The organism is Tissierella pigra (assembly GCF_009695605.1).
Taxonomy (GTDB): domain Bacteria; phylum Bacillota; class Clostridia; order Tissierellales; family Tissierellaceae; genus Tissierella; species Tissierella pigra.
The window spans coordinates 1-57,671 of sequence record NZ_VUNQ01000015.1; the positions used below are offsets into that span (position 1 = coordinate 1).

65 protein-coding genes, 1 tRNA gene and 1 riboswitch (1 of these 67 running past the window's edge) are annotated in these 57,671 nt (G+C 30.0%); of the genes, 6 read left to right on the forward strand and 60 right to left on the reverse strand.

The genetic code is table 11. From position 1 onward, the window contains the following. Positions 1-160 precede the first annotated feature (160 nt). Positions 161-1,033 carry a DegV family protein gene (locus tag FYJ83_RS08335; protein ID WP_216584960.1) on the reverse strand — a complete coding sequence of 291 codons (873 nt, stop codon included), beginning with the start codon at positions 1,031-1,033 and terminating at the stop codon, positions 161-163. 283 nt (positions 1,034-1,316) lie between these two features. Between FYJ83_RS08335 and FYJ83_RS08340 the strand changes: the two genes are divergently transcribed. Continuing rightward, positions 1,317-2,090, forward strand: a complete 774-nt coding sequence (locus FYJ83_RS08340) for a ZIP family metal transporter (protein ID WP_154439871.1) — start codon at positions 1,317-1,319, stop codon at positions 2,088-2,090. 30 nt (positions 2,091-2,120) lie between these two features. On the opposite strand, the gene FYJ83_RS08345 is transcribed toward FYJ83_RS08340, so the two are convergent. The 7 genes from FYJ83_RS08345 to FYJ83_RS08375 form a co-directional block, all read right to left on the reverse strand. After that, complete coding sequence (locus FYJ83_RS08345; RefSeq protein ID WP_154439872.1) at positions 2,121-2,288, reverse strand: aspartyl-phosphate phosphatase Spo0E family protein; 168 nt, start codon at positions 2,286-2,288, stop codon at positions 2,121-2,123. 247 nt (positions 2,289-2,535) lie between these two features. Beyond that, positions 2,536-3,378, reverse strand: coding sequence for an aminotransferase class IV (locus FYJ83_RS08350; RefSeq protein WP_154439873.1), 843 nt, complete (start codon positions 3,376-3,378; stop codon positions 2,536-2,538). Between the two features lie 20 nt (positions 3,379-3,398). Beyond that, positions 3,399-4,325 carry a hypothetical protein gene (locus FYJ83_RS08355; RefSeq protein WP_154439874.1) on the reverse strand — a complete coding sequence of 309 codons (927 nt, stop codon included), beginning with the start codon at positions 4,323-4,325 and terminating at the stop codon, positions 3,399-3,401. A 43-nt stretch (positions 4,326-4,368) separates the two neighbouring features. Then, on the reverse strand, positions 4,369-5,826 hold the full coding sequence (gene cls / locus FYJ83_RS08360) for a cardiolipin synthase (RefSeq protein WP_154439875.1): 1,458 nt from the start codon (positions 5,824-5,826) through the stop codon (positions 4,369-4,371). Positions 5,827-5,842: 16 nt separating this feature from the next. Next, on the reverse strand, positions 5,843-7,669 hold the full coding sequence (gene typA / locus FYJ83_RS08365; RefSeq protein ID WP_154439876.1) for a translational GTPase TypA: 1,827 nt from the start codon (positions 7,667-7,669) through the stop codon (positions 5,843-5,845). Between the two features lie 123 nt (positions 7,670-7,792). Beyond that, positions 7,793-9,628 (reverse strand): ABC transporter ATP-binding protein, encoded by a 1,836-nt coding sequence (locus FYJ83_RS08370; protein WP_154439877.1) that lies wholly within the window; start codon positions 9,626-9,628, stop codon positions 7,793-7,795. Positions 9,629-9,930: 302 nt separating this feature from the next. Next, on the reverse strand, positions 9,931-10,326 hold the full coding sequence (locus FYJ83_RS08375; RefSeq protein ID WP_229768536.1) for an ATP-binding protein: 396 nt from the start codon (positions 10,324-10,326) through the stop codon (positions 9,931-9,933). Positions 10,327-10,503: 177 nt separating this feature from the next. Here FYJ83_RS08375 and rd point away from each other — a divergent pair, with 177 nt between their 5' ends. Beyond that, entirely contained in the window at positions 10,504-10,662 is a 159-nt protein-coding gene (gene rd / locus FYJ83_RS08380; protein WP_154439879.1) for a rubredoxin, read from the forward strand. Between the two features lie 62 nt (positions 10,663-10,724). Here the strand turns inward: rd and yihA are convergent, their stop codons facing one another. From yihA to FYJ83_RS08425, 9 genes are all read right to left on the reverse strand, one after another. Then, entirely contained in the window at positions 10,725-11,309 is a 585-nt protein-coding gene (yihA, locus tag FYJ83_RS08385; RefSeq protein WP_154439880.1) for a ribosome biogenesis GTP-binding protein YihA/YsxC, read from the reverse strand. Continuing rightward, a complete protein-coding gene (gene lon, locus FYJ83_RS08390; RefSeq protein WP_154439881.1) occupies positions 11,296-13,650 on the reverse strand; it encodes an endopeptidase La in 2,355 nt (784 codons plus the stop codon). The genes yihA and lon overlap by 14 nt, the downstream gene beginning before the upstream one ends. 67 nt (positions 13,651-13,717) lie before the next feature. Then, complete coding sequence (clpX, locus tag FYJ83_RS08395; protein WP_216584955.1) at positions 13,718-14,998, reverse strand: ATP-dependent Clp protease ATP-binding subunit ClpX; 1,281 nt, start codon at positions 14,996-14,998, stop codon at positions 13,718-13,720. 18 nt (positions 14,999-15,016) lie between these two features. Further along, complete coding sequence (gene clpP / locus FYJ83_RS08400) at positions 15,017-15,598, reverse strand: ATP-dependent Clp endopeptidase proteolytic subunit ClpP (protein WP_326828322.1); 582 nt, start codon at positions 15,596-15,598, stop codon at positions 15,017-15,019. Positions 15,599-15,616: 18 nt separating this feature from the next. Further along, positions 15,617-16,906 (reverse strand): trigger factor, encoded by a 1,290-nt coding sequence (gene tig, locus FYJ83_RS08405; protein ID WP_154439883.1) that lies wholly within the window; start codon positions 16,904-16,906, stop codon positions 15,617-15,619. A gap of 146 nt (positions 16,907-17,052) precedes the next feature. Next, positions 17,053-17,136, reverse strand: a tRNA-Leu gene (locus FYJ83_RS08410). Between the two features lie 65 nt (positions 17,137-17,201). Further along, a complete protein-coding gene (locus tag FYJ83_RS08415) occupies positions 17,202-18,038 on the reverse strand; it encodes a DegV family protein (RefSeq protein WP_154439884.1) in 837 nt (278 codons plus the stop codon). An 18-nt stretch (positions 18,039-18,056) separates the two neighbouring features. Continuing rightward, a complete protein-coding gene (gene glmM, locus FYJ83_RS08420) occupies positions 18,057-19,403 on the reverse strand; it encodes a phosphoglucosamine mutase (protein ID WP_154439885.1) in 1,347 nt (448 codons plus the stop codon). Positions 19,404-19,484: 81 nt separating this feature from the next. Beyond that, positions 19,485-20,828 carry a CCA tRNA nucleotidyltransferase gene (locus FYJ83_RS08425; protein WP_154439886.1) on the reverse strand — a complete coding sequence of 448 codons (1,344 nt, stop codon included), beginning with the start codon at positions 20,826-20,828 and terminating at the stop codon, positions 19,485-19,487. A gap of 219 nt (positions 20,829-21,047) precedes the next feature. Between FYJ83_RS08425 and FYJ83_RS19655 the strand changes: the two genes are divergently transcribed. After that, the gene (locus FYJ83_RS19655; protein ID WP_195837957.1) at positions 21,048-21,326 is read left to right on the forward strand and encodes a hypothetical protein; all 279 of its coding nucleotides are present in this window, start codon (positions 21,048-21,050) and stop codon (positions 21,324-21,326) included. A gap of 159 nt (positions 21,327-21,485) precedes the next feature. Here FYJ83_RS19655 and FYJ83_RS08435 read toward each other — a convergent pair whose 3' ends face one another. From FYJ83_RS08435 to FYJ83_RS08520, 19 genes are all read right to left on the reverse strand, one after another. Then, on the reverse strand, positions 21,486-22,325 hold the full coding sequence (locus tag FYJ83_RS08435) for a hypothetical protein (RefSeq protein ID WP_154439888.1): 840 nt from the start codon (positions 22,323-22,325) through the stop codon (positions 21,486-21,488). Between the two features lie 117 nt (positions 22,326-22,442). Further along, on the reverse strand, positions 22,443-22,943 hold the full coding sequence (locus FYJ83_RS08440) for a hypothetical protein (RefSeq protein ID WP_154439889.1): 501 nt from the start codon (positions 22,941-22,943) through the stop codon (positions 22,443-22,445). A 396-nt stretch (positions 22,944-23,339) separates the two neighbouring features. Next, positions 23,340-23,516 carry a hypothetical protein gene (locus FYJ83_RS19660; protein ID WP_195837958.1) on the reverse strand — a complete coding sequence of 59 codons (177 nt, stop codon included), beginning with the start codon at positions 23,514-23,516 and terminating at the stop codon, positions 23,340-23,342. 558 nt (positions 23,517-24,074) lie between these two features. Next, positions 24,075-24,644 (reverse strand): accessory gene regulator ArgB-like protein, encoded by a 570-nt coding sequence (locus FYJ83_RS08445; RefSeq protein ID WP_154439890.1) that lies wholly within the window; start codon positions 24,642-24,644, stop codon positions 24,075-24,077. Then, positions 24,644-24,787 (reverse strand): cyclic lactone autoinducer peptide, encoded by a 144-nt coding sequence (locus FYJ83_RS08450; RefSeq protein WP_195837960.1) that lies wholly within the window; start codon positions 24,785-24,787, stop codon positions 24,644-24,646. Before FYJ83_RS08450 ends, FYJ83_RS08445 begins: the two co-directional genes overlap by 1 nt. A gap of 173 nt (positions 24,788-24,960) precedes the next feature. Beyond that, entirely contained in the window at positions 24,961-25,272 is a 312-nt protein-coding gene (locus FYJ83_RS08455) for an ATP-binding protein (protein ID WP_195837961.1), read from the reverse strand. Between the two features lie 391 nt (positions 25,273-25,663). Then, positions 25,664-26,182: a hypothetical protein gene (locus tag FYJ83_RS08460; protein WP_154439893.1), complete on the reverse strand. Its 519-nt coding sequence runs from the start codon at positions 26,180-26,182 to the stop codon at positions 25,664-25,666. 58 nt (positions 26,183-26,240) lie between these two features. Next, entirely contained in the window at positions 26,241-27,065 is an 825-nt protein-coding gene (locus FYJ83_RS08465) for a hypothetical protein (RefSeq protein ID WP_154439894.1), read from the reverse strand. 143 nt (positions 27,066-27,208) lie between these two features. After that, the gene (locus FYJ83_RS08470; protein WP_154439895.1) at positions 27,209-27,565 is read right to left on the reverse strand and encodes an accessory gene regulator B family protein; all 357 of its coding nucleotides are present in this window, start codon (positions 27,563-27,565) and stop codon (positions 27,209-27,211) included. After that, positions 27,565-27,708 carry a cyclic lactone autoinducer peptide gene (locus FYJ83_RS08475; protein ID WP_195837960.1) on the reverse strand — a complete coding sequence of 48 codons (144 nt, stop codon included), beginning with the start codon at positions 27,706-27,708 and terminating at the stop codon, positions 27,565-27,567. Before FYJ83_RS08475 ends, FYJ83_RS08470 begins: the two co-directional genes overlap by 1 nt. A gap of 173 nt (positions 27,709-27,881) precedes the next feature. Then, positions 27,882-29,165: a sensor histidine kinase gene (locus FYJ83_RS08480; protein WP_154439897.1), complete on the reverse strand. Its 1,284-nt coding sequence runs from the start codon at positions 29,163-29,165 to the stop codon at positions 27,882-27,884. Continuing rightward, positions 29,156-29,881 carry a LytR/AlgR family response regulator transcription factor gene (locus FYJ83_RS20260; protein WP_154439898.1) on the reverse strand — a complete coding sequence of 242 codons (726 nt, stop codon included), beginning with the start codon at positions 29,879-29,881 and terminating at the stop codon, positions 29,156-29,158. Before FYJ83_RS20260 ends, FYJ83_RS08480 begins: the two co-directional genes overlap by 10 nt. An 80-nt stretch (positions 29,882-29,961) precedes the next feature. Beyond that, on the reverse strand, positions 29,962-30,144 hold the full coding sequence (locus tag FYJ83_RS08490) for a hypothetical protein (protein ID WP_154439899.1): 183 nt from the start codon (positions 30,142-30,144) through the stop codon (positions 29,962-29,964). Positions 30,145-30,263: 119 nt separating this feature from the next. Beyond that, entirely contained in the window at positions 30,264-31,502 is a 1,239-nt protein-coding gene (fabF, locus tag FYJ83_RS08495; protein ID WP_154439900.1) for a beta-ketoacyl-ACP synthase II, read from the reverse strand. Between the two features lie 22 nt (positions 31,503-31,524). After that, positions 31,525-31,758 carry an acyl carrier protein gene (gene acpP, locus FYJ83_RS08500; protein ID WP_154439901.1) on the reverse strand — a complete coding sequence of 78 codons (234 nt, stop codon included), beginning with the start codon at positions 31,756-31,758 and terminating at the stop codon, positions 31,525-31,527. A gap of 306 nt (positions 31,759-32,064) precedes the next feature. Further along, on the reverse strand, positions 32,065-32,811 hold the full coding sequence (fabG, locus tag FYJ83_RS08505) for a 3-oxoacyl-[acyl-carrier-protein] reductase (protein ID WP_326828323.1): 747 nt from the start codon (positions 32,809-32,811) through the stop codon (positions 32,065-32,067). A gap of 122 nt (positions 32,812-32,933) precedes the next feature. After that, complete coding sequence (gene fabD, locus FYJ83_RS08510; protein WP_154439902.1) at positions 32,934-33,902, reverse strand: ACP S-malonyltransferase; 969 nt, start codon at positions 33,900-33,902, stop codon at positions 32,934-32,936. Then, on the reverse strand, positions 33,889-34,851 hold the full coding sequence (gene fabK, locus FYJ83_RS08515) for an enoyl-[acyl-carrier-protein] reductase FabK (RefSeq protein WP_154439903.1): 963 nt from the start codon (positions 34,849-34,851) through the stop codon (positions 33,889-33,891). The genes fabD and fabK overlap by 14 nt, the downstream gene beginning before the upstream one ends. Before the next feature lies 1 nt (position 34,852). Beyond that, a complete protein-coding gene (locus tag FYJ83_RS08520; protein ID WP_154439904.1) occupies positions 34,853-35,851 on the reverse strand; it encodes a beta-ketoacyl-ACP synthase III in 999 nt (332 codons plus the stop codon). Between the two features lie 200 nt (positions 35,852-36,051). On the opposite strand from FYJ83_RS08520, the gene fabZ reads away from it, so the two are divergent. After that, positions 36,052-36,483, forward strand: coding sequence for a 3-hydroxyacyl-ACP dehydratase FabZ (fabZ, locus tag FYJ83_RS08525; protein WP_216584951.1), 432 nt, complete (start codon positions 36,052-36,054; stop codon positions 36,481-36,483). An 83-nt stretch (positions 36,484-36,566) separates the two neighbouring features. On the opposite strand, the gene FYJ83_RS08530 is transcribed toward fabZ, so the two are convergent. Together FYJ83_RS08530 and FYJ83_RS08535 are read right to left on the reverse strand one after the other, a co-directional pair. Continuing rightward, entirely contained in the window at positions 36,567-38,207 is a 1,641-nt protein-coding gene (locus FYJ83_RS08530; protein WP_326828324.1) for a cobalamin B12-binding domain-containing protein, read from the reverse strand. Further along, positions 38,207-39,331: an NAD/NADP-dependent octopine/nopaline dehydrogenase family protein gene (locus FYJ83_RS08535; protein ID WP_154439905.1), complete on the reverse strand. Its 1,125-nt coding sequence runs from the start codon at positions 39,329-39,331 to the stop codon at positions 38,207-38,209. The genes FYJ83_RS08530 and FYJ83_RS08535 overlap by 1 nt, the downstream gene beginning before the upstream one ends. A gap of 98 nt (positions 39,332-39,429) precedes the next feature. Then, positions 39,430-39,561, reverse strand: a riboswitch (cyclic di-AMP (ydaO/yuaA leader). A gap of 203 nt (positions 39,562-39,764) precedes the next feature. Between FYJ83_RS08535 and FYJ83_RS08540 the strand changes: the two genes are divergently transcribed. After that, positions 39,765-40,652: a CsxC family protein gene (locus FYJ83_RS08540; RefSeq protein ID WP_154439906.1), complete on the forward strand. Its 888-nt coding sequence runs from the start codon at positions 39,765-39,767 to the stop codon at positions 40,650-40,652. A gap of 54 nt (positions 40,653-40,706) precedes the next feature. On the opposite strand, the gene FYJ83_RS08545 is transcribed toward FYJ83_RS08540, so the two are convergent. From FYJ83_RS08545 to FYJ83_RS08635, 19 genes are all read right to left on the reverse strand, one after another. After that, complete coding sequence (locus FYJ83_RS08545; RefSeq protein ID WP_154439907.1) at positions 40,707-41,258, reverse strand: 2-oxoacid:acceptor oxidoreductase family protein; 552 nt, start codon at positions 41,256-41,258, stop codon at positions 40,707-40,709. Position 41,259: 1 nt separating this feature from the next. Further along, entirely contained in the window at positions 41,260-42,006 is a 747-nt protein-coding gene (locus tag FYJ83_RS08550) for a thiamine pyrophosphate-dependent enzyme (RefSeq protein WP_154439908.1), read from the reverse strand. Further along, complete coding sequence (locus FYJ83_RS08555) at positions 42,006-43,067, reverse strand: 3-methyl-2-oxobutanoate dehydrogenase subunit VorB (RefSeq protein WP_154439909.1); 1,062 nt, start codon at positions 43,065-43,067, stop codon at positions 42,006-42,008. Before FYJ83_RS08555 ends, FYJ83_RS08550 begins: the two co-directional genes overlap by 1 nt. Before the next feature lie 29 nt (positions 43,068-43,096). Then, a complete protein-coding gene (locus FYJ83_RS08560) occupies positions 43,097-43,312 on the reverse strand; it encodes a 4Fe-4S dicluster domain-containing protein (RefSeq protein WP_154439910.1) in 216 nt (71 codons plus the stop codon). 19 nt (positions 43,313-43,331) lie between these two features. After that, positions 43,332-44,009 carry a nucleotide-binding protein gene (locus tag FYJ83_RS08565; protein ID WP_154439911.1) on the reverse strand — a complete coding sequence of 226 codons (678 nt, stop codon included), beginning with the start codon at positions 44,007-44,009 and terminating at the stop codon, positions 43,332-43,334. A gap of 12 nt (positions 44,010-44,021) precedes the next feature. Continuing rightward, the gene (gene buk, locus FYJ83_RS08570) at positions 44,022-45,089 is read right to left on the reverse strand and encodes a butyrate kinase (protein WP_154439912.1); all 1,068 of its coding nucleotides are present in this window, start codon (positions 45,087-45,089) and stop codon (positions 44,022-44,024) included. Between the two features lie 10 nt (positions 45,090-45,099). Continuing rightward, positions 45,100-46,002, reverse strand: a complete 903-nt coding sequence (locus FYJ83_RS08575; protein ID WP_154439913.1) for a phosphate butyryltransferase — start codon at positions 46,000-46,002, stop codon at positions 45,100-45,102. Continuing rightward, positions 45,995-47,086 (reverse strand): butyrate kinase, encoded by a 1,092-nt coding sequence (buk, locus tag FYJ83_RS08580; protein WP_154439914.1) that lies wholly within the window; start codon positions 47,084-47,086, stop codon positions 45,995-45,997. Before buk (FYJ83_RS08580) ends, FYJ83_RS08575 begins: the two co-directional genes overlap by 8 nt. A gap of 11 nt (positions 47,087-47,097) precedes the next feature. Next, the gene (locus FYJ83_RS08585) at positions 47,098-48,312 is read right to left on the reverse strand and encodes a CdaR family protein (protein ID WP_154439915.1); all 1,215 of its coding nucleotides are present in this window, start codon (positions 48,310-48,312) and stop codon (positions 47,098-47,100) included. Then, positions 48,293-49,126, reverse strand: coding sequence for a diadenylate cyclase CdaA (gene cdaA, locus FYJ83_RS08590; RefSeq protein ID WP_154439916.1), 834 nt, complete (start codon positions 49,124-49,126; stop codon positions 48,293-48,295). Before cdaA ends, FYJ83_RS08585 begins: the two co-directional genes overlap by 20 nt. A gap of 114 nt (positions 49,127-49,240) precedes the next feature. Next, entirely contained in the window at positions 49,241-50,452 is a 1,212-nt protein-coding gene (locus FYJ83_RS08595; protein WP_154439917.1) for a CapA family protein, read from the reverse strand. Between the two features lie 100 nt (positions 50,453-50,552). Beyond that, positions 50,553-51,257: a PrsW family intramembrane metalloprotease gene (locus FYJ83_RS08600; RefSeq protein WP_154439918.1), complete on the reverse strand. Its 705-nt coding sequence runs from the start codon at positions 51,255-51,257 to the stop codon at positions 50,553-50,555. 105 nt (positions 51,258-51,362) lie between these two features. Continuing rightward, on the reverse strand, positions 51,363-51,929 hold the full coding sequence (locus tag FYJ83_RS08605) for a DUF5317 domain-containing protein (protein WP_154439919.1): 567 nt from the start codon (positions 51,927-51,929) through the stop codon (positions 51,363-51,365). 115 nt (positions 51,930-52,044) lie between these two features. Continuing rightward, positions 52,045-52,590: a rubrerythrin family protein gene (locus FYJ83_RS08610; protein ID WP_154439920.1), complete on the reverse strand. Its 546-nt coding sequence runs from the start codon at positions 52,588-52,590 to the stop codon at positions 52,045-52,047. 201 nt (positions 52,591-52,791) lie between these two features. Further along, a complete protein-coding gene (locus tag FYJ83_RS08615) occupies positions 52,792-53,364 on the reverse strand; it encodes a manganese catalase family protein (RefSeq protein WP_154439921.1) in 573 nt (190 codons plus the stop codon). 11 nt (positions 53,365-53,375) lie between these two features. After that, a complete protein-coding gene (locus FYJ83_RS08620; RefSeq protein ID WP_154439922.1) occupies positions 53,376-53,636 on the reverse strand; it encodes a spore coat protein CotJB in 261 nt (86 codons plus the stop codon). Beyond that, positions 53,629-53,829, reverse strand: coding sequence for a spore coat associated protein CotJA (locus FYJ83_RS08625; protein ID WP_154439923.1), 201 nt, complete (start codon positions 53,827-53,829; stop codon positions 53,629-53,631). Before FYJ83_RS08625 ends, FYJ83_RS08620 begins: the two co-directional genes overlap by 8 nt. A gap of 112 nt (positions 53,830-53,941) precedes the next feature. After that, positions 53,942-54,055 carry an OadG family protein gene (locus FYJ83_RS08630; protein WP_154439924.1) on the reverse strand — a complete coding sequence of 38 codons (114 nt, stop codon included), beginning with the start codon at positions 54,053-54,055 and terminating at the stop codon, positions 53,942-53,944. A gap of 10 nt (positions 54,056-54,065) precedes the next feature. Further along, a complete protein-coding gene (locus FYJ83_RS08635; protein WP_154439925.1) occupies positions 54,066-55,178 on the reverse strand; it encodes a sodium ion-translocating decarboxylase subunit beta in 1,113 nt (370 codons plus the stop codon). A 285-nt stretch (positions 55,179-55,463) separates the two neighbouring features. Here FYJ83_RS08635 and FYJ83_RS08640 point away from each other — a divergent pair, with 285 nt between their 5' ends. Further along, entirely contained in the window at positions 55,464-55,685 is a 222-nt protein-coding gene (locus tag FYJ83_RS08640) for an alpha/beta-type small acid-soluble spore protein (RefSeq protein WP_154439926.1), read from the forward strand. Between the two features lie 52 nt (positions 55,686-55,737). Here the strand turns inward: FYJ83_RS08640 and FYJ83_RS08645 are convergent, their stop codons facing one another. The 3 genes from FYJ83_RS08645 to FYJ83_RS08655 form a co-directional block, all read right to left on the reverse strand. Next, positions 55,738-56,223, reverse strand: coding sequence for a ferritin (locus FYJ83_RS08645; protein ID WP_154439927.1), 486 nt, complete (start codon positions 56,221-56,223; stop codon positions 55,738-55,740). A gap of 90 nt (positions 56,224-56,313) precedes the next feature. After that, positions 56,314-57,033 (reverse strand): L,D-transpeptidase family protein, encoded by a 720-nt coding sequence (locus FYJ83_RS08650; protein ID WP_326828325.1) that lies wholly within the window; start codon positions 57,031-57,033, stop codon positions 56,314-56,316. Positions 57,034-57,128: 95 nt separating this feature from the next. Next, positions 57,129-57,671 carry the 3' portion of a DUF4230 domain-containing protein gene (locus FYJ83_RS08655; protein ID WP_154439928.1) on the reverse strand. Its footprint extends 51 nt past the window's final position, so only the last 543 of its 594 coding nucleotides appear in the window; the start codon falls outside the window, past its right edge; its stop codon occupies positions 57,129-57,131.

Genomic DNA, 57,671 nt, shown 5'->3' on the forward strand with positions numbered 1-57,671 from the left:
CGTGGTGTTCATTACGAGTACAGAAAATAGTCTAACAATCTTAGGCTTTATTGGCATGCTCAAGATTCCTGGGCTGCCTTTTTTTTATTTAATAGGAAAAGTAGGACTTTCCTATTAAATAAAAAAAGCTAAATAAAAATTTATTTAGCTTTCTATTTCTTTAATTGTCTTTATATCTTTCTCTAAGAAAAAATATTGCTAATGTTCCTGGACCAGAGTGAGCACCTATTGAAGCACCTATGGTATTTATAATAAAAGTTTCAACTCCAAACTTTTCGGAAATTAGTTCTTTTAATTTCATAGCTCCTTCTATATTATCACCATGACTAATTCCAACAATTTGATCTTTTAATTCAACTTCAGAGGTTCTCTTTTCCATAATATCCAACATAGTTTTAAATACTTTGTTTTTCCCTCTTACTTTTTCTAATGGAACTAATTTACCATCATCTACATGAAGAACTGGTTTAATATTTAATAATCCTCCAAAAAAAGCTTGAGTTCTGGATACCCTCCCTCCTCTAAATAAATATTCAATATCATCTACAGTAAATATATGTTCAATATTTTCTACATAAAATTCTATTGCCTTTATGATTTCTTCTTTTGTTCTTCCTTCTTTCGCCATTTTTGCTGCCTCAAGTACAATCAATCCAAAACCAACAGTAGCTGATTTAGAGTCTATTATATCCAATTGAAACTTTGGATATTTTTCTAAAATTTCATCTCTTACAAATAAAGATGTTTGGTAAGTTCCAGATAATCCTGATGAGAAAGCTATATATATAACATTGTCCCCATTTTGAGCATATTCTGTAAACCTTTCTTGAAATACACTAGGTGGTATCTGTGCTGTTTTATATACTTCACCATTCCTCATATCATCATATACTTTCTTAGATTCTATTGTAATATTATCTAAATATTCCTTATCATCTTTAATCACAACAATAGGTAAAATATCTATACTATATTCTTGTATTAATTCTTTTGGTAAATCACAAGCACTATCACTTAATATTTTTATTCCCACTTTTATATCCCTCCCTCTATAATATTATACAACATTATTTAAATAGAATTAACAATAAAATGAAAATAATGGAATATATTTTTTATTTTTTAAATAGATTATATTACTATTATTTTAAGGAGCTGAATTTCATGAAATTATTCTTTATTAAGAAAAAAACTTTATTTTGGATAATTGCAATATTAATTTTAATGATTATTTGTTTAATAGGTATTCCTTTTTTAGTTTAAGTATTGACTTACTAACTTTACCTTCTTATACTTAATATAAAGGAGGGATATTTATGACTTTACTAGAAAATACTTTTTTATTAGGTATATTAGCCAGTACCATAGCCGGTCTATTTACAGGTATAGGGGCTATTCCTATATTTTTCACAAAAAATATCTCTGAAAAAATGTTAGATACCTTACTAGGTTTTGCTGCTGGTGTAATGTTAGCAGCTACTTCGTTTTCCCTCATAGTGCCTAGCTTAGAATATTCAGGTGGTACTGTTAAAGGTGCTTTTATAACTGCATTAGGAATATTAGTAGGTGCTATATTTCTCGATTTAACAGACAAATATTCACCCCATGTTCATCTTTTAGATAAAAGAACTGAAGGAGCTAGTACATCTCTAAAAAAGATATGGTTATTTATCATTGCAATAACCCTTCATAATTTTCCTGAAGGTTTGGCTGTAGGCGTTGGTTTTGGTGATGATAATATAAGAAACGGCTTATCAATTGCCCTAGGTATAGGACTTCAAAACATTCCTGAAGGTCTAGCTGTAGCCTTGGCTTTAGTTAGAGAAAAATACGATGTTAAAAAAGCTTTTTTAGTAGCACTATTAACAGGACTAGTAGAGCCAATAGGTGGTATACTAGGTATTGGACTTGTGTCGGTTTTTAAGCCTATATTGCCATTTATTTTAGCCTTTGCAGCCGGTGCAATGTTATTCGTTATATCAGATGAAATAATCCCTGAAACTCACAATAATGGATATGAACGTGAGGCTACTTATGGTGTCATAATTGGTTTTGTTATTATGATGATACTAGATGTTACTTTGGGATAAAAAAATAGCAGATTAATCTGCTATTTTTTGTCACTCCTCTACTTTCAAGAAATAATATTTATTTATAAGTACATCCAACTCTTGGCTGAAAGTTACAATCTTTTCTTTATCTATACCTTCTACAATAATCTCATTTAACTCTTTTCTTTTTTGTTCAATTTCATTTCTTACTTCCTTTAATCTTACATTTTCACCCATGGCTTCACAACCTTTCTATTATCAAAAATATTACTAAAATAAAATTTGGAACGTAGATTTTATCTTTGCAATTCTAGATATTCATTAAAGGTTCATCCAATTAATACTTTATTGTATTATATCCAGTTTAATTTATATTAAACACATCTTTTATATTATTTATATAAATAATATAATAATTAGAGTCTTAAAAAATCCTTTTTACAATTTTATAATATACTTTTAACAATAAAAACAATGGGAATAACTATTTCCATTGTTTTTTATTGTTCGATATATAATTATTCATTTCAGTTACATAGGTATTCTTTATCTCTCTTATAATTTTATTGTTAATAGAATCTATTTTTATATCATCAATACTTGATATAGGCAATACATTTACAGATGTTCCTGACATAAATGCTCCATCTATTTTTCTTATATCATCTATATGAATACTTTCTTCCACTATTTTTATATTTAGCTTATTACATATATTAAATATATGTTTTCTCGTAATGCCTATTAGTACATCTGTGCCTTTTGCTGTATAAACTTTATCACCTTTTACAAAGAAAATATTGGAACGGCTTCCTTCAGGTATATAACCTGATTTATTTACAAGTAATGCTTCAAATGCCTTGTTTTCTTCTAATTTCTTTGTCACATTTTCTTTAAAGGATGTAAATAATACTTTTGCATTGGGATTGTTACGTTCATGATGAAATATTGTAGTATGTATTCCATCTTTATAATATTCTTCTGGAGGATAAAAGCTTTCTATATTGTAAACTAAAAATACTTTTCCTATTCCTTCAATATCAGTAGATAAAAGTTTTATATTTAATTTATCTATATTATTTTTTAAAATGAGTTTTTTAATATCATTTTTTATTTCGTAAATATCTTTATCTATTCTATATCCAATTATATTGGCTGATTCAAACATTCTTTCTAAATGGTCTTCTAAAAAAAGAGGAACTCCATCTATAGTTCTTATGACTTCATATATAGGTGGCTTTTCTACTTTCTCAAAAATTTCGATTTCTTCTGTTTTTATAATCTTTCCGTTTAAAATTACATAATCTTTAATTGCTTCTTTCTTCATTTTTATCCCCCTTTTATATATTACTTTTCTATTTCCTCCAAATTGTTTATAATTATATCCTTCTTAATTCTAATTAGCTTTACGCTTTTTTGTGATAAGGACTTTCGCATATCTTCTATAGATAAGTTGATTTTCTCTAATATCTTTACTTTATCATCATCTTTTTCAAATTTCAATCTCATTTTATCTATATCTTCTTCTACACTTTTTAATAAATCAGAAGCTTTAGTATTTTTTCCTTCTAACGAATTTATATATGCTTGATATACAGCATATTTAATTTTATTTATTTCTCCTCCCACCTCATCTCTATATAAACTCATAATAGGTACAAGGTTTAACATAGTTTGACTGCCATAGTTATAAACTTTTCTTATATTTCTTTCTTCAACACTTTTTGTTAATAAATTTAAACTTGATCTGAAACTATCAGTCTTTTCTGTAGTAGCTCCTTTTTTTATTCCTTCTGGTTCGTAGTCATTCCAATTCTTGTGTATATCTTCTATCTTCTTATCTATTTCCTGCCAGTTTTTTAAAAGTTCTTCTTTATCTTTTTCTTTTTTTTCCTGCTCTTTATTTTTTGTACTTTCTTTACTCACATCTTCCTTAGTACTTCCACCTTCATTATTACTTTCCCCTTGTTTACCACCTGATTCCTCACCATTAGAATTTTGGTTTTGGTTTTGATCTTTACCTTTGTCTCCTGTAGATTCTTGATCTTTAGCCTTATTCTCTTTGGGCATTTCTTCGACATAAGTACCATCTAAGATTTTCTCAATTTTTTCTATATTTTTGAGTGTATCTTGAAGTTCTCCACTTATATCTCTTAGATAGTTTGGTGCTTTATCTTTCTTTTCAAATTTTGCACTTTGATTTTTAGTTATTTTGCAGCCACTTAACGTAAACAATATTGCTATGAATAATATAGATAATTTAACTCTTTTCAAAATAATCACCTCTAGATTATTATTTCCAGAGGTAATTATTTTATCAAAGAATAGGAGATAATAATCTAGAAAAAGATTCTTTAATTTTTACTATATTGCTCCTATTTCTATATTCATTTAAAGTTATTTCCTTACAATACTGTAAATCATCTATAAATTTATCTGTTAATTTTAAATTTATAGACTCATCATATAAAAATGCGTTAACTTCAAAATTCAATTTAAAGCTACGAATATCTAAGTTTGCTGTTCCTACTGAGGAAATGAAATCATCCATTAAAACCACTTTTGAATGAAGAAAACCTCTTTCATAAGTATAGAATCTTACTCCTGCCTGAAGTAATTCCCCAATATAACTCATACTAGCCCAATAGACAAATGGATGGTCTGGTTTACAAGGTATCATAACTCTTACATCTAATCCAGATAATCCTGCTAATTTTAAGGCTTCAAATATACTGTCATCTGGTATAAAATAGGGAGTCTCTATATATATCTTTTCTTTTGCATTAGAAATCATCTTAAGATACCCATCTTTAATGCTGGGCCATTTTGAATCTGGTCCTGAAGAAACTATTTGAATTCCAGTATTTCCCCAATCATCTTCTGCTGCAAGATATGTTTGACATCTAGTTATTTCTTTACCTGTAGCAAATCTCCAATCAAGAAAAAATCTCCACTGTAACGATGATATGGCAGAACCCTTTATTTTTAAATGAGTATCTCTCCAAAATCCAAATTTTTTAGACAAACCAATATATTCATCACCTATATTAAAACCACCTATAAAAGCTTCTTTTCCATCTATTATACATATCTTCCTATGATTACGATAATTGATTCTAAGACTTATTAAAGGGACAAATGGGGGGAAAAATACTCCTACCTCTCCACCAGCCATTTTTAATTTATGGATATACTTTTTTGAAAAATTTCTGCCCCCCATTCCATCAATTAAAAGTTTTACCTCTATTCCTTCCTTAGCTTTTTCACATAAGGCATCTATTACTTTAATTCCTAGATTATCTGATTTAAATATATAATATTGTAAATGAATATATTGTTTTGCACTTTTTATGGATTCCAATAATGCTTCAAATTTTTCATTTCCATCAAAATATATGGCTACATTATTATCTTGGGTAAAAAACGAGTCTGAACTAATTAAGTGCATTTTTATCAAATCTTCATATCTGGTATAATTTGGGTCCCTATACTTATATTCATCATTTATCATTTGTTCCTCTTGGTTCAATGCCAAATTTTTAAAGCAATAATCTTCTTCCTCTTTTATTTTAAATAATCTTTTCTTGCTTAGATCTTGACCAATAAATAGATACAAAATAAAACCTATTCCTGGTAAAAATGTTAAAACCATTACCCAAAGCCAAGTAGAAGTAGGATTTCTTCTTTCAAAGAATACAAGTAAAATAGCAAATAAAATATTTAACCATAATATATTTCTAAATATCCATCCATAAGATGTAAACAGAAATTCCATATTTCCCCCCTAGAAATTAATTATTTTTCTTTGCTTTATATCTCTTGCTGCTATCTAATATTTTTTTTCTTATTCTAAAGCTAATAGGTGTTATTTCTATTAATTCATCATCTTCGATAAATTCTAAAGCCTCTTCTAAAGACATATCCCTTGGTGGTGAAAGTCTTAAAGCTTCATCTGAACCAGAGGCTCTAACGTTTGATTGTTGTTTTTTTCTACATACATTTACATCTATATCTAATCCTTTTGGATTAGAACCTACTACCATGCCAGTATATACTGGTATACCAGCACCTATAAATAATATTCCTCTTTCCTGCGCTGAGTGAAGTCCATAGGATGTAGATTCACCAGTTTCAAATGAAATAAGAGAGCCTACTTTTCTTCTTGGAATTTCTCCTTTATAGGCTGCATATCCTTCAAACACAGAGTTAAGTATTCCATTACCCTTTGTATCTGTCATAAATTCTTGTCTATAGCCTATTAAACCTCTAGCTGGTATTAAAAATTCCAGTCTAGCATATCCTCCGTTGGATTCAGTCATACTAATTAGCTCACCTTTTCTTTGTCCTAATTTTTCTATAACTGCTCCAATAAAATCATTAGATAAATCTATTGTTACCTTCTCCATTGGTTCCATTTTCTTACCATTTTCTTCTTTAAATAAAACTTCTGGTTTAGATACTTGAAACTCATATCCTTCTCTTCTCATATTCTCAATTAAAACTGATAAATGAAGCTCTCCTCTGCCTGATATTTTAAAGGCATCTGTAGATTCAGTTTCTTCTACTCTAAGGCTTACATCTGTTTGTAGTTCTTTAAACAACCTGTTCCTTATTTGTCTAGAGGTTACAAACTTTCCTTCTCTTCCTGCAAAAGGACTATTGTTTACTGAAAAAGTCATGGCAATAGTTGGTTCTGAAATCTTTACAAAAGGTAAGGCTTCAGATTTATCAATATCACATAATGTGTCTCCTATATGAATATCTTCTACTCCAGTTACGGCAATGATACTTCCTACTGATGCCGATTCTACTTCTACCCTGTTTAATCCTTCAAATTCATATACTTTAGATATTTTAACTTTTTGCTGCTTATGTGGACTTTCAATATTTACTATTAACACTTCATCATTAGCAGCTATTTTTCCTCTTTCAATTTTCCCTATTCCTATTCTTCCTATATAATCATTGTAGTCTATTGTAGATACCAAAACCTGTAAAGGCTCGTCTATATCACCCTCTGGGGCAGGTATATTTTCGATTATAGTTTCAAATAATGGATCCATATTTTCTCCTTCATCTTCTAAGGATAAAGTAGCTATACCTTTTTTAGCAGAGGCAAATAAAAATGGACAATCTAAATTACTTTCATTTGCACCTAGTTCTATAAATAAATCTAAAACTTCATCTATTACTTCATTTGGTCTTGCTTCTGGTCTATCAATTTTATTGATACATACTATTACTGGTAAATCTAGTTCAAATGCCTTTTTTAAAACAAATTTAGTTTGAGGCATTGGTCCTTCAAAAGCATCTACTACTAAGATTACTCCACTTACCATCTTTAAAACACGTTCCACTTCTCCACCAAAGTCAGCATGCCCCGGAGTATCTATTATATTTATTTTAACATCTTTGTAATTTATTGCAGTATTCTTTGCAAGTATTGTTATACCTCTTTCTTTTTCTATATCATTAGAGTCCATTACTCTATCTTCTACTACTTGATTTGCCCTAAAAACTCCTGATTGCTTTAATAAACTATCAACTAAAGTTGTCTTTCCATGGTCTACATGGGCAATTATAGCAATATTTCTTATATCGTTTCTTTTGATCTTCATACAACAAGTCCTTTCCTATTTAAAATTCTTATCTATAGCTTTAACAGAATTCATTTTATCATACTTTAAGAATAAAACAAAATAAAATCTGATATTTATATATCAGATTTTATTTTATCGTTACTATGCAGTCGTTTTTATTTCATCATGCATATCAATAGTGTTTTGTAAATCATAAAGATATCTATAATGTTTATTTAAGTTCATAAGTTCTTCATGAGTTCCATACTCTATTAATCTTCCATCTTTCAATACCATTATTTTAGAAGATATTTTTCTTAGATTATATAATCTGTGGGATATAAATATACTTATCTTATCTTTTGATAAATCCGAAGCTCTTTTAAATATTTCATGTTCTGATATTGGGTCTAAAGATGCACTTGGTTCATCTAATATATAACAATCTGCATTTCTTAAAAATGCTCGAGACAATGCTATTCTTTGCCACTGTCCTCCCGATAATTGAACTCCTTCATCAAACCATACTCCTAGCTGTGTATCTATTCCTTTTGGCAAATTACTAACCATCCCTCTTGCATAAGCCTTATCTATTGCCTCTTGTAGTTTTATATCATTATCTATTAAGTCTATATTTCCTAATCCTATATTTTCTCTACAAGTTAATTCATATCTATTAAAATCTTGAAATATAATTCCTATTTTATTGCCTAAATCTTTTTTATCTATTTTCTTTATTGATACTCCATTAATTAATATTTCTCCTTCATAATCATAATAAAACCCCGATATTAACTTTACCAATGTAGATTTTCCTGAACCATTTTCTCCCACTAAAGAAATATTTTCTCCTTTTCTTATTTTAAAGCTTATATTTCTTAAGGCATATTCCTGTCTATTGGGGTATTTAAAACTAACATCTCTAAATTCTATTGTATTTATTTCTTCTATTGGTATACTATCTGACATTGGTAGTTCTTCTTTTACCGGCATTTCCAGAAAGTCAAATAGCTGTTTTATATATAGATTGTTTTGGTACATTGCTAATATTGAGCCTAATAATCCCTCCATGTTTCCTTTTATATTTGAAAGACTTCTTATGTACGCAACTGTATTTCCTAATAGTATTTCTCCTATATAAGCAGATTGTACTATTAGATATAGTATAAATCCTCCTATTATTTGGTCGAATATTTCAAATATAAATGATGTTAATGTTCTTTTTTTGATTATTTTTTTATCTTGTTTAATAAAACTATTACTTAGTTTTTTATATCCTTCAATAAAGTAATCTCCTAATCTATATATCTTTATTTCTTTAAATGCTATATCATTTGTCATTAGATAATTAAGATACCAAGCTTTTCTTCTTTCCTGTGATCTTTCATATTCTATTTTATATTGTAAATGCCCTATTTTAGCCATATAAATTGTTGATATAAATGGAATAGCTACTACTAAAAGTATTATCCATGGTTTCCAATATAATAATATAGCTAAGGATGATATAAAGCCTAAAAATTGGCTTATTAAACTTAGTACTATGGAGAATACTGCATAGGGTCTTTCTATTGCCTCATTTTGTGCCCTCCTTAGCTTATCATAGACTTCTGAATTCTCAAAATCACTTAGACTAAGGATTTTAGCTTTCTCTAATATCATTACACTCATTTTATAGTTTAAATCTATTCTATATATATTCTGTAAATATGAATTGAGTTGTGAAATTATATATCCAAAAGAATTTAAAGCTAAATATATTATCAATGGATATAATACATAGGTAAATTCTTTCCCTATACTGGTTTGTATTGAATTTAGTAAAGATTGTGTAGCAAGTATTGAAGCCGCTGGAAGTATGCCATTTATTATATAAAATATCGTTATTAATATTAAATATGTTCGTTTAACATTCCACAGCAACTTAAATACCTTTGGAAATGATTTGAAGGATTTTATTGCATCTTTTAAGTTAAATGAATATATTTCATGATCCATAGTTTTCTCCTTTATAGTTTCTATTTTACCATAATCTTTTGATGTTTATTCTCTATATTCTAACGCTTGTAATGTATGTCTTACAGTTGCCATTACTATTTCTTCTTAAATCAAATAGATAGTATATTTCATATCATTATATAAAGTTTTAATATCTTATCTATTATATCATATATATATTTGTTCTTTTGTCGAACCTTGTCTGAAAATTTAACTTTTTTCTGTATTATTTTTCTTACTTAAATATTTATAATAAAAAAATCAAGTCTTCAAAATAAGACCTGATTTATTGATTTTAATCTTTAGTTTATTCGTTTTATTGCTGTAACTTTATTTTTTTGTATATAAAACTCATCTGAAAGACCATTTACAATAACTAATCCTCTTCCAAAACATTTTAGATCAGTAGGATCATAGGATTTGCAGTCATAGTCTATACCCTTTCCTTCATCTTCCACCTGAATTGTTATTTTATCTTCTTCTACCTCTAAAGATAGTTTAACACATTTGGATATAATACTATCATTACCATGTAAAACTCCATTAATAACTAGTTCATTTAGTATTAGTTTTATGTCAAACATAGTATCTCTGTTCGATATTATCTTGTTTAATTTCTTTAAAATATCATCAATAAAGTTTTTTATCATTTCTAAGTCGCTGCATACAGTGCCACTGTACTTAAAATCCAATGTCATCACTTCCATCTAAATATTTAACTTCTTATTGTCTATTTATATTTTACCCATATTTTTCTTAATCTAACCCACATTATAAATAAGCTTAAAAAAGTTTTTATAATTATTATTTTATAAGTTTATTAATCTTATATTTGGGTATCATCTACATGATTACAAAATGAGAGGAGGATGGAAATGGAAAGATGGGTATGTGATCCATGTGGTTATGTTTATGATCCAGCAGAGGGAGATCCAGATAATGGAGTAGCTCCAGGAACTGCTTGGACAGATGTACCAGAGGATTGGGTGTGTCCAGTATGTGGTGCAGATAAAAGCCAATTTTCTCAAGAATAAAAAAGGATAATATTCCTTACATAAAGGCCAGTAGTTTTTAAACTACTAGCCTTTGTTTTTTTCTATGAAATAATCTCTTCAAATACCTGCCATACTTTTTCCTTGTTTATCTTTTTTTCTGATGAATAAGGAATTATAAGGTTGGTGTCCTTGATTCCCAGTTTGTCTTTAATTATCTTTACGTTTTTTTGCCAATTTCCCTTTGAAATCTTATCTACCTTAGTTGCTATTACTATACCTGTATATCCAAAGGATTTAATCCATTGGTACATCTGTAAGTCTTGGCTAGTTGGTTCGTGTCGTATATCTACAACTAAAACTACTTCCCTTAAGTTTTCTCTTTGGGTTAAATACCTATCTATTATTTCTCCCCATTTTTCGATTTCACTTTTAGAAGCTACTGCATAACCATATCCAGGTAAATCCACAAATCTAAAACTATCATTTATTATATAGAAATTAATAGTTCTAGTTTTTCCTGGTTTTCCTGAAGTTCTTGCTAAATTTGTTCTATTAACCATGGAGTTTATAAAAGAGGATTTTCCTACATTGGACCTTCCGGCAAAGGCTATTTCTGGAAGGTCATCTTGAGGATATTGCTTTGGACCTACTGCAATTGAATGTAAATCCGATTTAATTATTTTCATTTTTATCAACTCTTTCAATTAAAGCTTGTTTTATTACTTGTTCCATATTTTTTACAGGAACAAATTTCATTTTTCTTCTTATTTTATCCGGAATTTCTTCTAAATCTTTTTCATTTTCTAAAGGTAATAGCACCTTCTTTATTCCCATTCTATTAGCTGCCAATACCTTTTCTTTAATACCACCAACTGGGAGTACTCTACCTCTTAAGGTAATCTCTCCTGTCATTGCAACTTCCCTTTTAATTGGTCTATTAGATAGTGCTGAAATAACTGCTGTAGCAATGGTAATTCCTGCAGATGGACCGTCTTTTGGTATTGCTCCTTCTGGAACATGAATGTGTATATCCATTTCTTTATGGAAGTTCTCTTCAATACCTAAAGTATTGGAATTAGCTCTAATATAACTAATTGCTGCCATGGCTGACTCCTTCATTACATCTCCTAATTTTCCTGTTAGTTGAATTTTTCCTGTGCCTTTCATACTATTTACTTCTACAGAAAGTGTTTCTCCTCCTACAGCTGTCCAAGCTAATCCATTTGCTACCCCTATTTGATTTTCCTCTTCTAAGGTATCAAATCTATATTTTTCAGCCCCTAAATAGTTTGATAAATTGTTATTATTTATTCTAATTTTCTTTTTGTTTTCCTCTACAATTCTCTTTGCTGATTTCCTGCATATATTGGCTATATTTCTTTCTAAATTTCTAACTCCTGCTTCTCTAGTATAATTATTTATTATACTTCTAACGGCAGATTCTGATACTATTAAATTATCTTCACTTAAACCATGTTCTTTTATTTGTTTAGGCAACAAGTGATTTAATGCAATCTGCAACTTTTCTTCTTCTGTATATCCTGATATTCTAATTACTTCCATTCTATCTAAAAGTGGCCCTGGAATTGTAGCTGTAGTATTTGCAGTAGTTATAAATAGCACTTTAGATAAATCAAAAGGTACATCTAAATAATGATCTGTAAATGTTACATTTTGTTCAGGGTCTAAAACCTCTAATAATGCACTGGCTGGGTCTCCTCTATAATCACTGCTTAATTTGTCAATTTCATCAAATAAGAATACTGGATTTTTAGTTCCTGCTTTTTTCATGGAATTAATTATACTTCCTGGCATAGAACCAATATAAGTCCTTCTATGACCTCTTATTTCTGCTTCATCCCTTACTCCACCTAAAGACATTCTAACAAATTTTTTATTGAGAGATTTAGCAATTGACCTTGCTATGGACGTTTTTCCTACTCCTGGAGGTCCTACTAAACAGATTATAGGCCCTTTCATACTATTAGTCAGCTTCTTAATTGCTATAAACTCTAGTATTCTTTCCTTTACATCAGTTAATCCATAATGTTCTTCATTTAATATATCTCTAGATTTTTTAATATCTATTTTATCTTTAGTTTCCTTATTCCAAGGAAGGTCTATTATCCAGTCTAAATAAGTTCTAATAACTCCTGTTTCTGGTGAGTGAGATGATAATCTGAGAAGTCTTTCAACTTCTTTCATTGCCTTTTCTTTTACTTCTTTAGGCATCTTTATTCCATTTATTTTCTCTTCATATTCCTCTGCTTCCACTATTATATCATCATCTTGACCTAATTCTTTTTGAATAGCTTTTATTTGTTCTTTAAGGTAGTATTCTTTTTGAACTTTATTTATTTGTTTCTTTACTCTTTGATTTATTTGATCTTCAATTTTTAACACTTCTATTTCTTCTTGAAGCATTATATGAAGTAATTCCAATCGTTCATAAAAATCAAAGGATTCTAATATTTTTTGGTCATCTTCTGGTTTTAAATATATATAAGAGGCTATAACATCTGCAAGCCTTCCTGGATCTTCTATATCTGTTATGGTAATTAAGATTTCAGAAGATATTCTATCATTATAGGAGATATATTCTTCAAAATCATTTACTACAAGTCTCATGGCTGCCTCTGTAGTAGAATCTTTTTCTATATCTTCTTCTTCATATTTTAATTCTTCTACTTCAGTTATAAAATATGGTTCTTCTTGGATTATATCTGTTACTTTACCTCTATTTACTCCTTCCACCAATACCCTAATACTTCCACCAGGTAATTTTAACATTTGTTTTACCTTTGCTATAGTTCCTGTATGATAAAAATCATCTATACTTGGTTCATTGACCTTAGGGTCTTTTTGAGTACATAAAAGGATTTCAGAATCATCCATCATGGTCTTTTCTAAAGCTTTAATGGATTTATCTCGTCCAATATCAAAATGAACCACCATATGCGGAAACATGGATATGCCTCTTAGTGGTATTAATGGCAGGGTTTTCTTCTCTATATTATATTGATTCAATTCTAATATCCCTCCAATAAACTGCAATATGTATAAATACAAGGAAAAGCCCACAAAAAGTGAGCCTTTAAGATGCAGATTCCTTGTTATTTGTTTTATTAGATCTACTTTTCTTTTTTCTATCTGAAATTACTAAAGTAGGTTCTACTTTATTCTCTATTGTTTCTTTAGTTATGACGCATTTTTCTACATCATCTCTAGAAGGAATTTCATACATAATATCCAGCATTACTTCTTCTATTATACTTCTAAGTCCTCTTGCTCCTGTCTTTCTCTCTATAGCTTTTTTAGCTATGGATACTAAAGCTTCGTTTTCAAATTCAAGATCTACTCCATCCATATTGAATAATTCTTTATATTGTCTTACAAGTGCATTTTTAGGTTCTGTAAGGATTTTTACTAGTGATTCTTCATCTAATTCCTCTAAAGTCACCGTAACTGGAAGTCTTCCTACAAATTCTGGAATCAATCCAAATTTAAGAAGGTCTTCTGGTTGAAGATGTTTTAAAAGTTCTCCTATCTTTTGTTCCTTTTGTAAAGTTATATCTGCGCCAAAACCCATAGCTTTTTTACCTACACGATTTTGAATTATCTTATCTAAACCATCAAAAGCTCCTCCAACTATGAACAATATATTCGTTGTATCAACTTGAATGAATTCTTGATGAGGATGTTTTCTTCCACCTTGAGGTGGGACATTTGCAACTGTGCCTTCTAGTATTTTCAGAAGTGCCTGCTGTACTCCTTCACCACTTACATCTCTTGTAATAGATGGGTTTTCAGTTTTTCTAGCTACTTTATCTACCTCATCTATATATATTATACCTTTTTCAGCTCTTTCTATATCATAATCTGCTGCTTGAATAAGCTTTAAGATTATATTCTCTACATCTTCTCCTACATATCCTGCTTCTGTTAAGGAAGTAGCATCTGCTATTGCAAAAGGTACATTTAATATCTTTGCTAAAGTCTGTGCTAATAATGTTTTACCAGAACCTGTAGGCCCTAACATAATAATATTACTTTTTTGTAGCTCCACATCGTTACTCTTTGTGGGTTTCTTGTTTATTCTTTTATAATGATTATAAACTGCTACGGCTAAAGCTCTTTTAGCTCTATCCTGTTTTATAACATATTCATCTAAAGTATCCTTTATGGCAGCAGGTTTTGGTAAATCTTGCATTTCATAATCGAAACTATCAATGAATTCCTCTTCAATTATTTCTTGACACAATTCTATACATTCATTACATATATAAACATTTGGCCCTGCAATAAGCCTTCTGACTTGTTCTTGGGGCTTCCCACAGAAAGAGCAACGAAGCTGTCTTTCATCATATTTTACCACGATGACACCTCACTTATATTATTTTCTTGATATTACCTCGTCTATTATTCCATATGTTTTTGCTTCTTCTGCTGTCATGTAATAATCTCTGTCTGTATCTTTAGATACCTTTTCTAATGGTTGACCTGTTCTTTCTGCCAATATTCTATTTATTCTTTCTCTTATTTCAATAATCTTTTCAGCTTGAATTCTTATATCTTCAGCCTGACCTTTAGCTCCACCTAAAGGCTGGTGTATCATAATATCAGCATTTGGCAAAGCAAATCTTTTACCTTTTGCTCCTGCTGCAAGTAAAAATGCACCCATAGATGCTGCCATACCAGTACATATAGTTGATACATCTGGTTTTATATATTGCATAGTATCAAATATAGCAAATCCTGCACTTACTGAACCACCTGGACTATTTATATAAAGTTGAATATCTTTCTCTGGGTCTTCTGCTTCTAGGAATAATAATTGTGCAACTATAAGATTTGCACTGACATCATTAACTTCACTGCCTAGAAATATTATTCTTTCTTTTAATAATCTAGAGTAAATATCATAAGATCTTTCCCCTCTGTTAGTTTGCTCTACTACCATAGGAACTAAAGTCACTTTACATCCCTCCATTAATTATTTAAATTTAACGATTGATTTAAGCAATTCAATAACCTTTTGATTAGTAATAGCTGTTTCTAAGAAAGATAAATCTCCCTTTCTCATATCTTCAATAAATTTCTCTTTATTTTCTTGCTTATAGGAATCAGCCATTTTTTCTAATTCTTTGTCTATATCTTCTTCTGTTACAGTAATATTTTCAGCCTTAGCAATAGCCTCAAGAACTAAGTCTCCTTTAACTCTTTGAGCCGCCATAGGTCTTAACTGTTCTTTTAAGCTATCTATAGTTGAATTAGTTATTTGTAAATACTGCTCTAAATTGATTCCTTGTGTTCTCATTCTATAATCAAAATCAGATAATTCATTTTGTAACTGAGTATCTATCATAGCTTCTGGTATATCCACTTCGCAAGATTCTATTACTTTTTCAATTAGATTATTTTCATTTTCTACTTCTTCTTTTTCTTTGAATTCTTTTTCTAGTTTTTCTTTAATATCATTTTTATATTCTTCTAAAGTATCAAATTCAGATACATCTTTTGCGAACTCATCATCAAGTTCTGGTAATTCTTTTTCTTTTATTTCATTTATCTTTACTTTAAATATGGCTTCTTTGCCTTTTAACTCTTCTGCATGGTATTCTTCTGGGAAAGTTACTACTACATCTACTTCTTCTCCTTTATTCTTACCCACTAATTGTTCTTCAAAACCTGGAATAAATCTTCCAGAACCAATTTCTAATTCTTGTGCTTCAGCAGTTCCACCTTGGAATTGTTCTTCTCCTACAAATCCTTTATAATCAATATTTAATATATCACCAGTTGTAACAGCTCTATCTTCTACATCTATTATTCTTCCGTTCATTTCCTGAACTGATTTTAATTCTTCTGTTATATTATCATCTGTTACATTATACTCTATTTTTTCGATTTCTATACTTTTGTAATCTCCAATATTTACCTCTGGTTTAACTACTACTTCTATTTTAACAACAATAGGTTTCCCTTTTTCTATTTCATCAATATCTACTTCTGGTTGGTCAACTGGTTCAAGCTTTAATTCTTCTACTGCATTATTATATGCTTCTGGCAAAATAAGATTAATAGCTTCTTCATAAAAAAATTCTGGACCATAATTTAGTTCTATAATCTTTCTTGGTACTTTTCCTTTTCTAAATCCTGGAATATTGAATCTTGATCTGTTTTTTATATACGCTTCTTGCGTTGCTTTTTCAAAATCTACCTCTGGTATTTCAATGGTAAAACTAACTTTATTACTCTCTTTTTTTTCTAATACAGCTTTCATTTATATTTTCCTCCTCCAGTATATTTATCCATTTTAACTAACCTATTATATCATAAAATTATAACATAACAAATAACAATATCCAACACTATAAATCACAAAAACATAGTAAAAAAACCAATGGTCCAAATCCACTGGTTTTAACATGGTGCGGGAAAGAGGACTTGAACCCCCACGTCAATGACACTAGATCCTAAGTCTAGCGCGTCTGCCAATTCCGCCACTCCCGCATAAATAAAATAAATTTAACTCACTTTATTATTATACCATGTTGTTTTTACTTGTCAATATTTTTTTAAAAGACAAGTATTACTCCCCCATCATAAGCGTATGCCGTACTAAGACCTGCTGTCTTTACTACAATTATGTCCTTGAAATTATATCTACTTTGAATTTCTCTCTTTAATTCCTCAGCTTTGTCCAGAGCATTTGCATGGGAAATGGCTAAAATCTTTTCTTCAAATTTTTCTCCAGTTTCTCCAATTATCTCAATTAGTCTCTTGAAAGCCTTTTTGGTACCCCTTACATTTTCAACTAATTTTATTTCCCCGTCATCAGTAGATCCCATAATAGGCTTTAAGTTTAATACATTAGCTATTAATCCCTTTGTTTTTGAAATCCTTCCATTTTTAATTAAATTATCTAAACTCTCTAAAATGAAAAATGTTTTCATTCCATTAATGTAACTCTCTACTTTTTCTACTATTTCAAAGTTACTTAACTGCTTTTCTACTAATTCCTGTATTTTCATAGATATTAAAGTTTCTCCTATACTTGCAGACTTTGAATCAAATACATGAATAAATTTATTTTGATCTTCCTCCTGTACCATTTCTTTTGCCAACAATGCTGAATTATATGTTCCGCTTAGCTGACTTGAGATGGTAACAGCAAAAATATTATCTGCCTTTCTGTATTCAGTTACAAAATCTCCAGGTGAAGGGCAGGAAGTCTTTACTGGATTTGAACTATTTCTCATAGCTTGAATTAATTCTATAGGATTCATGCTTTCATCATCAATAAATTTTTTATCGTCTACATCTATTTTAAATGGAACTAAGCTTATATTAAGATTTTCCTTTAGTTCTTCATTTAAATCACAACTACTATCTGCTACAATTTTATAATTCATCTAATCACCCCACATTTTTTAATTTCCTAATCTTATTTCAATAAACTCTGCTAAATCAGATGCTATTTTTAAAAGCCCTATATCTTCCTTAGCTTCAAGCATTACTCTAACTAAAGGTTCTGTACCTGAAGGTCTTATGACTACTCTTCCTTGACCTTTAAACATATCTTCAATTCTTTCTATTTCTTCTCTTATTTCTTCATTTTCATAATATTTATATTTAAGTTCATTTCTTACTTTTGCATTTACTAATATCTGTGGGAAATCAGTCATTAGATTATTTAATTCCGACATAACTTTTCCTGTAGCTTTCATTACCTCAAGTAAATGAAGTCCAGTGGCCAAACCATCTCCTGTAGTATTATAATCTAGAAAGATTATATGGCCTGATTGTTCTCCACCTAATACAAAATCTTTAGAAATCATTTCTTCCAATATATATCTATCTCCGACTTTAGTTTTTACTATATTCATACCATTTTCCTGTAAAAAGGTGTCTAACCCCATATTAGTCATTATAGTACCTACAATAGTGTTGTTTTTAAGTTTGCCTTGTTTTTTAAGATATTGTCCGCAAATAGCCAATATATGGTCACCATCTAATACGTTTCCCAGTTCATCTACGGCTATTATCCTATCTCCATCACCATCAAAAGAGATACCTATATCTGCTTTTTCTTTCAATACTAGCTCTTGAATCATCTTAGGATTAGTAGAACCACAATTTTTATTTATATTCATTCCATCTGGTTCAGTATTTATTACTACCACTTCTCCACCAAGTCTTTTTATAGTTTCAGGACCAATTTTATATAATGCACCATGCCCACAATCCATAGCAATTTTAACTCCTGTTAAATCTATATTAGATGTAGATACTAAATAATCTATGTAATCCTTTGGTCCGTTTTCTTCTTTTATTACCTTACCAATATTTTCTCCTATTGGTCTTATATCTAATTCTTTCTTATTTAATATAATGTCTTCAATTTCCTCCTCTACCTCATCTGGCAGTTTAAATCCTTGGTTATTAAAAAATTTAATCCCATTATATTCACCTGGATTATGAGACGCAGATATAACTACCCCTGATAGAGCATTATATTTTCTTATTAAATATGCCACTGCTGGAGTAGGTATAACTCCTACGGATATAACGTCTAATCCCATGGAACAAATACCTGCTGTTATGGCAGCTTCTAACATATCACCTGATGCCCTTGTATCTTTTCCTACTATTACTATACCTTTTTTTTCTTTAGCTAATATATAAGCACCTGCTCTCCCTACTTCATAGGCTAACTCTGGAGTTAAGTCCTTATTTGCAATTCCTCTAATACCATCTGTACCAAATAGTTTACCCATATTATAAACCTCCCCATTAGTGAATAACTAAAACAAAAATTCCTCATTTAATTGAGAACAGCAATCCATTGGTCGTTTTAACTATTCACTAGCTTTAAACTTTTCTTTTATAATTTCAATCAACTTTTCCTTATCATTTAATTCAGGATTTTCTAATACCTTTTCTAATAGATAATTTAATATTTCTCCTATTTTTTTTCCTTCTTTATATCCTAATTTTATCACATCATGACCATTAATTGTTAATTGTTTTTTTTCATATACTTCTTTATTTTCTATAATTCTTTTTATTTTCTCTTCTCTCTCTATTAAATCCTGTATATTTGCATCTTTATTTGAACATAGCCTATCAGCTTTATTTAATTCCAATAGTGTAAATATCCTTTCTTCTCCCATGATAGCCAATAGTCTTTTTAACCCTTTTTCTCCTAAATTATCATGCTGTGTCATATGTTTATATATTAATAAACTAACAGTTTCAATTAGTTCATTTGAAGCTTTTAGTCTTTTTAATATTTTTTCAGCTATTTTAGCCCCTACTTTATCATGATTATAAAAATGTCCTATGCCGTTTTCATCTATAGTCAATGTATGAGGCTTTCCTATATCATGTAAAAGTGCAGTAAGTCTTAATTCTAAAATAGGATCTGTATTATCTAGTACACACAGTATATGTTCAAATACATCCTTGTCATGATGAGGAGTGTGTTGATTAAATCTTACTGTATCCATTATCTCTGGCAAAACTATAGAAAGCATTCCTGTATCTTTCATTAACCTAATTCCATTTGAAGGGGTTTTACATAGTAAAATCTTAAAAAACTCTTCTCTAATTCTTTCTATGCTGATATTTAAAATATATTCACTATATAATTTACAAGCTTGAAAAGTAGATTCCTCAATTGAGAATTCAAGCTGTGATGCAAATCTAAGTGCTCTCATTATTCTTAAATAATCTTCACTAAATCTTTCTTTTGGATCTCCTACAGTTTTTATCTGTCTTTTTTTTAAATCCTCTTTTCCTTGGAAATAATCTATTAGTCCTGCTTTTTTATTATATGCCATTGAATTAATAGTAAAATCTCTACGACTTAAATCATCTATAATATTTTTTGAAAAATATACTCTTTCTGGTCTTCTTCCATCTACATACTCTCCATCTGCTCTAAATGTAGTTACTTCTACAATCCCTTCCTCTTGAACTACAACTATAGTTCCAAATTGTTTGCCTACTTCAAGAGTCTTATATTCTTTGAAAACTTCTTCTATTTCATCTGGCAAAGCATCTGTAGTTATGTCAAAATCTGAAGGTTCTCTTCCTATTAAAATATCCCTAACAGATCCGCCTACTATATATCCACTATATCCATTAGCTTCAAGCTTATCTATAATTCTATCTACATACTCTGGAATATTCCATTCCATATTATCACTCCAATATTTCATCTTATTTTAGTATATCATAGTATTTGTGGCAGACAAGTTTTTTTATACAAAGAAAGGCATTGGAAATCATTCCAATGCCTTTCTTTGTGGTTATATTCTGTATTGTAAATTAGTATTGAGTTTTAATTTATTTATAGAATTACTTTGTGAGATCTTATATTATATCTGTCTTAATCTTTATTTCTTTAATTATATTTATTGTATATAATAAATATTGATTTTATTAGAGAAATAATACAGAGTATAAATGCAACAATTGCCAATGAACCATATATTACATTTCCACCAAAACCAGTAGCATCTAGATATTTAACTGATGATGTAAAATTTCGATGTAGCAAAACCATTGTAGCTAGATTTAATAAAAAAAACATAAAAAACGAAAGACTATTATTCAAAATATTTGTTTCTTCTCTTATAAACATATATAAGAAAATAATCGCAGAAATTATGGCTAGAATAATATCAACAGTATAATGAGGAATGTATCGTTTTAAATGATCTTCACTGAAAGAGTTAATAACAGAATATGCAAAAATAAATGAAATTAATATAATTATAGTAATTGCAATTTTACTTTGAAATTTTTTAATTTTACCTTTCATACATATAATCACCTTATATGTCCACTATAAATTACATTAAAATCTCTTTTTCAAAGACAATTGGATCCATATCATTTACTTCTTTATTAAATACAATCTTCATAGACTTAACCTCCCCATCATTTATATATCTATTAGTATTTTCATTCTCCATAATTAACTCAAATAATTCATTACTTATCTTTTCAATTTCTTGATTATGTATTTCATTAACTGTATATAAATCAAATTCTATAATTAGCTCATTATTGTCTTTACCAAATCTTTTTAATTCATAGTTTTTCTTATACTGTCTTATATAATCAAATATCTCTTCCAATATTAATTTTTCGCCTTTAGACTCTTCATTTCTTAAAGTTATCATTGTTTGGGAATCCCTTGAATTGTTTATATTTGAACTATATTTTAACTTATTTTTTGTATCTGTATATAATATTTCCAATCTTCCAACTTTTGAATATTCAATAGGACTTTCCTTATGTAATATATCTAATAAATCCTTATTGGTATTTTTTGCCAGTTCATTAAAAGCTTGATCTTTTTCTGCTATAGTCCTGTCTTTTTCTAAATCAGTAGAAAATTTATCTAAATCCACCTCTATATCCAGTAGTATTTTTATATTATTAAACTTTTTTACTTCATTAATATTATCTATGGCTAATTTATCTTCTATAAATTCCAAATTAGAAACAGTATAATAATCATACCCATGTAAAAAATCATTAATTATACCTGAAAGATTTGTTACAACCTCATCATAACTAATATTTTTTACTTTATTTATATCTTCCTTAGATATACTACCAGAGCCACATGATGTTACCAACAAAAGTAAAATTATTCCAATAATATAATAATTTATTTTTTTCATAGTTAAGCTTACCTCCCTTTAATAATATGAGTAAGAGGCTATTGATTACCTCTTACTCATAATACCTATATTATATTAATATTGGATATAGAATAATCAAAGTCGTACTCGATAACCTTAATTAATAACACGAAGGGAAACCTTTCCATTTCCATGTAAGTTATACATATGTGTTATATAATGATCCCCCGACCATTCTACAAAGTCCACCTGATAAATTAGTCTTACATTATCATTAGCTATCCAAGCTGAATCAGAATGTGGATGTGCTGTAATTGATTCTCTTGCTTTACCATGCCTAAAAGTTACTGTTCCATAGTCAAGAACTTGAAGTCTTTCATTTACTAACCATTTAGCCTCTGTAGCCATCCATCCTATATAATCGTATAACCCATTATATATAGTATTATACTCCTCTCCTGTATATAACCATTCTCTTATTTCTCTATTTCCTTTTTTTATGCCTTCATACTCTCTAGGTTCAACATTTTCTTCTATCCAGTCTGCATACTCATTTAAACTCATATTCTTAGGATTTATTTGCTGCGTTTCTGCAAATACTGCACCAGATGTGGCTAATATTGCAATAATTAATAATGTACATATTCTTTTTCTCATTATAAAACCTCCATAATTTAATTATATACTTATATTCTCGTATTTTTTAACTTATTTATGGTTAAAATCCTTATATTAGGTTCCTTTTTAATATGATAAAAAGTGTAATACAGCTCTTTCAAAATCTTTATAACTTTTAAATATGTTAGCTTAATCTAGAAATCTTAATAACTTTATTTGACAAATAAAATTTTCATATTGACTTTAAGCCTAAAAACATGTTTTCCTCATATTTATACTGAATAGAAACACCCCTATATTCTTTAATAAATTAATTACTTGTAGTGGAAGAATAGAGATTTCTAGTATTAGCATTAAGCCTTATGCTTTGTATGGTTTTGTTGATAGTATGTCTAGAAAGCAACACTTTTGATAGAAACGTCAATATGATAAATTCTAATATTTTACCCCACTACTTACTAAACTCCTAGTTGCATTACTAGCTCCACTATATGTCTTTACCTCCGATGAAACTCTGCAAGTATATCTCTTAGGTACAGTAGATGTTTTATACAATGATATACTATAGGTACTACCACTTTCTCTAAATGTAACTTCACCAATTAATGTCATTTGTGAGTTAGCATATTCATTGGTATCACCTCCTATTTATATAGGGCTTTGCTTCTAATACATAACTCATACTTCGCAGTTGATTTTCCTAGTCAAACCTTGTAGTTTCAATAGTTGACTAAACTTAACTTCAAGTTTATAGAACTTCAAGTTTATAGAACTTCAAGTTTATAGAACTTCAAGTTTATAGATACACAAGTGTGTTTTAACCTATACAAGATTTATATATCTTAAACAATGAAATTTGGAAATACTCAATAAATCTATGAGGCTAACTTGTATATAAATTAACATACAAGAATGGTAAAGTCCACTTATTTCGTTCGCCTATTTTCGACAAATATAGCACGAAACATAGGTTTTGTCGGACTGATATTATTTTTTGCTATCCTTAAATCTAATTGTAAGGTGTCATACAAATCAAAACGAAGTGTTTTTAGGGTTTATGTTCTTAAAAGCAATATAAGGTATATATAGTTCTGATCAAATATTGAATTTTCAAGGTTTACAAGGGAATATTTATGTGCGAAGTTTGAATACATAACTAAAATAATATATTTAATCTTTATTAACTTTTTTCCCCAAAACCAACATTAAACTTACTACAAATATTGATATGGCCATAACCAATGCTATTTCTTTAAAATTCAATACTAATAAAGATATGGTAATTATTATCTCTGTAGTGAGAATAATACCTGTCCTCTTTTTATATATAATCCTTTCCTCTTTATCCAAAGGCTTATTGCTATCTTCTACAGGTGCTAGAAACCAGATTATAATTCCTCCTACTTCTGTTAAAGCTAGGATTATCAAATCTGTGTCTGGAATAATTTTTATTCCTAATAATACCACTAAAATTAGAGCTATAGAAAACAAATAACATTTAACTTCAGTTTTAGCATGATACCCTCCTCCATAAGCTCTAAGCGGAGTATACACTATTATAAATAAAATGCTTTCCCAGACTGCTTTAAATATAAATCCTATTAAGATCGTTGTTATGATGTTTATTAGTATTAAAAGTCCTTGATGTAATCCATAGGCATAAATCTCTTTATCCTCATCTTTTATTAGCTCATTAACAACAAAGTAGTTTGTTATTTTCTCAATCATATTATTTTCCATTAATTTTTACGAAGTTTTTCTGCACCTTTTGGCAATTCAGGCTGATGAGCAAGATACATACATGTTGTATTTACATTCATAGATGTTACCATCAATGCTAAACTTGCAAGAACTCCACCAAATCTTAAAATAACTTTCTTCAAAAGAATCATCCCCTTTGTTATTTTTTGTATATTCATTATACAATAAAAAATAATAGCTTTTTGAGAATTTGTTGAAACTTATATATGTTTTTGTTGAAACTTACAATTTTTGTATATTTGTCATTAAATTATTAAAGGACTTTGGTTTCTCAAAGTCCTAACTATCTAATCTATTAGACTCTATACATTAATATATCAACATGAAATCTATTTTCAGTATGATATACTTTCATGGTACCATCATATTTCTTTAAAATCTTTTCTATATTATTTAATTCTATACCATGAGTTTCTTTGTCCTTTTTCGTTGTTTTCATCTTTTCTCCTTCATAAACAATAGAACCATCAAAAGAATTATTAACATAAATAAATAGTATATCATTCTTATATTTAATTCTAATATCAATGATCCTATTATTCTCAACTTTGGAACTAGCTTCTATTGCATTATCTAATAAATTCCCTAAGATCACTACTGTATCCAATGGAGATATATTCAATTTCGATGGAATTTTTAGTTCCAGTGATACTAAAATTCCTTTTAATTTAGCCTCTTGTAACTTATAATTTAAAATGCTGTCTATCTCTATATTACCTGTTTCAGAAAACTGTTCCCTTTCATAGAGGCTTTCATTTATTTGTGAAATATAATCAATAGCCTTCTCTTCTCCTCCATATAGAACTCAATCCTTATTATATGTTCAACTTTTGGAGGACAAATCAATTAAAACAGACCCCCATTAGTTAGAGTTTTGTTCTAACTAATGGGAGTCTGTTCATCTTTGACCTTTTTTTATTTTAGGGCTTATTTATTATGAAACATCCCCTTTATTTATAGTTATACTCTATATTGTTTTAGTAGATTTATATTAAGTTTTACTCTGTATATCTTGAAAACGCATATTTCCCATCTGCATATACATGATATACATGGTCAACTGCATCTCTTAATCCAAATGATTCTCCTCCTGCAGCAGCCTCTCCTGTTAATGTTAGTCTAGCAATACCAGTCATTGGCTCATAATGTCTATATGTTCTAATTGTATTAACACCTGATTTAACATTTGAAAATTCAAAGAGATCATAAGTATAAGCAAGTATATTTCCCCTATCATCTGCTTCCCATTTGACACGAGTTCTTAAAGTTGCTAAATCAATCCCTTGTTGAGAAAGTATATATCTGTCAGTACTAGTATACATCCATCCACTACCCGGTCCTCTCTCCATCTGTGGCTTTCTTATAGCTTCACGAATTTCTGTCTCTCCTACTTGTTGCCTTAACTTATCCATTGAATCACCATAGAATTCTTTCACACCTATATCCTTAATAGCGAATACCTGTGTTCCAGTTAATAACATCATGATAATTAATGAAACTGATAAAACCTTTTTCATTTCTTTTCCCCCTTGTATAATATATTAAATAAATAAACTAATTTATGCACCATATTATTTAAAGTTCAAAATCATATATAAGTTGTGGTTCTTTATGCCATGGCATATTATAAATTAGTTTTAATTTATTTACAGAATTACTTTTAAAGTATTTTTTAACGTCTTCATTATTGGAGAATATTTTTATTAATTCATCATTTTTTGAATCTATATCATCAATATAAGTCTCAGTATTTGTTACTTCAAATATATTTATTTCTATAATATAATTATTAGATATATCTTCTAGCCCTAATCTTAAAATATCAACTTCATTATCTTTAGAAAATTCATTAAATATGATTGTCTGAATATTAAAGTCTTCTTCTGATTGTTTTAGACTCAATACATTTATATCTTTATCAATATCTCGAAAGTGTATATTTTCTTTTAGAATTTCTTTAAAGTTTTCAGATTCAAATACAACAGATATTGTAGAAAGTCTAAATTCTCCACCCTTCCTTTCTCTAAAAATATCAGTTATTTTATCCATACATTCTTCACTTAAATTAGTAGCTTCTTCAAAACTTAAACTTTTATCTAATATTAAGTATGCATCTATAAATATATTTGCAAACTCTTTCTTATTCTCTTTGGGTTTCATTAATAGCTTATCTTCATAGACATTTAATTCTTTTATTTCTATATTATCAAATTCCAAAATAGGCTTTTGAATTTTGCTTTGCAGTTCTTTTATAATTGTATCTGTTGAATAATTTTCAATATAAGCAAGTTCTGTATCTGTTAACTTCGTATATTCATTATCAGGTTCTGAATTTGAGCATGAAGCTAATATTAAAGGAATACTCAAAATAAGAAGAAAACCTTTATTTCTATTATTCATAAAAACCTCCAAGATTTTAAATTTCAATAAATTTACAACACAATGATTCAGCTAGTAAGTTGATTTTAATTGCTATTATCTCATATTTAAATGTAATTTTTTTAACCATAACTCAAATTGCTATCTTCTACAGATGCTAGAAATCAGATTATAATTGCTCCTACTTCTGTTAAAGCTAGGATTATCACATCTGTCTCTGGAATAGTTTTTATTCCTAATAATACTACTAAAATTAAAATTATAGAAAACAAATAACATTTAACTTCAGTTTTAGCATGATACCCTCCTCCATAAGCTCTAAGCGGAGTATACACTATTATAAATAAAATGCTTTCCCAGACTGCTTTAAATATAAATCCTATTAAGATCGTTGTTATGATGTTTATTAGTATTAAAAGTCCTTGATGTAATCCATAGGCATAAATCTCTTTATCCTCATCTTTTATTAGCTCATTAACAACAAAGTAGTTTGTTATTTTCTCAATCATATTATTTTCCATTAATTTTTACGAAGTTTTTCTGCACCTTTTGGCAATTCAGGCTGATGAGCAAGATACATACATGTTGTATTTACATTCATAGATGTTACCATCAATGCTAAACTTGCAAGAACTCCACCAAATCTTAAAATAACTTTCTTCAAACGAATCATCCCCTTTGTTATTTTTTGTATATTCATTATACAATAAGAAATAATAGGTCTTTGAGAATTTGTTGAAACTTATATATGTTTTTGTTGAAACTTACAATTTTTGTATATTTATCATTAAAATATTAAAGGACTTTGATTTCTCAAAGTCCCAACTATCTAATCCATTAAACTCTATACATTAATATATCAACATGAAATCTATTTTCAGTATGATATACCTTCATGGTACCATCATATTTCTTTAAAATCTTTTCTATATTATTTAATCCTATACCATGATTTTCTTTGTCCTTTTTCGTTGTTTTTATCTTTTCTCCTTCATAGACAATAGAGCCATCAAAAGAATTATTAATATAAATAAATAGTATATCATTCTTATATTTAATTCTAATATCAATGGTCTTATTATTCTCAACTTTGGCACTAGCTTCTATTGCATTATCTAACAAATTCCCTAAGATCACTACTGTATCCAATGGAGAGATATTCAATTTAGATGGAATTTTTAGTTCCAGTGATACTAAAATTCCTTTTAATTTGGCCTCTTGCAACTTATAGTTTAAAATGCTATCTATTTCTATATTACCTGTTTTAGAAAATTGTTCCTTTTCATAGAGGCTTTCATTTATTTGTGAAATATAATCAATAGCCTTCTCTTCTCCTCCATTTTCTATGTATCCCTTTAATGCTATTAAATGATTCTTTATATCATGACGCAAAGAACTTATATTCTCATAGGAACTATCTATAACTTCAAGCTGTCTTTGATAATAGTGGTTTTGTTCTTCAAGTATTATTTTCTCTATTTTATCTTTAAATGCTCTACTTAAAGTATCATATAAATAGAAAATAATTATGTTTATTGAAAATAATATAATAATACAAGCTACAGTTTTGTATATATCTAAGTTAAAGTTCTGTAAAAGAGTCAAGATAATATATAAACTTCCTAATGGTATTAAAAATATAGATAACCAATAAACATTTGGAATATCTATACCTTGCTTTATATTTTTATATCCCCCCATTATTAGTGCAATCATATATGAAATTATATTTATGGCAATCATTCCTATAATTGAAGAATATAATGGATTGCTACTGAAACCATTAGTATAAATAAATCCTGATAATAAGACGATTATACTTTCTATAGACATTAAAATCATATATATATTCATAATGGATATAATCTTATGTTTTATAGATGATTTATAGTTAAATGTTAAAACAAAATATAATAATATATTGCTTATAAATGTAACTACAGGAGTATTAATAGTTAAATATACAAAACTAATTACAATAAAATAAAATGTATAGGAAAAGATTTCTACTTTTTTATTTGTATTTCTGGTATCAAAGAATATATCCATGAATTTATATGTAGTATATGCCCTCAAAATATTAGTTATTAAATAAAAATAGTCATAAATATTTAATGCCATATCCTATCCCTTTCTAACTCTAACTGTAATTCTCTTACTTTCTTTCTATTTGCTTGACTAATAGGCAAAATCACTTTATTTGACATAGTAACTTGATGATATTCAAGTTTTATAATATGATTATAATTTACTAAATAGGATTTATGAATATGAATGAATTTAGATTGATTTAGATCCTCATATATATTTTTTAATCTTCCATAAAATACTTCTGACCCATTTATAGTGTGTATTATAACTTCTCTGTTTTTACTTTCAAAGTATATAATATCTCTTATTGGTAAATTGTATGTTGTATGTCCAACTTTATACTGAAAGACCTTTTCATCTCTTTGTATAATCCTTAAAGCAATCTCAAGAACCTTCTGTATTTTATTATAATTAAAAGGTTTTATAATAAAATCTAAGGGTCTTACTTTAAAAAGTTCCATTGCATAAGTTTCTTTCCCTGAAATATATATAATTTGAGTAGTTTCGTTTAACATCTTATCTCTAATTATTTGTCCCACTTCTACGCCATTCATTTCCTTTAGTTCAATATCAAGGAAAATAATATCATAATGATTATCTTGAGATAAATATAAACATAATTCCTCACCAGAATGAAAAATATCTATTTGTAATTCCTTTGAAGATTTCTTTTGAAATCTTTCTAAAATTTCCTCTAATTGATTACATATTGAATTTTCATCATCACATATAGCTATTCTTAACACTGAATACCACCTTCTATAAAATTACATATTATATCATCTTTACTTTTTAATTATATTTTATTTCTTCAATCTTATTTTACCTATATATCTTTATCTAATTGTTCTTTTATTTCATTAAGAGAGTTTTCTATATTGTTGATTTTTCTTTTTAGTCTAACAAAACCAAAAATTGGTATAGCTATAACTACTAAAACTATTATTGCAATTACAATCCATCCAATTACTAATGATGATAACGGTGGTAATACCTTAACTGTAAACATATTTTATACCCCCTATTATTCCTTACCTCTATATTATCATATAAATAATTTATTGTCCTAAAACTTGTTAAAGTTATCTCGAAACAAAAAGGACTTTGAAAAATCAAAGTCCTTTTTGTTTAATCTATATATTTTTTAAACAATACTGTTCCATTGTGTCCACCAAATCCTAATGAATTGGATATGGCGTATTTTATATCTCTTTTTACGGCAATATTTGGTGTGTAGTTTAAATCACACTCTTCATCTGGATTGTCGTAGTTTATGGTTGGAGGGATGATTCCTTCCTTTATTGCCATAAGGGTTGCTATAGCCTCTATTCCACCGGCAGCTCCTAGTAAATGACCTGTCATTGATTTTGTTGAGCTTATGTTTATATTCTTTGTATGGTCTTTAAAGACATTTTTTATTGCTAAAGTTTCTAATTTGTCATTAAAGTATGTTGATGTACCATGAGCATTTATATAATCCACATCTTCGTAACTAGCTACTGCTTCTTCCAATGCCAATTCCATAGCTCTTGTTGCCCCTCTTGCTTCTGGGTCTGGTTGAGTTATATGGAAAGCATCTGAAGTAGAGCCATATCCTACAATTTCACCATATATATTTGCTCCTCTAGAAAGTGCATGATCCAACTCTTCTAAAATCAATATACCTGCTCCTTCTCCCATTACGAATCCATCTCTCTCTTTATCAAATGGACGAGATGCCTTTGTAGGATTATCATTTCTAGTTGAAAGAGCTTTCATTGAACAAAAACCTGCCACTGAAATAGGTGTTATAGACGCATCTGCTCCACCTGCTACTACCATATCTACATTGCCTGATTTTATCATTCTAAAAGCTTCCCCTATGGCGTGGGTACTTGATGCACAGGCCGTAGTTACTGTCATTGTTGGTCCTTTAAATCCAAAGGTCATGGATATTTGTCCTGGTGCCATATTGGAAATCATCATTGGTATGAAAAGTGGGCTAACTCTACTTGGTCCTCTATCCCTTAGTTTTTCATACTCTGTTTCCATAGTCTCCATACCACCGATACCAACTCCAATTACAACTCCAACTTTATCTAAATCTAATTTATCTAAATCTATATTTCCATCTTCTATTGCTAGTTTTGAACCTACTACTGCATATTGTGTAAACCTATCCATTCTTTTGGCTTCTTTTTTATCTATATAGTCAGATGGATTAAAATCCTTAACTTCTGCACCTATTTTTGTATCAAATTCTGTAGTATCAAATCTAGTTATAAGTCCAACCCCTGATTTACCTTGTATCAAGGAATTCCAAAAATTTTCTTTTCCTATACCTATAGGAGTAACTGCTCCTAATCCTGTTATTACAACTCTTTTCATTTTTTACCTCCAATATAAGGTATTATTCTGCCTTTTTTTCTACATATTTTACTATATCACCAATGTTCTTAAAGTTTTCGGCATCTTCATCTGGTACAGAAATCCCAAACTCATCTTCTAAAGCCATCATAATTTCTACTGCATCTAATGAATCTGCTTCTAAATCCTTCATCATAGAAGTCTCCATTGTAATACTTTCTATATCATCTACTCCTAATTGCTCTGCTATTATATTTACAACCTTTTCAAATATCATTTTTACATTCCTCCTATATTTTTAATTCTGTTAGATAAATTATAAAAATAAGACTCGACTGTGAATGATTTGATTGAAATATCCAACTAAGGAAAAAAATCGTAAATTTTGCACTGTTTGAGCGTAGAGAGTTTGCAAAACTATTTTTTCTGTGTTGTGATATTTCACAAATCTTGAACTGGAGACTCGTTTTTTATAATTTATCTACCTCCCAGTCTCGAAACTCAAATCTATTTGCTCGCTTCGCTCTCATAGATTTGGTTCTCGTTGCGTTTGACCTACATCAGCTCACTATCGTTCACTGTGTTAGGTCATAACCATTCCACCATCTACATTTATTACTTGGCCTGTTATATAGTCTGATTTTTCACTGGCTAAAAATACTACGAGGTTTGCTATGTCTTTTGGGTTACCAAAGGTATTTAGTGGTATTGATTTTAGCATTGTTTCCTTTATATCCTCTTTTAATACTTCAGTCATATCGGTTTCTATAAATCCTGGTGCTATGGCATTTACTCTAATACCTCTACTGGCTAATTCCTTTGCCATGGATTTTGTAAATCCAATAACTCCAGCCTTTGAAGCACTATAATTTCCTTGACCAGCATTACCTATTATACCAACTACAGAAGTAATATTTATGATCTTTCCATATCTTTTCTTCATCATTATCCTCGCTACTGCCTTAGTAGTTAAAAATGCTCCCTTTAGGTTTACATTCATTATTTCGTCCCAATCTTCCTCTTTCATTCGAATGATGAGATTATCTTTTGTAACTCCTGCATTATTTACTAATATATCTATAGTCCCTAGTTCTTCTTCCATGGATTTTATCATTTGTAATACATCTTCTTCTATGGATACATTTGTTTTTATGGCAATTCCCTTTACTCCATGGGATTTTATTTCGTCTATTACTTCTTTAGCTTTTTCTTCATTGCTAACATAGGTAATTCCTACATTAACACCATTTCTAGCTAGTTCTAAAGCAATTTCTTTTCCTATACCTCTAGATCCTCCAGTTACTAGGGCTACTTTGTCTTTTAGGCTCACTTATTCACCCCCCTCCTGTATATAGTGAATAACTAATAGTTAATAGTGAATAGTTATGGAAGTTTCAAGTCTACTTGAAACTATTAACTAAAAGACCCTACAACTGCACTTTAAACTCTTCATTATTCATTATCTTTTACTGATTTTATATATTTAATTGTTTCTTCAAAGGAATTAACATCATTTACACTTAACGACTTTACTTCTTTTCCCATAGATTTTCCGATTCTTTTTACAAAGCCTGATAGAGATTTTCCTGGTCCTAGTTCTACAAATGTGTCTACACCTTCATTTATCATATATTCTACAGACTGCTGCCATAATACTGAATTGCTTACTTGGTTTACTAGCTTAGGCTTTATTTCATCTTTGTTAGAACTAATTTTAGCATCTACATTGGAAATAAACTTTTTTTGAGTTTCTCTTATATCCACCTTAGATAATTCATTCTTTAGCTTTTCTCCTGCTGAAGATAGTAATGATGAATGAAATGGTGCAGATACAGATAACGGCACTGCTTTTTTCGCTCCTAGTTTCACTGCCTCTTCACAGGCAACTTTTAGACCTTTCATTTCTCCTGATAATACTATTTGTTCTGGGCTATTATAGTTAGCGACTTCAACTATTCCGTATTCCTTAGTTTTTTGTATAATCAAAGGTAATTTTTCTTTATCCAATCCAAGAATTGCAGCCATTCCACCAACTCCTAGGGGAACTGCCTCCTGCATAAATCTTCCCCTTTCTTTTACAACCTTTAGAGCATCCTTAAATTCTAAGCTTTTACTTGTAACTAAGGAACTATATTCTCCGAGACTTAGTCCAGCTGTATATTCACAGTCTATACCTCTAGCCTCCATAGCCTTAAGTATTGCAATACTTGTTGCCAATATAGCTGGTTGAGTATTTTCCGTTTTCTTTAGATCTTCTTCAGTTCCATTGAAGCATATGGATTTTAAATCCATATTTAGTACTTCATTTGCTTCATCAAATACTTTTCTTGATTCTGCAAAGGATTCATAAAAGTCACTGCCCATTCCTACGTATTGTGATCCTTGACCAGGAAATATAAAAGCTAATTTATTTTTTTTCATTGTTCTCACCTCCTAGGGAGTACAATGAATTTAATTGTTTTTCTGCAGATGAAACTATATCTTCAATTATCTCCTTACATGGTTTAATATCTTCTATTAATCCAGCAATTTGTCCAGACATTAAAGATCCTTTTTCTATATCTCCATCTACTACAGCTAACTTTAATCTTCCTGAACCTAATAACCCTAGTTCTTCAAGAGATCCATTGTTTTTTTCTAACTCTAAAAATTCCCTAGTAAATTTATTTTTCAATGCTCTAACAGGATGCCCAGTACTTCTCCCAGTTACTTGTGCATCTCTATCCTTAGATTTTACTATGGCCTCTTTATAATTTATATGAACATTTGCTTCAGTAGAGCATACAAACCTAGTTCCTAGTTGAACTCCTTCTGCTCCTAGACTTAAAGCTGCTAAAAATCCTCTTCCGTCTCCAATTCCTCCTGCTGCTATAACAGGAATATTAACTTTATCTACTATTTGAGGAACTAATGCCATAGTAGTCAACTCTCCAATATGGCCTCCCGCTTCAGTTCCCTCTACGATTAAGGCATCTACGCCTTCTCTTTCTAATCTCACTGCTAAAGACACAGTAGGTACTACAGGTATGATTTTTACATTGTATTCCTTTAACTTCTTTATATACTTTCCTGGACTTCCTGCACCTGTAGTTACAACAGGAACTCCTTCATCACAGACTATACCTACAATATCCTCAGCAAAAGGTGACATCATCATAATATTTACACCAAAAGGTTTATCTGTCAATTCCTTTAGCTTTCTAATCTCTTCTCTTATTACTTGTCCTGGGGCATTACCTGCTCCAATGATCCCTAAACCACCTGCCTCTGATACAGCTACTGCTAATTCATGGGTAGCCACCCAAGCCATTCCACCTTGTAGTATAGGATATTTAATATTTAAAATATCTGTTATTCTAGTCCTCCACATTTTATTTCCTCCTACTCCACTTTATGGTCATTGAAGCCCAAGTAAGTCCTGCTCCAAATGCTACTAAAAGTATATTGTCACCATTCTTAATTTTTTTATTCTTAACTGCTTCGTCAAGGGCGACTGGAATAGAGGCTGAAGACATATTACCATATTTATTTAAATTTATACAAATCTTATCTTTTTCAAGTTTTAATTTCTTAGCTGCTGCGTCTATAATCCTCATATTAGCTTGATGAGGAACTAAAAAGTCTAAATCTGCTAAATTTAAATCTGCTTTTTCTAAAGCATTCATTGATGTTTTTTCCATAACTCTAACGGCAAATTTAAATACTTCTTTTCCATCCATCTTTACATAGTGAAGTCTATCTTCTAGAGTTTCAATACTGGTTGGTAATCTAGATCCTCCTGCTGGTTGACTTAATACTTGCCCATTTGTACCATCTGAGCCTAGTTCACTGGAAAGAATTCCAAATCCTTCTTCACATTTTTCCAATACACAAGCTCCTGCACCATCTCCAAATAATACACAAGTATTTCTATCTTGCCAGTCCACTATTTTGGATAATGCTTCTGCTCCTATAACTAACACCTTTTCATATGTTCCTGATTTAATGAAACTCTCCCCTATGGATAAACCATATACAAATCCAGAACATCCTACATTTATATCAAATGCTGCTGCCTTCATTGCCCCTATATTTTTCTGAATTATACAGGCAGTTGATGGAAAAGCGTGGTCAGCTGTAACTGTTGCAACAATAATTAAATCTATATCTTCTGGTTGTAATTTTGCATCTTCTAAAGCTCTTTTAGCTGCTAATGTTCCTAAGTCAGAAGTCGCCGTATCATCATCTGCTATTCTTCTTTCTTCAATTCCTGTTCTTTCAACAATCCACTCATTAGATGTATCTACAATTTTAGATAGAGCATCATTAGTAACAACTCTTTCAGGAACATAACTACCTACACCAGAGATACCTACATAAATACTTTTCATTTTCCACCTCCATATTTAATTGTGATTTGTCCTTCCTCTTCTTCATCTACCACCTCCTTAAAAATATTTGCAAATTAGTTTTCTTTAGATTAATATTAATACTATAATATAATTAGAACTTTAAGATTTAGTATATATGAATATAATAAAATAAGCAATCATTAATTTTTCACTATAAAAATCAAAAAAGGAGCGATTTTATGGATAAATTGTTAAATATAGAAGAAATAAAAGAGATTATTCCTCATAGGTATCCTTTTCTCTTTATAGATAAAGTTTTAATAGAAGAAATTGGAGTTAAAGGATTGGGATATAAAAATGTAACTATAAATGAGCCATTTTTTCAAGGCCATTTTCCAAATATGCCTGTAATGCCTGGAGTAATAATTGTTGAATCCATGGCTCAAGTTGGAGCTGTGATTCTCTTATCAGATGAAAGATATAAAGGAAAAACCCCTTATTTTGCTGGAATAAATAAAGTAAGATTTAAAAGAAAAGTAGTACCTGGAGACACCCTTAAAATGGAAGTGATTCTAACTAGAGTTAGGGGTTCTGTAGGAGTTGGTGAAGGTAAGGCCTACGTTGGAGATGAACTTGCTTGCGAAGGAGAGTTTTTGTTTGCTATAGAGTAAATATCCATATTTAAAAAAGGATTAAGAAAATTTCTTAATCCTTTTATAGTTATTAAGATTTTTAAAGGTTTATCATACTCTTTTTATTGTTTGCTAATAGCTTCTTTTAAAATTATATCTATTCTTTCTTCTTCATTTATAATCTTTCCTTGCTTTTCATCATAGGCATATAATGCTCCACTTACCATTCTGGTTTTAAGAGTACCTTTGGCTATTTTAGAGCCTTGTAAATGAGGTGCATCTAGTATTCCAACTCTTACTGCCTCAGTTAAAGTTGCTGGATCTATTAATGGATCTTCTACGCTTAAATTTAGAGATTCTATTGTATCTATTATTACCTTCGCTTCTTTTATCAGTGTGTTTTTTCTTTCAAGAACATTTTTGTCCTTAGTCATATCTACTGAGCCTAAGAATTCATTTTTTAGTATTCCCCTTACTATCATAGCTGACTCTATTATATCTTCAGCTTTTGCTGCATGATGAGCTTCACAAAATCCTACTACATGATATATATGAGGTTTAATTCCCATGGCTAAATATGCTGAGGCCGCCAACTGCCCCTTAGCTTGATAAAGATTAGTGGGAAAGCTTGCTAAACCTGCCCTTGCTTGACGATATACATTAAAATCATCATCTACTAAACTTTCTACTAATTCTATCTTTGCCAACATCTTACCTAAATCCATTTCTGGAGAAATAGATGCTGGTACATTAAACATATATTGAGCTATATAGTCTTTTACTCCCATTTTTTTTGCATTATAGGCAGCAATATACGCTACTGCCACAGCTATGGAATCATGGGCATCTCTTAAACTCCAATGATGTGGATCATTTACTTCTACGGGAATATTTCTTTCCCCATGCCATTTCATTACTTCTTGATTTTCTTTTAAGGCATCTATTAATTTTCTTGGTCCTCTGCCATCTAGTTCACTATACCAAAATAATGGAACTGCACACCAAGCATTGTCTATACTTTCTTTTAACAATTCGGCAAAAGGTATTATATTTTTTGTCCCACTATAGGAACGTAATAGTGGGAAATTTCCCCTTTGTGCTGCATTATGAAGCTCTTTAAAATCTTCCTTACTTCTTAAGGGTACTCCGCCTGCTCCATTTAGTCTTTCATCCATGTTTTCTTGGTCAAAGAAAAATTCTTGAGCATTTTGATCTGGTGCAATAGAAATTATATCTATTACTTTTGCTTCGGATACTTTTTCTATTGACTCTATGGTTTCTTCTATAGTTGGTAATCCTAAGTGATGTCTTAATATTGGATACGGATATTTAGATTTTATTCTATTTATTAGGTCTTTTGGATAAGATTCTTCTTTTGATAAATCTTGACCCTTTAGATATGCTATGACTTCGTCAATATCTTCACTGCCATCAAATACTTTATGAAAAATTTCATACTCCTTAGCCACTAATGATGTAGGTTCTGTTCCACCAAATAACCAAATTATATCTTTAATATTATTTTCAATTATCTTTTCTTTTAGTTCTTCTAGAATTTGATAAAGTGGCTCTGGAGTTAATCTATAGGATAAAGCTACTATATCAGGCTTTTTTTCATTGATTAAATTTATTATTTCATCTACTGATTTACCTATTCCTATAAAATCAGTATAATACTTCTCTTGATCTGCTAAATTTAAGTAATTCATTATTCCTGCCACATGTACACAGTTACCTAAAGTTCCCGCTATAATCTTTTTCACTAAGCAACACCTTCCTCACCTTTTTTATCTTTTTTGTCTATTCCTCCTATTTGTGCAATTTTATGCATATCATATACTGATAGTCCTTTTAATCCTAATTTCTCTATAGTTCGACCTTCTACATAAAAATTCCTTCCTGTTATTAATTCTGCAATATTTATAATGGAATTAATAGCTGGAGTTTGGATCCCTAATTCTATAGCTATAGATGCCATAGGTATCAAACTATAAGGTACATCTTCATAGATATATCTAATATTTAACCCCTTTGGTGCCTGAAGTCCTTTGTATGCAGAATTATTTTGAATTGTTTCATAAAGATTTTTTCCTTTTGCTCCGTAGGATTCGCATAACCATTCCTTAGCAGATAAAGTATTTATTTGAAGAATTTTTCCTATTTCCATTCTCTCATGATCCATTTTTTCTAAAAAATCTCCTATGGATGGAGTTATGCCTTCTATATAATATTCAAAAGCTGCCCCTCTTTCAATATGCCCACTATTTAATAATGTTGGTGCTGGATGAAATATTGCTCCATAGTTATTTATACTTGTTTCAAGAACATCCTTAGCAGGAATAAATTGTGGATAAGCAAATTTAAGTAAGTTGATTACATGATTTGTTTTAGATGAAGGTATAGCTCCTATGGTTACTTCATTTTTCACCTGAAATATATGGGCACTATTTTGTGAAGTGGCTCTACAAGCGTATATAAAAGTTTGAGCTTCTGCAACTACTATCTTTTTATTGCAGTTGTATTGTCTTAATGCTTCATATACCTCCAATGCCCCACCTGTACGACCTGGATTTAAAACTATTATTTGCCCATCCTTTAAATATGGTGTCATTTCTATAGCCATCTGATAATGCCCCATTGCAGGTACTGTAACCATAATTATATCTGCCCCATCTATAGCTTCTTCCATTATGTTAGTTACCTTGTTTAATTTGCCTTTTCCCGTTACTTCTCCAGTTAGAGATATTGTTGGATTATTTATTAAAGATAGTATATTTTCTAATGTCCTATTGTATAAATTTACCTCATATCCTATCATGGCTAAATAACCTGCCATTGCAATTCCACCATTTCCTGCACCTATAATACTAAATTTTAATCCTAGCATTTAATCATCCCCCTTAAATTTTTTGTCTCATTTTATGTTAACTGGATTTGAGGGACAAAAAAAACTATGGGCTTCCATAGTTTTGAAATCAACAGATTTCATGCCCCCTTTATTTGCTTACGAGGTTAGCTGTCGGGTTCGGGCTAAAGGGTTATGCCCGTCCTATAATGGATTCACCCCAAAAAAATTGGTTCCCCCGCTTCAAAAAGCGAATTAAGCATTATTCGTTTCGAGACTAGAATTATTATACCATATTAACCATTTTTTTGCAAAAACCCTTTTTTGACAAAATTTGATAATTTAATTTTCTATAATTTTTTAATGTTTATTTTTCTGCTGTTTACTATCACCTAATTGGACGATCTGAATATATTATAGTATGTACAGACAATACAAGCTATTAATGGCTCATTATATAGGGAGGAAATAAAATATGTATAGATCAGTAGAAGGTACAAACATTAGTAATGTACGAGTATTTGATAATACCCATGGAAAAACAAAATGTAACTATAATCCTTCAATTTCGGAGTGTAGTAGTAATTCAAAATATCCCCACTCTTGCGTAGAAGTTAAAACTAATATGTTAGATAGTTGTACTAATACACCAATTACTCCAGTAGGTATAACTACAGGTGTCATAGCTAAAATTCCAGTAGTATTAGCTGAATTAACTGTACAATTCCATCTTAGTTCACTAATTAAATTACCAGAATTAGCTCTTGATGTTAAAAATATAAAGAAAAAAGTAAAAATCACTCAATGTCTTTTACTTCAACCCACTAATATATTGTTTATTAAAGGGTTTATCCGTAAAAACATTGACTATACTACAGGCAATTGTGCAAATATGGAAGGTATATGTGGAGAACTACATCATTGTATAATAGATGTTCCTTTTGAATGTTCAACACCACTTACTTTCTATACTCCGCCAGAAGAACTTGCTGTAAATTCCAGTACTGAATTTGAATACTTTAAGGTTAGTAATTTACCAGATAAACATTTTGCTGAAAAAGATAAACTACTATCTGGAGATTTATCGGAGTTTAATCAGATTATAATTGAAAATTTCAATGAACTTCCATTCTGCGAATTAATTAATGCAAGAATTTTTGAATTTGATGAATTCATTGGTCGTCATCGCCCTTGTGGTGCTGAGTTCCCAATTGAGGAAAAATTCTTTAACAGAATAGAAGAAAAAATGGTTATAGAATTTACAGTTAAAGTTTTACAAAATAGGCAAGTTCAAATTCCCGCAGTAACTGATACTTCTGGAGGATGCCATCCTAAATTCCCATGTTCAGCAAACAAAGATTAAATCTATGCTATAAAATAAGACCAGTGTTATAACTGGTCTTATTTTCATAGTAATTTATTTTCTTTGCTCTTTTACTAATTCTGCTCCTCTTTCCAATGCTTCTTTATTTATTGGAAGTAAATTAACTCTATTTTCTCCAAATACTGCTGTAAATGCTTTATTTAATATAGTATCTACCTCAACTGCCTTTGTAGCTTCTAAAAATGCTCCTAACATTACCATATTGGCTACTCTTGGGTTACCAATTTCATTAGCTATTTCATTAGCTGGAATATAATATACTTCTATATCTTCCCTAGTAGTTTTTCTATCTATTAATGATGAGTTAATAAACAGTCTTCCTTCTGGTACTACTGAATCTTCAAATTTATCTAAGGATGGTCTATTCATTACTATTGCTGAAGTTGAATCTATAACAACTGGAGAACCTACTGCATCTGATGATATAATAACGTTACAGTTTGCAGTTCCTCCTCTCATCTCTGGACCATAAGAAGGTAACCAAGATACTTTTTTATCCTCTGTCATGCCTGAATATGTTAAAAGTTGACCTAATGCCATTACACCTTGTCCACCAAATCCTGCAATTACTATTCTTTCTTCCATTTTATTCAACCTCCTCTGGACGTCTATAGTTTCCAAGAGGATAATAAGGCATCATATTTTCCTCTAGCCATTTCATAGCCTCTGGAGCTGTTAATCCCCAGTTAGTTGGACATGTGGATAATACTTCTACAATTCCAAATCCTTTTCCTTCAAGTTGTATCTGGAAGCATTCTTTTATAGCTTTTTTAGCTTTTCTTATATTTGCTGGGTTATTTACTGCAACTCTTTCTACAAATGCTGCTCCATGAATTGTAGCTAACATCTCGCTTACTTTTATTGGTCTACCACTATGTTCTTCAGTTCTTCCTAAAGGTGCAGTTGTAGCTTTTTGTCCTATAAGTGTTGTAGGTGCCATTTGTCCACCTGTCATACCATAAATAGCATTATTTATAAATATTGTTGAAATTTTTTCTCCTCTATGAGCAGCATGAACTATTTCTGCTGTACCGATGGAAGCTAAATCTCCATCACCTTGATAAGTAAATACAAAATTATCTGGATGAACTCTTTTTATTCCTGTAGCTACTGCTGGTGCTCTACCATGTGCAGCTTGCTGCATATCACAATTGAAATAATTATATGCAAATACTGAACATCCTACTGGGGCAACTCCTATGGCTTTATCTAATACCCCTAATTCTACTAATACTTCTCCTACTAATCTATGAACAATTCCATGAGTACATCCTGGACAATAGTGAGTTTGTACATCTGTTAATCCTTTGGTTTTTTCAAAAACTATAGTCATTATTTATCACCTCCATAGATTTTCTTTACATGTTCAATTATTGCGTCTGGTGTAGGTACCATTCCTCCTGATCTTCCATAGAAAGATACAGGAAATTTACCTTCAACAGCTATTTTAACATCATCTATCATCTGTCCATTATTCATTTCAACTGTTAGTATACCTTTACAGTTTGGATTTATTTTCTTAAATTCATCAAATGGATATGGCCATAATGTAATAGGTCTAATTAGTCCTACTTTATATCCTTCTTTTTCTAATTTTGCTATGGCTGTTTTTGCTATTCTTGATGTAGTTCCATAAGCTGCTATAACCACATCTGCATCTTCTATATTATATGATTCTACTCTACACTCGGTTTCCTGCATTTTTTTATATTTAGCTTGAAGTCTAATATTGTGAGCTTCTAAATCTTCTGCTGCTATATATAAAGAGTTTATTATATTTGGTTTTCTCTTATCTCCAGTACCTACTGTAGCCCAATCTTTTTCTGGTAAATCTCTTTTTGTTGGAGTTTTAAATTCAACTGGCTCCATCATCTGTCCAATCATACCATCTCCAAGAACCATAACTGGATTTCTGTATTGGTCTGCTAGATCAAATCCTTCTATAATTAAATCAACTAATTCCTGAACATTTGCTGGAGCAAATACTACCATTCTATAGTCTCCATTTCCTCCGCCTCTAGTTGCTTGGAAATAGTCAGTTTGTGAAGGCTGAATACTTCCTAAACCTGGACCACCTCTCATTATATTAACTAAAAGACAAGGTAATTCTGCACCAGCAATATATGAAATACCTTCTTGTTTTAATGCCATTCCAGGACTTGATGACGATGTCATTACTCTAGCACCTGCTCCTGCAGCACCATAAACCATATTTATTGCAGCTACTTCTGATTCTGCTTGTAAGAATACTCCTCCTACCTTTGGTAACTCCCTTGACATATATTCTGGTAGTTCTGATTGAGGAGTTATAGGGTAGCCAAAGAAGTACTTACATCCTGCTTGAATTGCTGCTGCACCTATAGCCTCATTACCTTTCATAAGAACTTTAGTCATATTTTAAAACCTCCTTTTTTAAAGTATAGTTAGAATCTTTCTACTGTAATAACTACATCTGGACAAATAGTTGCACAGTTTGCACAACCGATACATTTTTCTGGGTCTGTTACTGATGCTGGGTGGTATCCTTTTGCATTTATTTTTGTTTTATCTAATGCAAGTATTTTTACAGGACAAACAGTTGTACAAAGTCCACATCCCTTACAGATGTCTTCATTAAATGTTACTTTACCTTTAGCCATTTTTAACCCTCCTTTTATTTTATAGCATCCATTCATCCCTCATAAATAATTTTATGGGGAATATTTCGCCTTCTAAGTTATTAGGAAGACTTGGTATTACTTCTTCTAGTACAGATATATATTTAAGCTTTATTCCAGTTCTTTCTTGAACTTCTAAAGCCAATTGCTGCCCTCTTAATACATCTTCATAGGTTGTAGATTTTAGTAAATGAGTGTTGTTTATAATACCTGTTATTTTAGCTCTAGATACATCTTGAATTTTTGTCATATATTCAAGTACCTTATCTACTGTTTGAGTTTCAGGTCTATTAGCATTTAGGACAAAAAACATATCATATTTACCTTCTTCAAAATACTCTACATATCTTCCCAATGCCCTAGCTCCTACTTGGTCTCCACCTACATCTAAGATTAAATTATAACTTTCATCTTGTAATGGTGTATATACTTCTGCTGATATAGACGGTACTTCTATGGCTGGTGCATTGATTTGACTTCCAATTACTTTTATGCCTACACCTTCCATTTCCAAAGCCTTCTCTCTGGATCTAAAATACATATTTACTATATCCAAATCAGCTAAAGCAACCTTTTTCCCCATCTGAGCTAATTTCACAGCATAGTTCACACTGAATTCAGATTTTCCACTGCCATAATGCCCAATTATAACTCTTATTCTTTTATCATTATTTAACATAGTCACCATATCCTATTTATAAACTTTTGCTGCTTCTTCTCCTCTTAAAACTCTCAATCCACCTTCTGCTAAAGCTGTAAGTTCATCTTCTCCAGGATAAATAGTTACATCAGCAATAAACTTTACGCTTTCTTCTACCCATGAAGTAAACAACTTATCATATGCTATTCCCCCAGTAAGGAGAATACCATCTACCTTTCCTTTAAGAACTGCAGCACATGCTCCTACCTCTTTTGCTACTTGATATGCCATGGCATTATATATTAGTTCTGCATATTTATCTCCATTTGCAATTCTTTCTGTAACTTCCCTAGCATCATTAGTCTTTAAATATGAAACAATTCCACCATTTCCAGTAAGCATTTTCTTTACTTCATTATATGTGTATTTTCCTGAATAGCATAATTTTATCATGTCTCCAACTGGTAAAGATCCCGCTCTTTCAGGTGAAAATGGTCCTTCTCCATCTAAAGCATTTGCTACATCTATTACTTTGCCCTTTTCATGAGCTCCTACTGAAACTCCACCACCTAAATGGACTACTATTAAGTTTAAATCCTCATAATTTTGTCCTAATTCTTTAGCATGACGTCTCGCCACTGCTTTTTGGTTTAGTGCATGAAATATAGATGTTCTTTCAATTTCTTTTAATCCAGATACTCTAGCTACATCTTGTAATTCATCTACTACAACTGGATCTACTATAAATGAACGTTTTCCTACTTCCTTAGCTATTTCATAAGCTATTATACCGCCTAGATTTGAAGCATGCTCTCCTTTTTTACCTATTCGTAAATCTTCTAACATTAAGTCATTTACTTCATAAGTTCCACCTTCTATTGGGTTAAGAAGCCCACCTCTCCCTACTACTCCATCTAATGAATCTATTGTAATATCATTTTTCTCTAATATATTTACAATAATATTTTTCCTAAATTCATATTGGTCATATATTTTCTCATAAGGAGATAATTCTTCAACTGAATGTCTTAAGGTTTCTTCAAATATACTTTTTTCATCATCAAATACTGCTATCTTTGTAGAAGTAGAACCTGGATTTATAATTAAAAGTCTAGTCATTTTTACCCTCCTATTTTGAAGCCATTAATACTGCTAAGGCAATTGAATTTAATTTTGCTTCTTCATTATCAGCTCTAGAAGTAAGAACTATTGGAGCTTTAGTACCTACTATAAGTCCTGCTGATTTTGCATTTGCTAAAAATGCTAAACATTTATAAAGTACGTTTCCTGCATCAATACTAGGTGCTAAAAGTATATCTGCATCTCCTGCTACTTCACTATGGATTCCTTTTAAAATTGCAGATTCTTTAGATATGGCATTATCTAAAGCAAAAGGTCCATCTACTAAACAATCCTTAATTTCACCAGCTTTATTCATATCTGCCAATTCCTTAGCATGGACTGTTGCTTCCATTTTTGGAGATACTTTTTCCTTTGCAGCTAAAACTGCAACTTTTGGCATTTCTATATCTAATGATCTTGCTAATACTACAGCATTTTCAATAATTTCTTTCTTTTGGTTAAGGTCAGGAGCTATATTCATAGCTGCATCAGTTACAATAAATACTTTATGATAAGTAGGCACATCAAACACAGCTACATGAGATATTACATTACCTGTCCTAAGTCCAATTTCACTATCTAATACTTGTTTCATTATTACAGAAGTATCTATAAGTCCCTTCATTAAAACATCAGCTTTTCCGCTACTAACTAATTCTGTAGCTATTCTACAAGCAAGAACCTTATCTTCCTCATGAATTATTTGAGTACCTGATAAATCAAAGTTTATTTCCTTTGATATTTCTAATATTTTTTCTTTGTTTCCTACTAATATAGGTTCAGCTATTTTACATTCCGTAGCCTCTTTTACTGCAGATAATACGTCTTTGTCTTCAGCTACAGCTACTGATACCTTCTTTGGTCCTCTAGTTTTAGCTAATTCTAATAAATCTTTAAATGATTTAGCCATTTATGTCCACCTCTGTTTCATATATTTTTGCTTCTTCATAGCCATTGATAACTCTTAACGCACCTTTATTCAGTGCATCCATTTCATCTTCACCCGGATAAACCACTACTTCTGCTATAAACTCAATCATTTCTTTTATCTTTTCCATAAGATAACTAGAATAAGCTAGTCCACCTGTAAGTATTATATTATCAACTTTACCTTTGAGTACAGTAGAATATGCTCCTATTTCTTTTCCAATTTGGTAAGCCATAGCATCATATATAAGCTTTGAATATTTATCACCTTGATTTATTCTATCTTCAACTTCTCTACCGTCCATAGTACCTAAATAGGAAAATAATCCTCCTTCTCCTTGAACCTTGAGCTTCATCTCATTTAAGGTGTATTTTCCTGAATAACACATCTTAACTATGTCTCCCATAGGAAGTCCACCTGTTCTATCTGGAGAAAATGGACCCATCTCCTTAGCATTATTTACATCAATCATTTTTCCGTTTTCAATTGGTGCAATTGATATTCCACCACCTAAATGGGCAACTACTAAATTCATATCTTTTAAATCCTTATTTATTTCATTAGCTCTTCTATGGGCTACTGCTTTTATATTTAGTGCATGAATCAATGACTTTCTTGAGATTTCATTTAAACCAGAAATTCTAGCGACTTCATGAAACTCATCTACCGCCACAGGATCTACTATGAAAGAAGGTATGTCCGCCAAATCTCCCAATCCTTTGGCTAACATTCCACCAAGATTAGAGGCATGTTCCCCTTGTATTCCAATCTTTAAATCTTCTATCATAAAATCAGAAACTATATATGTGCCACCAGGCATAGGCCTTAATAACCCACCTCTCCCTACTACTGCTCTCAAAGAACTTAAGTCAATATTTTCTCTTTGCAACCAATCTTTGATTAAATTCAATCTATAATCATATTGGTCAGCTATTCTTTTATAATTATCTAACTCCTGCTTTTTATGGTCTATTTTAAAGGTCTTTAACTCTTTATTCTCTTCAAATAGACTTACTTTAGTAGATGTAGATCCTGGATTAATTGCTAATACATATTTTCTTTCCATCTTTTTCCCCCTTAGTATTTAGTTAATTTTAACTCCACAGTCTGTGGTGTAATTTCTTTAACTGCAACTCCTGTTGGCACATTTACTCCTAAATTCACCTTATGAATTCCTTCATCAAGATGAAGTAAATCTAAGCTCAACTCTAAATCTTCTTTACTTAAACTTTCAATGATTTGCTTGTTCCCCTTTACTGTCACATATATAGGCTCATTAGAATATTCTTTATCTATAACTAAGTCTGAATCTAAATTTGTTATACCTATATCTTCTAAAGTATATTCTAATACTCTAGTGGAAATTTCTTCAATATTTAAGGAAACACTAATCTTTTCGTTTGGATTTAAAAGGGATACATTTGCTGGTAAATCCAAGTCTACTAATTGAGTTGTATTTTCTACCAACGAATTTATATCTATTGCCTTAGTCTGAATAGATTTTAAATTAGCTATACTACTATCACCCTTTAAACTTACGGTACTAGGATTTATTGTAATATTAGTAATTTCATACTGAGCCGGAAGTTGATTTTCCGTTTTAAGTTCAATTGGTACAGTTACAGTTCTAAATACAGGCACATAAACATCTACTACACTAGGTTCTTTATCTACTCCTCGAACATCATTTTCCTCATAATCTATTAATTGTATAGGTACTTGTTCATGAATATCACCTTTTCTTCCAGTTACATCTAAGACTGCTATTACTTCTGACACTTCATTTACCCAAGTTTTAGGACCTTTCAGTAAAATTGAGCCAGGCTTTATTGTTATATCTCCTATTACATGGTTGGGTTCTAACTTACCTACTGTTTTAACAGTAACAGGCTTATCTACAGTTATTAATTTGTCAAATGTAAATAGTATCTCTTTAGGTTCATAATTTACTATTTTTACATTGTTAAGTTGATTTAAACTTACATTTACTGGTACTTTCTTCTTGCCTTCACTATAACCAGATAAATCTACTTGAGCCTTTATTAAATCAGGTGAAAAGTTTGCCATATCAGACTTTCTACCTGTTACTTTTACAGATATAGTAGCTTCCTTTGGCTCCATAACTATTAATTTTTGTCTATCTAATTCATCAATATTGTTTAATGTTAATGTTATATTTCTATATTCCTTTGATATATCTGGGTTTTCTATACTCATAACATAACTCCACAAAACAATCGCTATAGCAAAAGCAAAGATTTTTAAGGTTAAATCATTCTTCTCCTTGCTCATCTTTTCGCCTCCATTTTATAATAAATGCTTCCTGTGAATCCTTCGGCTTATACATATCTGTTAATATTTGTTTAAGTGTTTGAGAATCCAAATGTCTTGCTATAGCTCCATTTTCTGCTATAGATATTGCCCCTGTTTCTTCTGAAACAATTATAGATAGACTATCAGACCTTTCTGATATGCCTAATGCTGCCCTATGTCTAGTTCCTAATTCCTTATTAATATTCATATTCTCTGTAAGAGGCAAAAAACAAGCTGCTGCCTTAATCATATCTTCTTTTATAATTACTGCTCCATCATGCAATGGGGTATTTGGAATAAATATGTTTATGAGTAAATTACTAGATACCTGTCCATTGATTTTGGTTCCTGTTTCTACAACTTCATTTAAACCTGTTTGTCTTTCTAAAACTATTAGGGCACCTATTTTTTGTCTAGATAAAGAAGCACAAGCTTCCACTATTTCATCTACAGTTCTTGAAAGACTTTCTCCTTTAATTTCCAAGAAAGATTTAGTAAAAAATCTTGATCTTCCTATATACTCCAATCCTCTACGTAGTTCTGGCTGAAATACAATTAATATTGCTATAACTCCAACTGTCATTGCATTTTCTAATATCCAGTTAATAGTATATAGTTTTAAAAGTCCACTAACTTTGGCAAATATAAATAGTGCAAAAATCCCTTTTGTTAATTGCTCCGCTCTAGTCTCTCTTATTAGTTTAAAAAGCTTATAAAAAACTGCTGCTACTATTATGATATCTATTATGTCAGCTATTCTAAGATTGGAAAATAACGATTTGAAAAATTGCAAGGACTATCACACCTCTTATCATATTTTTGTTACTTGCTTCTATTATATAATATATATTGTCTTATTTGAACTAATAAATTGAATATAATAAATTTAATTCAATTCTGAAATGCTCTAATTTTCAATCATTTTACTCATTGTGTCTTTTTGGGATTTTTCTAATCTTATTTTTATATCTTCTTTATTTGAAACTTCTAATTCTCCATTGAGATAATCACTTATAGGAAGAACTTCATAAAATAATCTATTATCTTTTCTATACTTATGAACCCATGTAGGTATATAGTCTATGTTTTTAATTTCAGTTTCTCCTTTTGAAAAATTCTTTTCTATTTCCAATTGAACCATAACACCGTCTTCAGTATAGGAATTATCCATAGTGCTTTTCCTTTGATTAGATATAAAATTTCCTAGGGAATATATGATAAAATTATCCTTACCATTTTTATTAATTATTTGAGATTTTTGAATTACATGTGGATGGCTACCTAAAATAATATTTGCACCCCAATCCACCATTTTTTCACCTAATTCCATTTGATAACTAGAGGGTTCCATTTCGTATTCATTTCCCCAATGAATAGATACAACTATTATATCTGTTTGTAAGTCCTTTATATTTTCAATATCCTGCTTTATTCTATCTTCATCAATTCTATTTACCATATAGTCTAATTCTTCTTTGGACAACATACCATCCATGCCGTTTAAACCATAGGTATATGAAAGAAATCCTATTCTTATGCCTTCTACTTCTTCTACAAGCATATTATTTGTTTCTATATATGTTCCTATGTTTTTCATTCCATATTCATGTATATTATTTATAGTATCAACCAATCCTTTTTTTCCTTGGTCTAAACAATGATTATTTGCTGTAGAAAGTATATCAAAGCCTGCTTCCTTTAAAGCTAATAATGATTCTTTAGGTGTATTAAATCTTGGAAATCCCGAATAGCTTACATCTTCTCTCGTTACAGTTTCAAAATTTCCTAAAGCTATATCTGCATTTTCTGTATATTTTTTAATATACTTAAAGGATTGATTAAAGTCGTAGGTTTTGGTTTCCGGATTATAGGCTGCTTTATTTTGTGGAGAATGAAACATAATATCTCCTACTGTTAATAGTTTCACGGTAGATACTTTTTCTTCAGTACTTTCAATAGTTTCATCTTCTTCGACTTTTAAGTCTTCATACACTGAATCTTTATTTACTTCTACATAATCATTGTTTTTAAATACAAGAATTTCCTTATATACGGTAAAACCAAGTATACCAATAGATAAACTAGCTACCAGTACAAAAATAATCATTAATTTTTTCATCTTTTCCCCCTTAAATCTTTATAACTTGTCCTAAGAACAAAAGGTAGAGAAACCTCTACCTTTGATTTTATACTGTGTTTAATACTTATACAATAACAATTTATTCTTCTTTTCTAAAACTCATTATTTTAGATCTTGAATCATACATAAAACTTGCTAATCTTCTTTGATTTAAAATCCATAAAAATATTACATATGGAATAAATATTATTGTAAGATGGGGAATTTCTGCCATTAATATAAAGTCAAACATTCCATGCATAATCACTGGCATATATAGGGATCTTTTCATGTTTTTTCTTTTTCTATCTATATCTGTATCAAACTTTGCTAAAGATAGATAATATCCCATGGTTACTCCAAATACAGCATGGGCTGGTACTGAAAATATTCCTCTATATAATCCTATAAATGGATTATTTGTATATCTATAAGCTACGTAAATTATATTTTCTACAGTAGCAAACCCCATAGTTACAAAAACAGAATAGACTATACCGTCTAATTTTTCATCAAAAAATTTTGTTTTATATGGGTATTTTAACACGGCCAATCTCTTAAAGTATTCTTCTGTAAGTCCTGCAACAATAAAGGCATTAAAAAGGGAACCTAGTATACCAGGAAATATATTAAAAGCTATTAATATTTCTTCAACTATTATTGAAGGAATCACTGTCAATGCTCCTAATATATAAGTAAATAACAAAACTTTTAAAGGTTCTCTATCTCGCCTATCGGATAAATATATACCTAAAAGAATAATCACAGCAGGTATAACAGCTATAATGAAAAGTCTAAGTCTCAAAAAAATACCTCCTTATGTCTTTTCTTATAGTTTCCCAAAAACACAGAAAAGAATTCTAAAAAATAAATCCTAATGGATTTAGGATTTATAAAATTCTATGATTTTTTAAGTTGAATATCTTTTTTTCATATTAGTTAAAATTAAAATAAAAAGTCCTAATGCAATTAAAATATCTCCGACACTAATAATTTTAGGGAAAAAATAAGGTTTTGGTATAGGTATTATATCTCCTAAAATCCATAATTTTGTACTCTTATCCACTAAAGCATGAGTCATTATTCTGCCCTCATCTAATAGTGATAATTGAGTATATAATTTAGAAAACTTTAAGGCGTTAATTGAAACTGGCATTCTTCCATTGTTTAAAAGAAGTGGTAAAAAGTTTAAAATAGCTCCAGCCAATGTTGTTCTAAGTCCTATTTCATGAAAATTCATCATAAGTCCTATAATCAATAGTAAATAAACAAATATATGTATATAGAAGAAATTATTTTCTATTATAATACTTAATCTTCCATTAGTTTTTGAAGCTATTAAAAGGCATATAATTTCTGTTAAAAATGATATAACAAATAAATACCATCCGTTAATATATAAATTACCTATGTTTCGTATCTTTCCACCTGTTAATTTACCAAGAAGTAAGGATAAAGTAATAATTTCTGTAACCATATAATGCACTCCTTTACATCTATTGACAGTAAAAATCATCAATAAGTATAAATTTAAAATTTATACTTATATAAAATTATAATGCTAGACATATGCGTATGTCTAGCATTATTTATTAATATCCTATAAACAGTTCCTTTTTTGCTTTACAAAGTGGACAATTATCCTCTTCGCCTGTTAATGAAATATATCCACATACTGGACATAGTTCTATTACTTTTGCTTCTAAATCTTTACCTGCATCTACAGCTTCCTTAGCTTTAGTAAATAAATCTGCATGAACCTTTTCTGCTTCTATTGCAAATCTCATAGCTGATACTGCTGTCTTTTCTCCTTGCATTTCTGCAACTGCTATGTATGCAGGGTACATTTGATTAACTTCATGTAACTCTCCATCTATTGCTCCTTGAAGATTATCTGAAGTATGGCTCAGTCCAAATCCTGCTCCTGATGCTACTAGAAAGTCACCTGATATGTCTTTTAATGCTTTAAAATGTAGTGTAGCATGCACTTCTTCCGCATCTGATGTTGCCATGAATAATCTAGCTACTGTTGGGAAACCATCTTTTTTAGCTTTATCTCCCCATATTCTATATCTCATATGTGCCTGAGACTCTCCACCAAATGCTGATCTTAAATTTTCTGCTGTCATTGCGTTCATTAAAACTCCCCCTTTATAAAATATGTCTTGTATATTGTATATATTATTCTAGACAAAGTCTAGTTATTCAAATCTCTTTTTATATATCCATTTTTTCATTGTTCTAATCAAATAATTAAAATTATCTTTTGTTTTGTTAAAGCCTTGTCATATAAAAGCCCATATCTACGTAGGATATGAGCTTTTAGTTTTATATATTAATTAATAGCATTTTTTCTTATTTATTTCATCCTGTACTATCATCAATACTTCACCAAATCTTTGAAAATGTACTATTTCCCTTTCCCTTAAAAATCTTAAAGTATCTGTTACTCCTGGGTCATCACTTACACGAATTAACCATTCATAGGTAGCCCTTGCTTTTTCCTCCGCTGCCATATCTTCATGTAAATCTGCTATTGGATCATCTTTTGACCCAATATATGAAGCTGTCCAAGCTTCTCCTGCTGCACTATGGGGAAAAGGACTTTTTCCATGATTTACATAATGTGCTTCAAAAGGGGTACCCTTTATTTGATCTACTGTTGCATCTTTTACTAGTTTCCATACCAATGTTCCAATCATTTCCCAATGGGCTAATTCTTCTGTGCCTATATCCGTAAGTATTGCCTTACCTTGATTAGTGGGCATAGTCCATCTTTGTGTCAAATATCTTACTCCTGCTGACAATTCTCCATCAGCTCCTCCAAATTGTTCTATTATCATGGCTGCTAATGTAGGATTAGTTGTGTCTACCCTCACTGGGTACTGTAATTTTTTTTCATAAAACCACATATTGATCCCCCCTAAAAATTAGTAAAATTTATTTCCCAAGGCCAAGGTCCATCAATATATGCCCAAGGATACCTGCTCATATCTCTATTTGTTAGAGGACCATATCTTGCCTGATACATATTTTTTAATTCAAAATATCTTTGAGATGCGTTATTATGAAGCCTTAAAGCTTTTTCGTCATTTGGATGGGTGTCTAAATATAAAGATGTTTCATCTATTACAAAAGATACTTCCATTATTTCTAATAATAAATCCATTTGTGCCCTATCCATAGTATCTTCCTCCTCTTTCTCTATCTCCCATTCCTGTTGTAAAATCAGGCTTAATTAACTCTGGAAATAGAGTACCATTTTTTAAAGCTTCTCTTGGACTAAATACTTCATTCATTATTTGCATAGGAACACAAGCTCTTGCTAATCCACCTGGACAACATGGTTCATTGTCTATATTATACTCTCTGTTCATTTCTTTCCCCCCTAAAAGTTTGTACAGTACATCTTACGCAAAAGAAATCAAAGAGTTACAAGTAAAAGTTTTAAAATTAATTTATTAAATAAAAAAATAATCCCTAAAGGGATTATTTTTCTGGAAATACTTTAACCAAGATTCTTATAACGAAATAAAATAATATCAGTACAAAAAATGTAGTACCCATTCCATAGATTAATAGTTTCAATAATATATTGTCCATACTATTCCTCCTAAGATAACAATATCAATACAATACTACCTGCTATAATTGAACCTATTTGTCCAGCCACATTGGCTGATACTGCTTGCATTAGAACAAAGTTCATAGGATCTTCTTCTTTAGCTAACTTTTGTATTACCCTAGCAGACATTGGAAATGCAGAAATACCCGCAGCTCCAACCATAGGGTTGTACTTTTTCTTCACAAATAAATTTAAAAACTTAGCAAATAATACTCCACCTGCTGTATCAAATATAAATGCAACTAATCCAAGTCCCATTATCTTTAAAGTATCTACATTAAGAAATGCTTCTGCCGTCATTGTAGAACCAATAGTTATACCTAATAATAAAGTGACTAAATTAGCTAATTCATTTTGAGCCGATTGTGACAATCTCTCTAATACTCCTGATTCCCTAATAAGATTTCCAAACATTAAAAATCCTATTAAAGTAACAGATATAGGTGCGATAATACCTGCTACTATAGTAACTGCTATTGGAAATATTATCTTTACAGTCTTAGAAATTTTAACTTCTTTATATTCCATCCTTATTTTTCTTTCATCTTTAGTAGTTAGAAGTTTTATGACTACTGGTTGAATCATAGGTACTAAAGACATATAGGAATATGCCGCTACAGAAATTGGTCCAAGCAAATGTTTGGCAAACCTTGTAGCTACAAATATAGACGTTGGTCCATCTGCGGCTCCTATAATACCTATGGATGCTGCTTCTTTAATATCAAAACCGAACTTGTTTGCAAGTATTATAGTCATAAAAATTCCAAATTGTGCAGCTGCACCAAAAAATAGCATAGATGGCATCTGAAGTAGTGGTGAAAAATCTATCATTGCTCCTACAGCTATAAAAATTAAAGCTGGAAATAATTCATTTAAAATACCTGCATTTTTAAGTATTCCTAAAATTCCTTCATCACTGGCTATTCCAGGAATACCTGCAACAACAGGCAGATTTGTAAGTATTGCCCCAAACCCTATTGGCAATAACAACATCGGTTCATAATCCTTTTTAATTGCTAAATAAATAAGTACGCCACCAACTAAAAACATAAGCACCTGATTAAATTGAAGACTTTTAATACCTACTAATAATTCTTCCAAATTTATTCCTCCTATTCTATAAATCTAAACAGCTTATTATATCATATACTTATAGAATTTGAAATCATAAGAATATCTACTTAAATTAAACACTACATTTATAATATAGGAGATATTTTATCTAATATAAAAGAAAAATCTCTTTTAAAAATTTGATGTTTATGGTAAAACTGGAAAACAGCTTCAGTATTGGTTAATACTACATGATTATTAAATTATTTTCTACACATAATACTACTACACCAAAGTTTTACAAAATTAATTATTTGAAAGGAGAAATTTAAAATGACTACAAATAACAATAACAGTAACAAAATTCTTGTTCCAGAAGCACGTCAAGCTCTTAACCAAATGAAATTAGAAATAGCTTCTGAATTAGGTATGGCAAACTATGATTCAATGGATAAAGGTAATCTTCCATCAAGACAAAATGGTTATGTTGGTGGATATATGACTAAAAACTTAGTTAGAATGGCTCAACAAAACATGGGTGGAACTATAAAATAGTATATCCATAAATAAAAAAAGATAGACTTAAGTCTATCTTTTTTTATTTATATTATCTTGCTCCTAGTTCTTTATCTAATAAATATAATCCTTGGAAATTATCTTTAATGCCTTCTAATTTAAATATTATATCTTTCATGCTATTTTCTTCTTCTAATTGTTCTTCAACAAACCATTGTAAAAATTGGATAGTTGGATATGATTTCTCTTCTTCTGCTATTTCTATTAATTTATTAATTCTAGATGTAACTAATTTCTCATGCTCAAGTGCTGCTTCAAATACTGCTAAAAATGAATTATAGTCATTTTCAGGTTGATTCATAGCCTGAGTCCTTACTCTACCATCCATATCATAAATAAAATCATAGAATTTCATAGCATGTTCGTATTCTTCTTTAGCTTGCTCTATTAGAAAATGAGCAAATCCATTCATATTTTTATCAGAACAATATGACGCCATTCCCATATAATAGTATCCTGATAATAATTCAAAATTAAATTGATCATTAAGTGCATCTAATAATTTTTCTGTTGCCATAATATATACCCCCATTATTTATATTCATCTTTTTTATATTTCCTTACGTCTCTATAATACCCCTGTTACTTATGATTAATCATAAATTTACTATTCCATAATAATAATATCTAAAGCATTATATATTTTTTGATTTATTTTATCTGTTAATTCAATATTGTTTTCCTTTAAATATTTAATTAAAGATGATTTCATACCTTCTCCATATATTCCATCTAATTCACCTTCATAGTATCCTTTTTGCATTAATCTTTTTTGTACCTCCAATACATCTGCTCCTCTATCTCCAGGTCTTAAATCTCTAAATCCTTGACCTAAAGGTCCATATAAACCGTTAGTTATGATAACTATAGTATTATGATTAACCATAGAGTAAAGCTCCTCTACATCTTTATTTCTCATTCTAATACATCCTGCTGACAGGTTTCCTCCTATGGAACCTGGCTTATTAGTTCCATGAATTCCATATTTACCCCAAGGTACATTAAGTCCCATCCACCTAGTTCCAAAACCTTCTCCCCATTTTCCCTTCTCTATAATTTGAAACACTCCTAAGGGAGTAGGTGAACTTGGTTTTCCTGTAGCTATTGGATATGTCTTTACTATATTTTCATTTTCCCTATCTACTAATTTTAATTGTTTTGTATCAACTTCAATTAATATAGTATACTTTTGTTCTTTATTTCTTAAATAAACGTCTTCTGAATTAATCTTTTTCATAAACGAATATCTATGTATGGAGTTTCCTAGAATTAAAAAAACAACAACCAATAATATTATTAGAATAAACATTTTCCCTTCTTTATTCACTAATATCCCTCCCCATACATTAATATGCAACCATTTTATAAATTAAACTTATAATCATCTTAATTTATAAAATGGTTGCTTCTATGGGAAGTTCTCTATTTAAATCTAATTGTTATATTTTTAAAACCCATTCCTTCTAATAGATATTTTAGAATTTCACTGCCATTTTTTTCTGCATCATTTAAAAGACCTTTATCTACTGCTTCCTTTTCCATTTTATCTTTTTCTTCTATTAAAACTACATAAAGATCTTTAAAGCTTAGCTTGTTAAATATAGATTCTTTTTCATCAAAAAAATAAACCTCTTCTTCAGGAATTACATTTTCAAATATTTCTGCATTTTCCATTATTATCTCTACTGAATTTTTATCCTTTACTTTTACCTCTATGGTATCTAAATTTATTCCAGCTTTAATATATCCACTATATTTTAAAATAAATCTTTTATTAGTAAAGGGAAGATTTATCCCACTTAATTGCATCTTATCTTCATATTCCACTACATTTGTATAACTATATTTTACAGTTGATAATTCCATTAACTTGGTAACTTGTTCTTCTACTTTATTAGATAATAAATTGGTTTTTCTTTGTACAGAAATCTTAGCATATCCTATTGTGCCTAGAATGAAAATTAC

Excerpts from the sequence above, each read along its gene's own strand:
- acpP (WP_154439901.1), bottom strand. The coding sequence starts at position 31,758 with ATGATATTTGAAAAGGTTGTAAATATAATAGCAGAGCAATTAGGAGTA.
- buk (WP_154439912.1), bottom strand. The coding sequence starts at position 45,089 with ATGACTAGACTTTTAATTATAAATCCAGGTTCTACTTCTACAAAGATA.
- FYJ83_RS08615 (WP_154439921.1), bottom strand. The coding sequence starts at position 53,364 with ATGTGGTTTTATGAAAAAAAATTACAGTACCCAGTGAGGGTAGACACA.
- buk (WP_154439914.1), bottom strand. The coding sequence starts at position 47,086 with ATGGAAAGAAAATATGTATTAGCAATTAATCCAGGATCTACATCTACT.
- cls (WP_154439875.1), bottom strand. The coding sequence starts at position 5,826 with ATGGAATTTCTGTTTACATCTTATGGATGGATATTTAGAAATATATTA.
- FYJ83_RS08415 (WP_154439884.1), bottom strand. The coding sequence starts at position 18,038 with ATGAATTATAAAATTGTAGCAGATAGTAGTTGTGATTTAAATGAAGAA.
- FYJ83_RS08585 (WP_154439915.1), bottom strand. The coding sequence starts at position 48,312 with ATGAGCAAGGAGAAGAATGATTTAACCTTAAAAATCTTTGCTTTTGCT.
- FYJ83_RS08440 (WP_154439889.1), bottom strand. The coding sequence starts at position 22,943 with ATGAGAAAAAGAATATGTACATTATTAATTATTGCAATATTAGCCACA.
- FYJ83_RS08645 (WP_154439927.1), bottom strand. The coding sequence starts at position 56,223 with ATGGCAACAGAAAAATTATTAGATGCACTTAATGATCAATTTAATTTT.
- FYJ83_RS08535 (WP_154439905.1), bottom strand. The coding sequence starts at position 39,331 with ATGCTAGGATTAAAATTTAGTATTATAGGTGCAGGAAATGGTGGAATT.
- FYJ83_RS08620 (WP_154439922.1), bottom strand. The coding sequence starts at position 53,636 with ATGGATAGGGCACAAATGGATTTATTATTAGAAATAATGGAAGTATCT.
- fabD (WP_154439902.1), bottom strand. The coding sequence starts at position 33,902 with ATGAAAAAAAATAAATTAGCTTTTATATTTCCTGGTCAAGGATCACAA.
- FYJ83_RS08350 (WP_154439873.1), bottom strand. The coding sequence starts at position 3,378 with ATGAAGAAAGAAGCAATTAAAGATTATGTAATTTTAAACGGAAAGATT.
- FYJ83_RS08460 (WP_154439893.1), bottom strand. The coding sequence starts at position 26,182 with ATGAAAAAGGTTTTATCAGTTTCATTAATTATCATGATGTTATTAACT.
- FYJ83_RS08445 (WP_154439890.1), bottom strand. The coding sequence starts at position 24,644 with ATGGAAAATAATATGATTGAGAAAATAACAAACTACTTTGTTGTTAAT.
- FYJ83_RS08345 (WP_154439872.1), bottom strand. The coding sequence starts at position 2,288 with ATGGGTGAAAATGTAAGATTAAAGGAAGTAAGAAATGAAATTGAACAA.
- FYJ83_RS08520 (WP_154439904.1), bottom strand. The coding sequence starts at position 35,851 with ATGAAAAGTATTTATGTAGGTATCTCTGGTGTAGGTAGTTATGTTCCT.
- FYJ83_RS08375 (WP_229768536.1), bottom strand. The coding sequence starts at position 10,326 with ATGACATTGGATTTTAAGTACAGTGGCACTGTATGCAGCGACTTAGAA.
- FYJ83_RS08370 (WP_154439877.1), bottom strand. The coding sequence starts at position 9,628 with ATGGATCATGAAATATATTCATTTAACTTAAAAGATGCAATAAAATCC.
- FYJ83_RS08340 (WP_154439871.1), top strand. The coding sequence starts at position 1,317 with ATGACTTTACTAGAAAATACTTTTTTATTAGGTATATTAGCCAGTACC.
- typA (WP_154439876.1), bottom strand. The coding sequence starts at position 7,669 with ATGAAGATCAAAAGAAACGATATAAGAAATATTGCTATAATTGCCCAT.
- FYJ83_RS08545 (WP_154439907.1), bottom strand. The coding sequence starts at position 41,258 with ATGGAAGAAAGAATAGTAATTGCAGGATTTGGTGGACAAGGTGTAATG.
- FYJ83_RS08640 (WP_154439926.1), top strand. The coding sequence starts at position 55,464 with ATGACTACAAATAACAATAACAGTAACAAAATTCTTGTTCCAGAAGCA.
- FYJ83_RS08490 (WP_154439899.1), bottom strand. The coding sequence starts at position 30,144 with ATGTTTACAGTTAAGGTATTACCACCGTTATCATCATTAGTAATTGGA.
- fabF (WP_154439900.1), bottom strand. The coding sequence starts at position 31,502 with ATGAAAAGAGTTGTAATAACAGGATTAGGAGCAGTTACTCCTATAGGT.
- yihA (WP_154439880.1), bottom strand. The coding sequence starts at position 11,309 with ATGAAAATAATTAAATCGGATTTACATTCAATTGCAGTAGGTCCAAAG.
- FYJ83_RS08565 (WP_154439911.1), bottom strand. The coding sequence starts at position 44,009 with ATGTTAAATAATGATAAAAGAATAAGAGTTATAATTGGGCATTATGGC.
- FYJ83_RS08480 (WP_154439897.1), bottom strand. The coding sequence starts at position 29,165 with ATGGCATTAAATATTTATGACTATTTTTATTTAATAACTAATATTTTG.
- FYJ83_RS08575 (WP_154439913.1), bottom strand. The coding sequence starts at position 46,002 with ATGGCTAAATCATTTAAAGATTTATTAGAATTAGCTAAAACTAGAGGA.
- FYJ83_RS08625 (WP_154439923.1), bottom strand. The coding sequence starts at position 53,829 with ATGAACAGAGAGTATAATATAGACAATGAACCATGTTGTCCAGGTGGA.
- FYJ83_RS08470 (WP_154439895.1), bottom strand. The coding sequence starts at position 27,565 with ATGGAAAATAATATGATTGAGAAAATAACAAACTACTTTGTTGTTAAT.
- FYJ83_RS08605 (WP_154439919.1), bottom strand. The coding sequence starts at position 51,929 with ATGGTTACAGAAATTATTACTTTATCCTTACTTCTTGGTAAATTAACA.
- FYJ83_RS08610 (WP_154439920.1), bottom strand. The coding sequence starts at position 52,590 with ATGAACGCAATGACAGCAGAAAATTTAAGATCAGCATTTGGTGGAGAG.
- fabK (WP_154439903.1), bottom strand. The coding sequence starts at position 34,851 with ATGTGGAGGACTAGAATAACAGATATTTTAAATATTAAATATCCTATA.
- FYJ83_RS08595 (WP_154439917.1), bottom strand. The coding sequence starts at position 50,452 with ATGAAAAAATTAATGATTATTTTTGTACTGGTAGCTAGTTTATCTATT.
- FYJ83_RS08555 (WP_154439909.1), bottom strand. The coding sequence starts at position 43,067 with ATGACTAAAGTTCTTATGAAAGGTAATGAGGCTATAGGTGCAGCAGCA.
- fabZ (WP_216584951.1), top strand. The coding sequence starts at position 36,052 with ATGGATAAATTGTTAAATATAGAAGAAATAAAAGAGATTATTCCTCAT.
- FYJ83_RS08435 (WP_154439888.1), bottom strand. The coding sequence starts at position 22,325 with ATGAAAAAAATAAATTATTATATTATTGGAATAATTTTACTTTTGTTG.
- FYJ83_RS08550 (WP_154439908.1), bottom strand. The coding sequence starts at position 42,006 with ATGACTATAGTTTTTGAAAAAACCAAAGGATTAACAGATGTACAAACT.
- FYJ83_RS08540 (WP_154439906.1), top strand. The coding sequence starts at position 39,765 with ATGTATAGATCAGTAGAAGGTACAAACATTAGTAATGTACGAGTATTT.
- glmM (WP_154439885.1), bottom strand. The coding sequence starts at position 19,403 with ATGGGTAAACTATTTGGTACAGATGGTATTAGAGGAATTGCAAATAAG.
- FYJ83_RS08630 (WP_154439924.1), bottom strand. The coding sequence starts at position 54,055 with ATGGACAATATATTATTGAAACTATTAATCTATGGAATGGGTACTACA.
- FYJ83_RS08465 (WP_154439894.1), bottom strand. The coding sequence starts at position 27,065 with ATGAATAATAGAAATAAAGGTTTTCTTCTTATTTTGAGTATTCCTTTA.
- FYJ83_RS08560 (WP_154439910.1), bottom strand. The coding sequence starts at position 43,312 with ATGGCTAAAGGTAAAGTAACATTTAATGAAGACATCTGTAAGGGATGT.
- rd (WP_154439879.1), top strand. The coding sequence starts at position 10,504 with ATGGAAAGATGGGTATGTGATCCATGTGGTTATGTTTATGATCCAGCA.
- tig (WP_154439883.1), bottom strand. The coding sequence starts at position 16,906 with ATGAAAGCTGTATTAGAAAAAAAAGAGAGTAATAAAGTTAGTTTTACC.
- FYJ83_RS19660 (WP_195837958.1), bottom strand. The coding sequence starts at position 23,516 with ATGACATTAATTGGTGAAGTTACATTTAGAGAAAGTGGTAGTACCTAT.
- FYJ83_RS08425 (WP_154439886.1), bottom strand. The coding sequence starts at position 20,828 with ATGGAATGGAATATTCCAGAGTATGTAGATAGAATTATAGATAAGCTT.